Origin of the sequence: Streptococcus suis, assembly GCF_002960625.1 — a bacterium.
GTDB lineage: Bacteria > Bacillota > Bacilli > Lactobacillales > Streptococcaceae > Streptococcus > Streptococcus suis_T.
On sequence record NZ_POJH01000034.1, the window covers coordinates 1 to 57,671 of the forward strand.

51 protein-coding genes and 3 pseudogenes (1 of these 54 running past the window's edge) are annotated in these 57,671 nt (G+C 41.5%); 8 read left to right on the plus strand and 46 right to left on the minus strand.

Features of this window, described 5'->3' with window-relative positions; translation table 11 throughout:
- Nucleotides 1-51 precede the first annotated feature (51 nt).
- The 6 genes from C1G49_RS08240 to C1G49_RS08265 all read right to left on the minus strand — a co-directional run bounded on the left by C1G49_RS08240 (nucleotide 52) and on the right by C1G49_RS08265 (nucleotide 12,026).
- Nucleotides 52-135, minus strand: a complete 84-nt coding sequence (locus tag C1G49_RS08240; RefSeq protein WP_013641314.1) for a 23S rRNA methyltransferase attenuation leader peptide — start codon at nucleotides 133-135, stop codon at nucleotides 52-54.
- Nucleotides 136-155: 20 nt separating this feature from the next.
- Nucleotides 156-320: a peptide-binding protein gene (locus C1G49_RS08245; RefSeq protein WP_024410551.1), complete on the minus strand. Its 165-nt coding sequence runs from the start codon at nucleotides 318-320 to the stop codon at nucleotides 156-158.
- Between the two features lie 88 nt (nucleotides 321-408).
- Nucleotides 409-6,354, minus strand: a complete 5,946-nt coding sequence (locus C1G49_RS08250; protein WP_105125311.1) for an SNF2-related protein — start codon at nucleotides 6,352-6,354, stop codon at nucleotides 409-411.
- A gap of 49 nt (nucleotides 6,355-6,403) precedes the next feature.
- Nucleotides 6,404-6,955, minus strand: a complete 552-nt coding sequence (locus C1G49_RS08255; protein ID WP_061847634.1) for a hypothetical protein — start codon at nucleotides 6,953-6,955, stop codon at nucleotides 6,404-6,406.
- Complete coding sequence (locus C1G49_RS08260) at nucleotides 6,939-7,130, minus strand: calcium-binding protein (RefSeq protein ID WP_105125312.1); 192 nt, start codon at nucleotides 7,128-7,130, stop codon at nucleotides 6,939-6,941. Before C1G49_RS08260 ends, C1G49_RS08255 begins: the two co-directional genes overlap by 17 nt.
- A complete protein-coding gene (locus C1G49_RS08265) occupies nucleotides 7,131-12,026 on the minus strand; it encodes an SspB-related isopeptide-forming adhesin (protein ID WP_105125313.1) in 4,896 nt (1,631 codons plus the stop codon).
- 172 nt (nucleotides 12,027-12,198) lie between these two features.
- Here C1G49_RS08265 and C1G49_RS08270 point away from each other — a divergent pair, with 172 nt between their 5' ends.
- Together C1G49_RS08270 and C1G49_RS08275 are read left to right on the plus strand one after the other, a co-directional pair.
- Entirely contained in the window at nucleotides 12,199-12,789 is a 591-nt protein-coding gene (locus C1G49_RS08270; RefSeq protein WP_017648292.1) for a type IV toxin-antitoxin system AbiEi family antitoxin domain-containing protein, read from the plus strand.
- Nucleotides 12,786-13,631, plus strand: a complete 846-nt coding sequence (locus tag C1G49_RS08275) for a nucleotidyl transferase AbiEii/AbiGii toxin family protein (RefSeq protein WP_105125314.1) — start codon at nucleotides 12,786-12,788, stop codon at nucleotides 13,629-13,631. The genes C1G49_RS08270 and C1G49_RS08275 overlap by 4 nt, the downstream gene beginning before the upstream one ends.
- A gap of 60 nt (nucleotides 13,632-13,691) precedes the next feature.
- Here C1G49_RS08275 and C1G49_RS08280 read toward each other — a convergent pair whose 3' ends face one another.
- From C1G49_RS08280 to hemW, 17 genes and pseudogenes are all read right to left on the minus strand, one after another.
- Nucleotides 13,692-16,493, minus strand: a complete 2,802-nt coding sequence (locus C1G49_RS08280; protein WP_105125315.1) for a phage tail tip lysozyme — start codon at nucleotides 16,491-16,493, stop codon at nucleotides 13,692-13,694.
- Between the two features lies 1 nt (nucleotide 16,494).
- Nucleotides 16,495-18,846 (minus strand): VirB4-like conjugal transfer ATPase, CD1110 family, encoded by a 2,352-nt coding sequence (locus tag C1G49_RS08285; protein ID WP_161942103.1) that lies wholly within the window; start codon nucleotides 18,844-18,846, stop codon nucleotides 16,495-16,497.
- On the minus strand, nucleotides 18,803-19,156 hold the full coding sequence (locus C1G49_RS08290) for a PrgI family protein (RefSeq protein WP_105125317.1): 354 nt from the start codon (nucleotides 19,154-19,156) through the stop codon (nucleotides 18,803-18,805). Before C1G49_RS08290 ends, C1G49_RS08285 begins: the two co-directional genes overlap by 44 nt.
- Nucleotides 19,157-19,217: 61 nt before the next feature.
- Nucleotides 19,218-20,072: a conjugal transfer protein TrbL gene (locus C1G49_RS08295; RefSeq protein WP_079732919.1), complete on the minus strand. Its 855-nt coding sequence runs from the start codon at nucleotides 20,070-20,072 to the stop codon at nucleotides 19,218-19,220.
- A gap of 18 nt (nucleotides 20,073-20,090) precedes the next feature.
- A complete protein-coding gene (locus C1G49_RS08300; RefSeq protein WP_001072182.1) occupies nucleotides 20,091-20,333 on the minus strand; it encodes a hypothetical protein in 243 nt (80 codons plus the stop codon).
- Between the two features lie 17 nt (nucleotides 20,334-20,350).
- On the minus strand, nucleotides 20,351-22,168 hold the full coding sequence (locus C1G49_RS08305; protein WP_105125318.1) for a VirD4-like conjugal transfer protein, CD1115 family: 1,818 nt from the start codon (nucleotides 22,166-22,168) through the stop codon (nucleotides 20,351-20,353).
- Nucleotides 22,168-22,656 (minus strand): hypothetical protein, encoded by a 489-nt coding sequence (locus tag C1G49_RS08310; protein ID WP_002936460.1) that lies wholly within the window; start codon nucleotides 22,654-22,656, stop codon nucleotides 22,168-22,170. The genes C1G49_RS08305 and C1G49_RS08310 overlap by 1 nt, the downstream gene beginning before the upstream one ends.
- A gap of 76 nt (nucleotides 22,657-22,732) precedes the next feature.
- Nucleotides 22,733-23,317, minus strand: a complete 585-nt coding sequence (locus C1G49_RS08315) for a CPBP family intramembrane glutamic endopeptidase (protein ID WP_105125319.1) — start codon at nucleotides 23,315-23,317, stop codon at nucleotides 22,733-22,735.
- A 2-nt stretch (nucleotides 23,318-23,319) separates the two neighbouring features.
- Nucleotides 23,320-23,553 carry a hypothetical protein gene (locus tag C1G49_RS08320; protein ID WP_001005709.1) on the minus strand — a complete coding sequence of 78 codons (234 nt, stop codon included), beginning with the start codon at nucleotides 23,551-23,553 and terminating at the stop codon, nucleotides 23,320-23,322.
- Nucleotides 23,554-23,561: 8 nt separating this feature from the next.
- Nucleotides 23,562-23,945 (minus strand): hypothetical protein, encoded by a 384-nt coding sequence (locus C1G49_RS08325; protein ID WP_105125320.1) that lies wholly within the window; start codon nucleotides 23,943-23,945, stop codon nucleotides 23,562-23,564.
- Nucleotides 23,946-23,955: 10 nt separating this feature from the next.
- Nucleotides 23,956-24,384: a hypothetical protein gene (locus C1G49_RS08330; protein WP_105125321.1), complete on the minus strand. Its 429-nt coding sequence runs from the start codon at nucleotides 24,382-24,384 to the stop codon at nucleotides 23,956-23,958.
- On the minus strand, nucleotides 24,368-25,723 hold the full coding sequence (dcm, locus tag C1G49_RS08335) for a DNA (cytosine-5-)-methyltransferase (RefSeq protein ID WP_105125322.1): 1,356 nt from the start codon (nucleotides 25,721-25,723) through the stop codon (nucleotides 24,368-24,370). The genes C1G49_RS08330 and dcm overlap by 17 nt, the downstream gene beginning before the upstream one ends.
- 148 nt (nucleotides 25,724-25,871) lie before the next feature.
- The gene (locus tag C1G49_RS08345) at nucleotides 25,872-26,690 is read right to left on the minus strand and encodes a replication initiator protein A (RefSeq protein ID WP_105125323.1); all 819 of its coding nucleotides are present in this window, start codon (nucleotides 26,688-26,690) and stop codon (nucleotides 25,872-25,874) included.
- Complete coding sequence (locus C1G49_RS11190) at nucleotides 26,687-26,860, minus strand: hypothetical protein (RefSeq protein WP_032512781.1); 174 nt, start codon at nucleotides 26,858-26,860, stop codon at nucleotides 26,687-26,689. The genes C1G49_RS08345 and C1G49_RS11190 overlap by 4 nt, the downstream gene beginning before the upstream one ends.
- Before the next feature lie 160 nt (nucleotides 26,861-27,020).
- Nucleotides 27,021-27,317 (minus strand): annotated as a pseudogene (locus tag C1G49_RS08355) (NUDIX hydrolase); the annotation flags it as partial.
- Nucleotides 27,304-28,044, minus strand: coding sequence for an acyl-ACP thioesterase domain-containing protein (locus tag C1G49_RS08360; RefSeq protein ID WP_105125324.1), 741 nt, complete (start codon nucleotides 28,042-28,044; stop codon nucleotides 27,304-27,306). The pseudogene C1G49_RS08355 and the gene C1G49_RS08360, both read right to left, overlap by 14 nt.
- A gap of 12 nt (nucleotides 28,045-28,056) precedes the next feature.
- Entirely contained in the window at nucleotides 28,057-29,193 is a 1,137-nt protein-coding gene (hemW, locus tag C1G49_RS08365) for a radical SAM family heme chaperone HemW (protein WP_105125325.1), read from the minus strand.
- A gap of 93 nt (nucleotides 29,194-29,286) precedes the next feature.
- Here hemW and C1G49_RS08370 point away from each other — a divergent pair, with 93 nt between their 5' ends.
- The gene (locus C1G49_RS08370) at nucleotides 29,287-29,865 is read left to right on the plus strand and encodes a VanZ family protein (RefSeq protein WP_105125326.1); all 579 of its coding nucleotides are present in this window, start codon (nucleotides 29,287-29,289) and stop codon (nucleotides 29,863-29,865) included.
- 134 nt (nucleotides 29,866-29,999) lie between these two features.
- Here the strand turns inward: C1G49_RS08370 and C1G49_RS08375 are convergent, their stop codons facing one another.
- The 11 genes and pseudogenes from C1G49_RS08375 to rnc all read right to left on the minus strand — a co-directional run bounded on the left by C1G49_RS08375 (nucleotide 30,000) and on the right by rnc (nucleotide 42,125).
- A complete protein-coding gene (locus tag C1G49_RS08375; protein ID WP_105125327.1) occupies nucleotides 30,000-32,267 on the minus strand; it encodes a glycogen/starch/alpha-glucan phosphorylase in 2,268 nt (755 codons plus the stop codon).
- 182 nt (nucleotides 32,268-32,449) lie between these two features.
- Nucleotides 32,450-32,845, minus strand: a pseudogene (locus C1G49_RS11525) (HIRAN domain-containing protein).
- Between the two features lie 31 nt (nucleotides 32,846-32,876).
- Complete coding sequence (deoD, locus tag C1G49_RS08385; RefSeq protein ID WP_105125328.1) at nucleotides 32,877-33,590, minus strand: purine-nucleoside phosphorylase; 714 nt, start codon at nucleotides 33,588-33,590, stop codon at nucleotides 32,877-32,879.
- A gap of 21 nt (nucleotides 33,591-33,611) precedes the next feature.
- A complete protein-coding gene (locus tag C1G49_RS11105; RefSeq protein ID WP_161942104.1) occupies nucleotides 33,612-33,773 on the minus strand; it encodes a hypothetical protein in 162 nt (53 codons plus the stop codon).
- Nucleotides 33,774-33,798: 25 nt separating this feature from the next.
- The gene (locus C1G49_RS08390; protein WP_105125329.1) at nucleotides 33,799-34,608 is read right to left on the minus strand and encodes a purine-nucleoside phosphorylase; all 810 of its coding nucleotides are present in this window, start codon (nucleotides 34,606-34,608) and stop codon (nucleotides 33,799-33,801) included.
- 11 nt (nucleotides 34,609-34,619) lie between these two features.
- Complete coding sequence (locus tag C1G49_RS11285; protein WP_419579755.1) at nucleotides 34,620-35,024, minus strand: arsenate reductase family protein; 405 nt, start codon at nucleotides 35,022-35,024, stop codon at nucleotides 34,620-34,622.
- Nucleotides 35,004-35,672, minus strand: a pseudogene (locus tag C1G49_RS08395) (EcsC family protein); the annotation flags it as partial. The pseudogene C1G49_RS08395 and the gene C1G49_RS11285, both read right to left, overlap by 21 nt.
- Before the next feature lie 112 nt (nucleotides 35,673-35,784).
- Entirely contained in the window at nucleotides 35,785-36,996 is a 1,212-nt protein-coding gene (locus C1G49_RS08400) for a phosphopentomutase (protein WP_105125330.1), read from the minus strand.
- A 132-nt stretch (nucleotides 36,997-37,128) separates the two neighbouring features.
- The gene (gene rpiA, locus C1G49_RS08405) at nucleotides 37,129-37,803 is read right to left on the minus strand and encodes a ribose-5-phosphate isomerase RpiA (protein ID WP_105125331.1); all 675 of its coding nucleotides are present in this window, start codon (nucleotides 37,801-37,803) and stop codon (nucleotides 37,129-37,131) included.
- 99 nt (nucleotides 37,804-37,902) lie between these two features.
- Nucleotides 37,903-41,436 carry a chromosome segregation protein SMC gene (smc, locus tag C1G49_RS08410; RefSeq protein WP_105125332.1) on the minus strand — a complete coding sequence of 1,178 codons (3,534 nt, stop codon included), beginning with the start codon at nucleotides 41,434-41,436 and terminating at the stop codon, nucleotides 37,903-37,905.
- A gap of 2 nt (nucleotides 41,437-41,438) precedes the next feature.
- A complete protein-coding gene (gene rnc / locus C1G49_RS08415; protein WP_105125333.1) occupies nucleotides 41,439-42,125 on the minus strand; it encodes a ribonuclease III in 687 nt (228 codons plus the stop codon).
- 196 nt (nucleotides 42,126-42,321) lie between these two features.
- Here rnc and C1G49_RS08420 point away from each other — a divergent pair, with 196 nt between their 5' ends.
- A complete protein-coding gene (locus tag C1G49_RS08420) occupies nucleotides 42,322-43,320 on the plus strand; it encodes an acyltransferase family protein (protein ID WP_105125334.1) in 999 nt (332 codons plus the stop codon).
- 21 nt (nucleotides 43,321-43,341) lie between these two features.
- On the opposite strand, the gene C1G49_RS08425 is transcribed toward C1G49_RS08420, so the two are convergent.
- Together C1G49_RS08425 and C1G49_RS08430 are read right to left on the minus strand one after the other, a co-directional pair.
- Nucleotides 43,342-44,382, minus strand: a complete 1,041-nt coding sequence (locus tag C1G49_RS08425; RefSeq protein ID WP_105125335.1) for an ArsR/SmtB family transcription factor — start codon at nucleotides 44,380-44,382, stop codon at nucleotides 43,342-43,344.
- A gap of 11 nt (nucleotides 44,383-44,393) precedes the next feature.
- The gene (locus C1G49_RS08430) at nucleotides 44,394-45,662 is read right to left on the minus strand and encodes an MFS transporter (RefSeq protein WP_105125336.1); all 1,269 of its coding nucleotides are present in this window, start codon (nucleotides 45,660-45,662) and stop codon (nucleotides 44,394-44,396) included.
- Nucleotides 45,663-45,934: 272 nt separating this feature from the next.
- Between C1G49_RS08430 and C1G49_RS08435 the strand changes: the two genes are divergently transcribed.
- Nucleotides 45,935-47,422: a DUF1846 domain-containing protein gene (locus C1G49_RS08435; protein WP_105125337.1), complete on the plus strand. Its 1,488-nt coding sequence runs from the start codon at nucleotides 45,935-45,937 to the stop codon at nucleotides 47,420-47,422.
- Between the two features lie 86 nt (nucleotides 47,423-47,508).
- Here C1G49_RS08435 and ptsP read toward each other — a convergent pair whose 3' ends face one another.
- Together ptsP and C1G49_RS08445 are read right to left on the minus strand one after the other, a co-directional pair.
- Nucleotides 47,509-49,242 (minus strand): phosphoenolpyruvate--protein phosphotransferase, encoded by a 1,734-nt coding sequence (gene ptsP / locus C1G49_RS08440; RefSeq protein ID WP_105125338.1) that lies wholly within the window; start codon nucleotides 49,240-49,242, stop codon nucleotides 47,509-47,511.
- Between the two features lie 4 nt (nucleotides 49,243-49,246).
- On the minus strand, nucleotides 49,247-49,510 hold the full coding sequence (locus C1G49_RS08445) for a phosphocarrier protein HPr (RefSeq protein WP_002936050.1): 264 nt from the start codon (nucleotides 49,508-49,510) through the stop codon (nucleotides 49,247-49,249).
- Between the two features lie 319 nt (nucleotides 49,511-49,829).
- On the opposite strand from C1G49_RS08445, the gene nrdH reads away from it, so the two are divergent.
- The 3 genes from nrdH (at nucleotide 49,830) to nrdF (ending at nucleotide 53,948) form a co-directional block, all read left to right on the plus strand.
- Nucleotides 49,830-50,048 (plus strand): glutaredoxin-like protein NrdH, encoded by a 219-nt coding sequence (nrdH, locus tag C1G49_RS08450; protein WP_105118015.1) that lies wholly within the window; start codon nucleotides 49,830-49,832, stop codon nucleotides 50,046-50,048.
- 41 nt (nucleotides 50,049-50,089) lie between these two features.
- Nucleotides 50,090-52,249 (plus strand): class 1b ribonucleoside-diphosphate reductase subunit alpha, encoded by a 2,160-nt coding sequence (nrdE, locus tag C1G49_RS08455; protein ID WP_105125339.1) that lies wholly within the window; start codon nucleotides 50,090-50,092, stop codon nucleotides 52,247-52,249.
- A gap of 739 nt (nucleotides 52,250-52,988) precedes the next feature.
- On the plus strand, nucleotides 52,989-53,948 hold the full coding sequence (gene nrdF / locus C1G49_RS08465) for a class 1b ribonucleoside-diphosphate reductase subunit beta (RefSeq protein ID WP_105125341.1): 960 nt from the start codon (nucleotides 52,989-52,991) through the stop codon (nucleotides 53,946-53,948).
- Between the two features lie 33 nt (nucleotides 53,949-53,981).
- Here nrdF and C1G49_RS08470 read toward each other — a convergent pair whose 3' ends face one another.
- The 8 genes in view from C1G49_RS08470 to C1G49_RS08505 are tightly spaced (at most 30 nt apart) and all read right to left on the minus strand, a layout consistent with a single transcriptional unit that may run on beyond the window.
- Nucleotides 53,982-54,656 (minus strand): CPBP family intramembrane glutamic endopeptidase, encoded by a 675-nt coding sequence (locus tag C1G49_RS08470; protein ID WP_105125342.1) that lies wholly within the window; start codon nucleotides 54,654-54,656, stop codon nucleotides 53,982-53,984.
- A gap of 9 nt (nucleotides 54,657-54,665) precedes the next feature.
- Nucleotides 54,666-54,983 (minus strand): hypothetical protein, encoded by a 318-nt coding sequence (locus C1G49_RS11465; RefSeq protein WP_105125343.1) that lies wholly within the window; start codon nucleotides 54,981-54,983, stop codon nucleotides 54,666-54,668.
- A 9-nt stretch (nucleotides 54,984-54,992) separates the two neighbouring features.
- Entirely contained in the window at nucleotides 54,993-55,682 is a 690-nt protein-coding gene (locus tag C1G49_RS08480; RefSeq protein WP_105125344.1) for a CPBP family intramembrane glutamic endopeptidase, read from the minus strand.
- A 25-nt stretch (nucleotides 55,683-55,707) separates the two neighbouring features.
- Complete coding sequence (locus tag C1G49_RS08485; RefSeq protein ID WP_105125345.1) at nucleotides 55,708-55,890, minus strand: hypothetical protein; 183 nt, start codon at nucleotides 55,888-55,890, stop codon at nucleotides 55,708-55,710.
- Between the two features lie 19 nt (nucleotides 55,891-55,909).
- The gene (locus C1G49_RS08490; protein ID WP_105125346.1) at nucleotides 55,910-56,419 is read right to left on the minus strand and encodes a DUF3278 domain-containing protein; all 510 of its coding nucleotides are present in this window, start codon (nucleotides 56,417-56,419) and stop codon (nucleotides 55,910-55,912) included.
- Nucleotides 56,420-56,449: 30 nt separating this feature from the next.
- Complete coding sequence (locus tag C1G49_RS08495) at nucleotides 56,450-57,208, minus strand: DUF3169 family protein (protein WP_105125347.1); 759 nt, start codon at nucleotides 57,206-57,208, stop codon at nucleotides 56,450-56,452.
- Nucleotides 57,205-57,420, minus strand: a complete 216-nt coding sequence (locus C1G49_RS08500) for a helix-turn-helix transcriptional regulator (RefSeq protein WP_012028279.1) — start codon at nucleotides 57,418-57,420, stop codon at nucleotides 57,205-57,207. Before C1G49_RS08500 ends, C1G49_RS08495 begins: the two co-directional genes overlap by 4 nt.
- 12 nt (nucleotides 57,421-57,432) lie before the next feature.
- Nucleotides 57,433-57,671, minus strand: the 3' portion of a protein-coding gene (locus C1G49_RS08505; RefSeq protein ID WP_105125348.1) for a DUF3267 domain-containing protein. It continues 328 nt past the right edge of the window; the window shows 239 of its 567 coding nt (coding positions 329-567); the start codon falls outside the window, past its right edge; it ends in the stop codon at nucleotides 57,433-57,435.

Here is a 57,671-nt window from a genome sequence, read left to right on the forward strand (position 1 = left end):
CTGTTTAAAAAGTCATAAGATTAGTCACTGGTAGGAATTAATCTAACGTATTTATTTATCTGCGTAATCACTGTTTTTAGTCTGTTTCAAAACAGTAGATGTTTTATCTACATTACGCATTTTGAATACCAACATGACGAATCCCTCCTTCTTAATTACAAATTTTTAGCATCTAATTTAACTTCAATTCCTATTATACAAAATTTTAAGATATGGTGCAAGTCAGCACGAACACGAACCGTCTTATCTCCCATTATATCTTTTTTTGCACTGATTGGTGTATCATTTCGTTTTTCTTTTTGTGCGCCTAAATTTCCCACAATCACTCACTTCTTTCTATTTCTTCTTATTCTTATTTTATCATCAACAATCACAAATCACTTGTGATTTGTGATAAGTGATTTGTGATTAATATATCACATTCTTTTTTATTTTGAATGTCCGCAAAATCCGTCCTACATCTGAGGGGCGCCAAGGAACATCTAAGTGGTGAACAGCTTTCATTCGTGATTGCACGTTTAGACCCGTTCCACCTTTTTCCGTCGAAGCCATGAGAATCCGCACTTCTCCGCTATTGACCTTTCTAGACAGTGAGTTTTTCTTTTCATCAGTATTGGCGTCATGGACAAAGGCAATTTCTTCTTTTGGAATCCCTCGATCAACCAGCAAAGCTTTTAGTTCATTGTAAACATCAAAGCCTTCTTCCTTACTTTTAGGTGTTCCAATATCAGAAAAAATCATCTGAGTGGCTTTGTCTTCAGCTCCATCACGGTAGATTCGTTCGACATTATCGACCACTTGAAGGATTTTCTGATTATCTGCTAAGGTATAAGCAGGGTCAATCAACCGCATATCAATAGCTAGTTTTCTGGCTTCTCCTGTGATTTTAAGCATGTTATCTCTACTTGGATCAACACTACCTGACTTGATAGCGTCTGAACGCTTTACTAGCTCTTCCAAATAGTATTTCTGAGCTTGTGTTAACTCGCTTTCCACTGCAATAATTTTAGCTTCAGGTACAGGTAAGTCGAGCATATCTGAAGTCTGAATATCGGCAGTTTCCTTGTAGATTCGCATGAGTTCAGGCAGGTTGACAAATTTCTTGAACCGTTTCTTAGGTTGATACTTATCACCTGTCGGGGCTAGTTCCATAGAGTTTTCGATATTCCCAAAAGCCCCAACCCACGAATCAAAATTTGATACCTGGTATCGTTCCAAAACATCGGGCTGAATGTAATTCATCATGGTGAAAAGTTCACTGATAGAGTTAGAAACTGGTGTTCCTGTCGCAAAAACGACATTTCTATCTCCATGCTCTGCCTGAACCTGTCTCACCTTCATCTCCATGTCTATGTTCTTTTTTGAAGTAGTATTGGTGATTCCCGCGACATTCCCAAGTCCAGTGATTGGACGGATATTCTTAAAGTGATGAGCCTCATCCACAAAGAGAAAATCAATGCCAAGATTTTCAAATTCAATAAAGGTATCTCGCTCTAGTTTTTGGAGTTCTTCCAACTGGTGTTCCAATCCCTTAATCGAACGTTCCGCTTCTTTCACCGTGTAATCACTGTCACTTCCTAGCTTGATTTCTCGGAGTTGCTCGAGTTTGTCATTGATATAGGTGACCTGTTTTTCACGACTCATCGGTATCTTCTCAAATTGTGAATCCCCAATGACAATGGCATCATAGTCCCCTGTAATAATACGGGACACAAACTGCTTACGTTTGGCTTTGGCAAAGTCTTTCTTAGTGGTCACATAGACTTTCTTGGTTGGGAAAAATTTCATGATTTCTTGACCAAACTGAGCAGTCAGACTAGACGGCACCACATAAAGTGGTTTATGTACCATTCCGAGTTCTTTCAGTTTGAATCCTGCCCCAAGCATGGTAAGTGTTTTACCTGAACCAACTTCATGAGCTAGTAGGGCACGTTTTTCCTCGACAATCCGTTGAATGGCATTCTTTTGGTGAGGCCGTAATGAAATATTCTGAGCAAGTCCATCAATGGTTAAATGGCTACCGTCATAGGTCTTTGATACCGTACGATTGTAGAGCCTATTATAGGTGTCTTCAATCATCTGTTGGACTTCTGGATACCTTGCTACAAAACCTTGAAAGAGTTCTTGTAGGTGTGTTTCCTTGGCACGCAGGACTGTTGTTTTCTCCACATCCGTCACATTCTTTTTCTTATCCCCTTCAACAACTTGTTTTGTGATGGTTGGTTGATTGGAATTCAGGAGGTTTTCAAAGATTTTTCGACCACTATCATAGCGTGAAGCAGGGACACCTAAACTCCTATCCGTTACGTTGGAATAGGTGTAGGCAAACTTAGATTGGTAAGTGATAACCCCGTCAATGGGACTGACTTCAAGGACTGTTGCTACTTCTTGGTCTGACAATTCATAGGCTTTCCCCATAAAGGTTTCTTGGGCAAATTTTCCGTAAATAGACAAAGGAATCCAGCGTGAACCGATTCGATAATCAATGTCTGCTAAAGTAATACGTGCTGGTTTGACCGTCTCAAGTAACCCTGCATAATGCGACCAGTTAAAGTCCTGATTGTCTTGTTTGACAAATAGGTCCACCACTTCTAACTTGGTAACGACATCCCCTGACAGAAAGTCTTGGCGAGAAACATAGGTCAATTCTCCATTCAAATACTTCTCAGGATCAGGCATAATGAGGTCGCCTAATTCCTCAATCAAGGTCATCTTCGATTCAACCTGATAGATAGACATCATATAATCGAAATCAACACCACGTCCGTCAGCCAAGCTCGAATTTAAGGCATCAAGGGCAGTATGTACCTTTTTAACCTCTTTTTCAGGACGCACTAAAGCCTTCTCAAAAGCAAGGGATTTAGTATAGATAACAGACTTTCCACTTGGATCCAGACGTTCATCTTCCAAACTAGCAAGAAGCGAATACTTATCATCACTATCAAAAAGATTACGGTTCACTGCACTGTTCAAATACCCATAGTGTTTGACAAAGCTATTATAGGTACGATTGAGTTTGCCTAACAAGTGGTTAAAGGTCTTCTTATCATAGTCATAATGGCGTTGAATGGCAATGACCTCTTGGTAAGCATTTCGAATGTCCACCATTCCTTTGATTCGTGCCACTTCTTTATCAGACAAAGGAGCTTCATAGAAAACTGTCTTTTTATAATACCCCTTAAATTGTCCGCGTTTAGCTGCATCATCGGTCACATAGACATCCAGAGCAGTGTTATCAGTCACTTCTAAGGCATTAAAGCGATCAATCTGCTTTTGAGAATGCTTGGTGTCCCATGCTTTGAAGTTGCCCTCTTCATCGACATAGTAACTGATTTCTTCCGTCTTGGTTCCGACTCGAATGCCTTTATTATCTCGATAGTAAACTGTAGACCCCTGATAACCAAAACTGTACTGACCTAGATTTTCCCTCATTTCAGCTGGAATGGAGGTATCATTGACTTGTTTGGTCAACACATCTGGGTTAATGATGACCTCATTTCTATCAATCTTTCTTGGGGCTTTTACTTGATTTAGAGCAGTTTGGACACTGGCAATCAAGTCATCACTAGTCCCCTTAACAGAAAGTGTTCCGCCGTTAAAATTTCTGATCTCGTAGGTTCCTAGCACTTGGCTATTGTATTCCCCATCAAAATAAGGATTGAGCCAAATGCGACTATCCTTATCATAACGAATGGAACCTGAAAAGGCTAGGTCATCTTCCACATATCCCTTGTTCAGGTGTTTCTGGAAGAACAACATATCCGTTGTGACAGTGGTTCCTGCAATGGCCTTAAAGGCAGAGTCAGGCAGTCGAACCCCACCAAGAAATTCAGTTGTCTCACGAATATCTTGTAAGATGTTTTCTGTTCGCTTATCCATAGTTCCTGTGGAAGAGATAATCGCTACTTGTCCACCATCATGGACCAAATCAAGTGACTTTTTGACAAAGTAGTCATGAATCATGTAAGGCCTATCGTACCTATTATCCGCAATTCGTATATTGGCAAAGGGCACATTTGAAATCACCAAATCAAAACTATTGTCGTTAAAAGCCACCGTCTCAAAGCCCTTAATTTCAATGTGACTATTGGGATGAAGGTGTTTGGCAATAGCTCCTGTAATAGTATCTAATTCCACACCATATAACTCACTCTTTTCTCTTAAGTGTTTGGGCATTGCTGCAAAAAAATTCCCTGTTCCCATGGAAGGATCTAGAATTTTACCACCTGTAAAACCATCTCTTTCCAACTTATCCCACATCTGACGGATCAGGGCAGGGTCTGTATAATAGGCTGTCAAGGAGGACTGTTTCATATCCGAATACTCTTTATCTGTGACTAGGCTTTTCAGGTCTTCTCGTTCCTTAGAAAATTTTGGATTATAGTCATCAAAAAATTCATTGGCTAGTCCACCCCAGCCTACATACTTGGCAAGGAGTTCTTGTTCATTTTTACTTGCCTGACGGTGTCCCGTTTCAAGTGTTTTAACCAAACGAATGGCCGCAATGTTTGTCTCAACCTTATCTCTAGCAGTCTTAGGATAAAAGTCTGTCATATCTTCTGGAAAATAAAAGTCCGTTACTGGAATCTCTGGAATTGTTTCGACGACTTCCTCTTCAGGAATTTGATTATCTGTTTCTTCAAGATCAGTATCGTTATGACCTTTTTCTGAACCATCTGGATCCAAAACTCCAATGTTCTGAACAGCTTCATTAACGGATTGACTTGTTTCCTCTTCCAGAAATGAAAAAAGATTTAGTTCTTGGTCCGCTTCTTCTAACTCTGTTTGTGGTTCTGCCTTTGGCTGATGAAGTGCCTGACTGACTTCTTCCCAGGTCCTCACATAAAGAACTGGATTTTGTTCAATGATATCCGAAAAGTCATTGACTAACTCAATCCGAATCAAACCGTTCAATCGAGCATCGCTGACCGACACGACCTCAAAGTCCTGTCCCTTATAGGAAACCAATGACCCCAGAGGATAAGTGTCCAATACTCTCTGAACCAGTGGATTTTCCGCAAATTCTTCATCAACTACTTCTTTTCTCTCAGCTTTCACTAGCTTGCTCTTCCAATCTCTGAGGGTTAAATCTGACTGATTACCTTTATTTTTTTCAAATTGCTCCGCATCTTCTCTGCTGAGTTCTTGGTGTAAAAAGGCGTAGGCAACTTGTCGCAACTCTCCAAGGGAAAGCTGACTACCAAAGAAAAATTCAACCTTTTCATGACTTAGTCCCATTTGGAGTAGTTCTGTCGCAAGGGCTAGTTGAGTTACCGAGGCTTTGGGATAACCACCTAATATAGCAAGGTCAGCATTTTTTAAACGAAAACGACCTGCCGCATCCAATAAAATATCGACTTGGTCTGATTCAAACTGAGATAGTTCAATCCCTAGCTGAGTCAATTTTTCTTGATTTTCTATCCTAATGACTTGTCCAATTTTTTCTAATTCCTTTTCTTCGATTGTAGTCAATGTTCTTTTCAACTCATAGGGACTGCCATCAGCTTCTAGATAGGTAAGTAACTCCTCGCCCTCAAAGACTGGTGTCATTTCCGTCTCAGTATCAAAATCACCTCGTCTAAAACTTGGGACTTTGGAACGTTCATTTCGAATTTGGTCAAAATATGTTAGAATCTCAAATTTACGTCGTAAAGACAACTCTTCATAAGCTGGCAGATGACTTGTTTTTCCTGTTTGAACATCTAGTTGAGACAAATCTACATCCAAACTAGCAATGATGAGAGAGCCATCTTCTCTAAATGATATTGCTTGATGAACACTAGCTTTGTGCTCATCACCAGTTTCTTCATTTTCTAGAACTGTTTCATCTACTTTTGTTTCAAGCTCAGGCTCGTAAGTCAAGAGAAACTGTTCAATATCTCGACTAATCCGATCCGCTAAATTATTAGCCACACGATAAACATTGACCAAATTAGCTCCCCTACTCTTTTGTAATAGAGAATCTGGTGAAATAGTTTGGTAGTGTCCATTTGAGTCTAATAGTTGAAAACGAGTGGCCAGATTGAACAAGGCCACTTCAATCACCAAGTCTTTTTCAGACGGCGATAGTTTGTCGAGTTTTTGGAGACCAGTTTGGCCGAAAACTTGTGTATAGGTCAATAGATCATGAGCAGTATCATAAGGACTAGCCTGGACAAAAGCTGAAACATCTGTCTCAAAGTGAAGTACCTGAACAGATTTCTTAATTTCTTTCCTATTGGTTAAAAACTGACGAATAAGACTTTCCCACTCCTCATCAAAATGCTCTGCTTGGTAATATAAAAATGCTTCAAGCAGGGCTCTATCACGAGGAATGGTGGCTCTCATCATTTGTAGTAAGACTTCTTGATTCATTATTCCCTCCCATTTTAAAAAGGCTGAGAGTGTTTCTCAGCCCTTTGTGTTAATCTAGGACCAAGGCTCGTTGGTCTCTTTCTTGTGGAATACCTCCCATTACAGTTGCCACATAGTGTTGTAAGAAATGACTTTTCTGGTCTAGTAAATCTTTTTGCAAGGCAAGGTGAACCAAATCTCCAAAATAATCCTGACTGGAAATAGCCAAGTCCTGTTGAATCATGGCCTGTAAGGTTTCAAGGCTAAGTGGTGAATAATCGTCACTATCCAAAACCTCATACTGTTCCAAGGTGTCTGAGAGACTATTTGAGGACATTAAATCCATAATAAAACTAGAGCCTTCACCTGTTCGGTACAACTTTTCCAGAATGTCAGTCATATCTGCCTGTACTTCATCCTGATAACTATCAACTTTAACTCGTAGCTCATCACTTATCAAGGATAGGTCATCCTCATCCATATAATCTTGATAAACCTGATTGAGGATTGTTCTATCAGAAATACTTAATTCCAAAGAGAGAAAGGCCTTGATAAACTCTTGGTAATCGACCTTCTCCATTTCAGACAAAGCCTCTTTCATGGTGTCAAAGTTCCAAGCCATCACACAACTCCTTTTGTGGGACTAGTGGTGAATGTCCAGATTGTAGCTCTTCTAAATCAGCTTGACCATCACCATCTGTGTCAACAGACTGCGGATCGGTTCCCAAAGCTAGTTCCAGAGCATCTGTCAAACCATCTTGGTCTGAATCCTTTTCATAAATAGTTTTTGGATTCATCTACTTCTCCTCCTTTTTCTTCAGTCCATAAGCTGTACCAAGTAGAATACCAGCTCCAATCAAGCCCAAAAGGGATTCCTGTTCCCCTGTATTTGGCAAAACGCTAGCTGGAACAGGTGGTTCTATAGTCTCAATTGGTGGTTGAGGTGGTGTGGGTTGATTTGGACTTGGTTCTTCAGGTTGAGGTGTATGTGTTACAACTGTATTTGAGCTGATGACATAGCCATTCACTGTATGAAGGTAGGTATTCTCCACCTGACCAGTCGCAATCCGTTTCATCTGCAGGTAAACATCTGCCTGAAAAGCTGAATCATCAGAGATAGTCTCTAAGAAGGATTTATCAAATGAAATTGACACGAGGCCATTTTCTGTATCCACCTGTTGCAAGGTATATTTCGTGACTTCTGTCCCCTCTTTTAAGACAGAACCGTCTTTGAGGATGACATCCGTCATCAGATAGCTGCGATAAACACCATTATACTCATCATGCTTTTCATCATAGTTATCTTCAAAACCATATTCAAATAAAGCAGTCGCACGATTGCTTGGAATCATCGCTCCAACCAAGCGATAGTTAAAGGTTTGATGCAAGGCCACTTCTTTACCATCAAGGCTGTCATCTTTATGAGACAAGTCAATCACCACATCTTTTTGTGGGTCTAGTTTGGGAACATTATTGACCACTGTTTCCGTGACATAGGCCAAGCCAAAATCAATCTGATAGGCTGTATTTTCATACTGACCACCTGTTTTGGTCAACTCATTTTTTACCGTCATCGGAAGCGTGACAACTAAGGTTTGACCAGTCTTCACATAGGTATCATAAAAGGCTTTTGGATCATCGCTACTAAGAACTTGAATGGCTCCTTTAGGTGTAAACTGACGTTCAGCCATGGCATCTTGAACAACTTTCGGAGCTTCTGACAAACTTGCGTAGGTGCTGACAGAGATACCAGATACACGATTGCCATCCTTATCCAAAATTTGAATGCCATCAGGAATTAGGGTAAGGGCTTCTTCTGGGTAATCGTCTACCATGTAAAATCCCTTGGCAAGAACATCATCCGTCACGACCATGTCCTTGTATTGACTGTAATCCAAGACAATTTTGTAATAATTGACCGTATTCGGAAGAACAGTCTTTCCATCAATTGAAATACCTTCTTGATTGGTATTAGACTTATGTGGAGTTACTTTAGGGACAAAATTGGTCACCGTGTTGGTTTCATAGGCTTGCCCAAAGTCCACCTGATAAGCCACGTTTTCATAAGACTTCCCTGAATTAAGCATGGTTTCCAAAACTGTCATCGGAGTGACAATGGTAATATTCTCCCCCTTGGTCACATAAGATTCAAAAAAGTCTTGTGGGTCCTCAGGCATAAAAACTTGAAAAGCTCCTTTAGGCTGAATTTTTTGTTTGGAAAGGGCTGCTTGTAAGGAGTTAGGAGCTTCTGATAATTGAGAATAAGACTTCACCGTGATTCCTGAAACTGTTTTACCATCAGATGCGACAAACTGAATAGCTGCTTCATCCGGCAATAAAGCTTCTTCTGGATAATCATCCACAAAGTAAAAACCTTGTGCAATCTGAGAGTTGTCTGCTTTAATCCCTCGGTATTGGTCCAAGTCCCATGAGAGAGTATAGTGATTTTGAGTTCCCACTAGCATGGGCTTCCCATTGATGTCTACTTTGTCTTTATTGAGGTTTTGTTTCTTGGGTACTGGAGAAACAAGGGTGTTGGTCACTTCCTTAGTTTCATAGCCATTGCCGAAATCAACTTGATAAGCCTTGTTTGTATAGGTCTTAGTTTGACCATAGAGACTATCTTTCACCGTCATTTTGGTCAAAAGAGCTAAAGAAGTTCCTGTTTGAACATACTGGTCATAAAAGGCTTGGTTGTCATCCGGCAAAAAGACTTGAAATGCACCTGTTGGTGTAATCTTAGCACGAGCCAATTTATCTTGAAGGTCTTTAGGGGCTTCATTTAGGGAAGCATAGTTTTTAACCGTAATTCCTGATACCTTCTGACCATCAAGCGTTGTAACAGCCGTCCCATTTTCCACCACATCAAGCACTTCCTCTGGGTAATCGTCCACAAAGAAGAAGCCTCGTGCAATTGTCTCTTTTGCAGAACGATCTCCCTTATACTGGTCCAAATCCCAAATCAATCGGTAGTGGTTGGTTGTGCCAAGGGCTACGACCGTGTCATTAATGAGGACACCGTCCGCATTTTCATTGTTTTTATCTGGTGTAATGAGTGTGGTTGTCTCCCCATCACCTGGTGTACGAACCGTTACAACATTTGAAGTGACTGTGTAAGCATTGGTTGTACCCTTGTTCAAAAGGAGTTTGTAACTATTGGAATAGGTTGCCCCATCATTTTGAACAGAACCATAGAGTTTTGGAGCGGTCAGTTGATAAACCTTGGTTAAATCTTTATTTACCTCCTGCAACAAGTTTTCCTTTGCGGTTAAGGTCACAAAATTCTTAGTCTCATCAAAGCTAAGGACATAGTTTCCATTCTCTTTTTGTGTTGTTTCCTTATCAAATAGGTAACCAGCAGGCAAGTAGTCCTCAAAAATGAGACTAGTCGTTTGGGCACGATTGGGCGATAAGGCATCAACTGTTAAGGGATAAATCACCGTTGAATCTTTTGAGACAGTTTTCTCATGAAGATTAGCTTGGTCACTGTTGACCACTTCTTTCATAATCTCTGGACTTGTCGTCAAACGGTACGCATGATAATGGACAGTGGGTACTTGTGGTGGCGTTGGAAGTTCTTTTGGAATAGGTTTGACAGGTAAGGTTACCTTGGTCAAAGTTAGACTAGGCTGCACCACTTCTTCCAAAGGCTTTGGCGTGAAGGTTACGGGCTTTTCTGGTATAAAAGTTTTTGGTGTATAGACATCTGGTGTTACCGTAATAGGTTCTGGAACGGGTTCAAGTTCCACCGCTACATGAGGTTTGGGACTATACGGTGTTACTGTACGTGCAACTGGTAGGGTATTTAATGCAAACCAGTAAGACAAACCAACATTCTGTGGCATATCACCTTGCCCAAAGGTGACTGTATAGGTATTGCCTGATGTAACTGTTGAGACAATAGCTCCTTTATAAGCATAACGACTTGATGTGGTATCCCATTCCTCAGGTAAATTCAAATCACTTGCACGGTTGGAACCCAAAGAACGTGCTAGACCTTCATTAGTCACTTGAACGGTTGAACCATTAATCGGAACAAATTTCCCAGATGAATCTTTAACATATTCTAAACCAATGTCATTATGATTGAGGGAAGAATGCGTGAAGACTCCTGGTTTCTCCTTAGAAAAGGTGACCTGCGTTCCGTCTTCCAAGAAATACTTGGCAACTACACGAAACTCCATCTTATCCGTTCGCCAGTCACCATTTCCATCATTTCGGTAGGCGATAAAGCCTTCGGTTGGATCATTTGGTACAACCAGCTTCACGGCAGCGGTTCCAGCTGGTGATACAAGGTTGGTAATATCGTAAGTCACACGGCTAATCTTTTTCCCATCAAATCGTGCATGTTGAAGATTTTGATAATTAAAACTGAGGGTCTCACCTGTTTTGAAGCTATCATAGACAAAGAATCCTGTTGAATCCAAAATTCTTGAGTACCCACCCAGCATAGCATCGCCAGTTGAAATGATCTGATTAGGATTTCGGGTAATAGCCCCATGTTGTGCTTGGGGTTCACCATTATTGAGATTGAGGGCTTGAGCTAGGGCTTCAGAAATATAACCTTCTTCACCTTTTGAAATCTCGGCTAAGTCACGTTGATAGCGTTCCATTTCTTTGGCATTATAGGCATCAATCGCTTCATTCTCTTTTCTGGCTGCGGCTTCTTTTTCTTGATTGCGTTTTGTAATGGCTTCAATCTCAGCTGCTCGATCTGAAACTAATTGTTGTTTCTCCTGATTCGCTTGATCTACTGCGGCTTGACCTGCACGGTTTTCAGCATCTACAGCTGCTTGACCTGCCTGATTACGCCTTTCAATGGCTTCGTTATCTGCCTTTGCCTTAGCAAGTCCAGCTTCATTTTCTTTTTGAATGGCCTGATTTTTCGCAACAATATCATCTGCCTTTGTTTTCTTTGTTAGATAATCCGCTACAGCTTGTTCGTTAGTTGTTTGAATGGTTTCAACAGTCTTGCCATAGTTTGTATAGTCAAGTACAGATGTCCCATTTCCTGATGCAACTACTTGTTCATTTACTGTCACATCAGCATCTACATACCGAGTTTTTAGGTCATTGACTTTGGTATCAACCCAAGCATTTGTCTCTTTACCAGTTTGGTTGGCCCCTTCGTAGGCCTGTGACAGCTCCTTATTTTCCTGTTCAATGCGGGCTTTATTCGATTCGTATGTCGCTTTGTCAGCTTTGTAGGTTTTAGTGACTTCATTAATTGCCTCAACCTGTTTTTGGGCATCTGCTTCAGCTTTTGAAATTTGTTGGTTGGTTTCTGATGCAGAAGTTGTATTTCCCAAGTCCATTGGACTATCTTCAACCGTAGAAACACCTTCAGCCTTTGCCTCTTCAACTGCTTGTGTTACCGTATCATGTGGTACGGTGACTGCAATTGCACCGTTAGATTGTCCAGTTGACCCTAAACTTTCAGTTTGTTCAGAAACAGGGGTTGGTTGTGCTTCTGGTAAATTTGTCGCTGGATTCTCCGTTCGTTGAATGGTTGTATCAACTGATGATGTGACTTCATCAGCATGTGCAACCGCTCCTCCCCAAGCAACAACAGCCGTCACCATGGTTCCAAGGGCAACGGAACATAGAGTGCGATATTTTTTACTCTTACGAAAGACGTGTTTCTCGCCTTTTTCCTGATTGACAAGAAAGTGATGATTACATGTTTTGGTCATAAATAGTCCTTCTTTTCTTTTATTCTTTAGCAACAAACTGTCACTCTTTCCTCATCATAAAAAAGAAGGCTTGATTTTGTTATCACAATACATTAATGTAAAAGAAAATGTTGCTTTTACACCACAAATGTTGTAAAATCGTAGTGTAAAAGCAACATAGAAAGGAGTAAGCATGTCAAAAAAAGAGATTCTACTTGAATTTATAGAAAACCACAATGGCATTATCACCTATAAAGATTGTAAAGCACTAAACATTCCAACAATATATTTGACAAGACTAGAAAAAGAAGGAATTCTATACCGCGTCGAAAAAGGAATTTTCCTAACCCAGAATGGAGACTACGACGAATACTACTTCTTTCAGTACCGATATCCAAAAGCTGTTTTCTCATATATCTCAGCGCTTTACCTGCAACAATTTACAGATGAAATTCCTCAATATTTTGACGTAACCATTCCTAGAGGCTACCGTTTTAATACTCCTCCAGCTAATCTGAACATTCATTCCGTTTCTAAGGAATATAGCGAACTAGGAATTACTCTTGTAAAAACCCCTATGGGAAACGAGGTAAGAGTGTATGATTTCGAACGTATTATCTGTGATTTTGTGATTCATCGAGAAAAAATAGATACTGAGCTTTTTGTCAAAACACTTCAACATTATGGAAACTATCCTAAAAAAAATCTTACAAAACTCTATGAATATGCGACAAAAATGAACACCTTGGACAAGGTCAAACAAACCCTGGAGGTTCTAGTATGAATAAAGCTAAGCTAACAGCACTCTGTCATAAAATATCTAAGAATACTGGATTAACCTTTAATTCCGTTATGACCTATTACTTTTTAGAAGTAATTTTGAAAAAATTAAGTCAGAGTAGCTATTCAAATCACTATATCTTCAAAGGAGGTTTCCTACTGTCAAATGTTATTGGAGTTGAATCTCGTAGCACGGTTGATATTGATTTTTTGTTCCATCAAATGACACTTTCAGAAGATACTGTAGAGCAGCAACTCAAGGAAATTTTAGCAGATTCAGAAGAAGGCATTTCTTTTGTGATTCAATCCATCACAGCTATTAAAGAAAGTGATGACTATGGTGGCTATCGAGCAACAATTTTGTGCCAACTTGAGAATATTAAACAAGTTATCCATTTGGATATTGCGACAGGCGATGTTGTAACTCCTCAGCCTATTACATACGACTATAAAGCTATTTTTGATGGAGACAATTTTCCAATCATTGCTTATACAATTGAAACAATTCTAGCTGAGAAACTTCAAACCATCTATTCACGTAATTTCTTGAACAGCAGAAGCAAAGATTTTTACGATATTTATATTCTTTCAAAACTGAAGAAAGAAGACATTGACTTCATTCAGTTGAAAAATGCCTGTCAGAGAACATTTTCCTATCGCGAAACAGAACTCGATTTTGAAAAGATTATTGAACTACTCGAGAGGTTCAAATCTGACCCTATTCAGAATAAACAATGGCAAAATTATTCGAAAAAATATAGCTATACAAAGGGGATTTCCCTTGCAGATGTTCTTGATGAGATGATTCGTCTCATAGCAGTTCTTATTTCTATAAATTCTGATTAATAGTGACCAAAAACAAAAAGGATATGCTAACATTTATACATTTTGTTAGCATATCCTTTTTTATTTCGTCGTATAAGCAAAACTCAAGCTACTATCCACTCCAGATAATTTACGGAAGGTATAGTTTGGATTGCCATTGTAGTTGGTTTCGGAGATAAGGAATGAGCCATCTGGGTAGACTTTCTCCACAAAAGCCACATGTCCGTATTCTGTTGGTGTGCCATGTCCTCCTCCCGCAAAGGAAAGGATAGCTCCTGCTTGTGGACTTGTCCCTGTCTCTCCACCGAGACTTGCGGCTGTTCGTACCCAATCTTGGCCATTGCCCATGGTACTGATAATTGGAATCTTCTCACCATTTTTACCTTTGAGTTTTAGCCCCAGTTGGTTGATACGGGCTGCAACTCCCCAAGTACATTGGCCGTAAGCATATCCCATACCGTCACCACCTCCTGGAATAGAGTTTTCAAAAAGGTCTCCTCGTACAGCTTCAAGTGCTTTTGGATCACTTTGTGCTGTCCCACCGTTTGGTTGACTAAAACCTTTTTCAATTTGGTAATACCACTCACTTGCCCGTGTTTGACGTTCAAGTAGCTTATCTCCACTATTTCCTTCCCAGTAAATGAGAAAGAGTTGGGCAAGACTAGCTGGACTTCCTGAATTTTTGAAAAAGTCCTTTAACCAGTTGGTGTAATAAGGACTATCCCCATGCAACATGAAATCCAGTTGTAACCCCAAGTCATACCACTTTTGATGTTTTCCTTTGGCATATTCCAACAATAAAGTATGTCTGCGTGACCCATCCGCGGTATCTGTCCATTGGCCTAAGCCTAAACCACGTTTAAGTATATTTGGGTAACGTCCATTGTATATAGTTGGACCATTGATTGAGAGCCAGCCCTCATCATCCCACGAACTATCAGTCGCACCAACTGGCGGAGATAAATAGTCGCCTTCAGCTCGTTTTGGATTAATGGAAGATTCTACCGACCAATTTCCTAAAATAGCTGCGATAGCTTGATTGGTCGCACCTTTGCTTTTAAGATAGTCATAAATTGCCTTGGCTCTCTCGAACTCATCGCCGCCAAACTGCCCGATAGTTGGAAGAATGGTGGTCTGAACCTGAATCACTTTTGGAAAGTAGAATGCTGGATTGACATAGACCAACTTATCCGTGTCATCATCAACCTTTTGATAGGTGACTTTTAGACCCATTCCGTCCTTGGTTTGACCAATAATGTCTCCTGCCAAGACTTGTTGATTTTCGCTCACTCGGCCTGAATGAATGCCAAACAAGGTTAGTTTAGTCTTATTAACTCCCTTACCAGATGTCAAAATAACATTCTCTCCATCAAGAGATACCTTGCCATCCATCGGAGACACAATGACTTGACCTTCTTTTGCTTCTAAGATGATATGGTGATGAAGCGTTGGTTTCTCATCAATGACCTCATAACCATATCGGTAGGTCATGTTTAAGCTATCCTCATCGGTCTGTCCCTGAAAGGGATTGTCCAATTCTTGAAGGGCTAAATAGTTGCCTTCTTCGGTCAACTCCTTTAGTTCTTCTTGGTCCTCATCAGACAGCTTGTAAGCAGGTTCCTTATACAAGTCAGACATGGATTTAATAGAATCTCCACCGTTTAAGTCCGACCACAGTTGACTGAGAAATTCTTTGTAGGTTGTTCCGCTTGTCTCTATGAAATCATCTAACTTGTAGTCTTGGTATTGATGATTCATGTAAACCATAACCTCATCAATCTTGGTGTAATAGGTAATTCCCTTTTCGTTGGTTCTTGTATGCTCCGCATCTTCCCACGTCATGTGGGTATAGGCCTTGGTCAATTCCATCTCATCTTGTTGAATGACACTGCTACCTGAGACACTCATGAAAAAGCTCATCATCAAAAGGAGTATCAAGAGAATGCCTGAGACAATCCAAGTCAAAGGATTTCCCGCAAGGACAGAAAAGAAAGTCATACTTCCCTTAATGGCTTGGACGATTCCTTTGAAACCTGCGACACTTTGTTTTCTGGCAAGCTTTAAAAAGGTATGGTAGCGTCTTCTTGGTTTAAGAGGTTTCTGGCGTGTGAATCCTTTTCCCTTTTTGAAGTTCTGGAATCTTTCCTTTCCATGAGAAAATTTTGTTTTGGTAAACCGCACACCAGTCTGTCCACTTTTTACTGCCACCTTACCTGCTTGATAAGTAAACCTGCCATAGCGTCTGGCTTTCAAACTAGTATCCTTCATGGTTCTTAGACCATCTAAATCATCCTCCTGTGCTATCAGGTCAAGGGATTCAGATGCAGCCAAGCCTAATCCAGCTTTGACTTTGGTAGAGTTTTTCTTAGACTTTTGGACTTTCTTGAGTTGTTTAACCTCACGCTTGGCAGAACTTACGTCTTTTTCTGCACTTAGTCGATCAAATGATTTTTCTTGGTGAAACTGAAAGCGAGACTTCAGGGAAGGATTTTCTTTTTGGAAAGTAAACTTGGGATTAACTGCCTGTTGTTTTTCATTCAGTTTCACTTCTGACAAATGTTTTCTTGCCGTCCGCAAACGTTCTTGAGCTTGAGGAAGTCGATAGTTCTTAATTTCCTTTACCTTCAATAGTCTAGGAGATACATAGGTAATTTCCTTTAGGAACTTCTCTTCTGCTTCCTTTTGGCTACTGAGTAGATTTTCTTTAAACTCTGTTTTCTTTTCCTGAAACAGAGAATTTTGAGCTGATTTTCGAAATCTTCCTTTTTTAGGAACAGTCTGTTTTAAGGTCCTAACTTCTTTCCGATAATGCATACGGGCTGATTTTAAGTTGCTTCGAAAGTTTTGCCTAGCCTGTTTGACTAGCTTTTTATCCTCTTTCATCTCATGTCCTCATTTTTTCAGGGTCCGTACTCATGATGTCAAAGAGCTTGGTGTGTTGTGGAATCTTATTTTTGAAAGGAACAACGGTTGAACCGGCCTTGATTAGCCCAGCCCCTTTTTCAGGATTGACTAAGTACTTCTCCAGCTCTTTAGAAAGTCCAAGCATATGCACCAACTCTTCACGATCACTCTTAGCCTGTTTTAAAAGTATCATGAACTCACTATTGGCAATAATGCGTCTACCATTGGCATCCAAAAGAAGAGTTTCTACATTCTGAGTAATGCCTGTCGGTATCGCCCCATACTTACGGACACGACTCCAAAGTTTAAAGAAGAAATCAGAGGCATATTTGTCCAATAAGAGTAGCTGCATTTCATCAAAATAAATCCAGGTCTTCTTCCCTAGCTTTTGGTTTTTGACCACCCGATTCCAAATTTGGTCAAAGATAACCATGAGGGCAATCTGTTTTAATTCATCGCCTAACTTTTTGACATTGTAAATCAGGAAATGACTGTCTGTTTTAATATTGGTCCGATGTGAAAATATGTCCAGCGACCCTTCCACATAGAGTTCCATATCCAGTGCCAAGTCCTTAGCTTCCTGTTCAGGTTGTTGAGCTAAGACAAAGACCCATTCGACCAAGGACGGTGTGTCAAAATGCTTATAAGTGAGTCTTGTCACACGGTCAATCAAGGACTTTTCACGACCATCCATTTTACGGTCCAAGAGCTTTCCAATCCAAGACAAGAGAAATTCGGATTTGACCTTAACCGGATCCTCATCCATATTCTCATCAGATAGATCTAAGACATTTAAGAAGGTGGTAGAATCTGGGGCAATATCAATACTCTCCCCACCAAAGGCTTGACCGATAATACTGTACTCGTTTTCTGGGTCAACAATAATAATTTCAGTATCACTATCTGCTTCCTTGAGCTTTGTAGAGATGATTTCATGTTTTGTCGCCATCCCTTTGCCCGCTCCAGAAGTCCCTAAAATCAAACCTGACGGAGTATTTAACTTGCCACGGTCAATACTGATGATATTACTTGAGATTTGATTGATGCCATAAAATTTCCCACCCTTGTCCTGAATATCAACGGAAGTCCAAGGGGCATTCACAGCAATATTCGAGGTTAAGAGCGACCGAGAAACACCTTCAAGATAGTTCTTCCCAAATGGCAAGAGACTATTAAAAGCAGCTTCTTGCATGTAGGTCAAATTATCGATAATCATATCATTAGACCCTGCTACTTGCTTGATAATATCAAGAGATTGTTTGAGTTGGTCTTCAGTATCCGCCAGCACACCAATCAGAAATACGGTGTCAAACAGCTTATCTCCTGTTTGGGTCATGGTTTGAAGAAGAGCTTCTGCTTCATCGATGTTGTTTTCAAGAACATGACCGACCTTCTCCAAATAGATACCTGTCCGAGCCATTTTTTGTTGTTCCCCAATTTTTTGTGATTCCATCAAAGTTTTCTTGGTTCGTAGCTTGGTCATGGTTTCAGACTTAGTAGAGCCTTTAGCATGTAGGCTAATCATCACTTCCAAATCTGACTGCATGAGGTCACGAATAAATTTATCCCCTAGCTCCATACCATAGTCACGAACATAGACAATCTGTAATAATCGATCGTCCAATTCAATATGATTCTTGTGTTTAAAGGAAAGGTAGGTTGGGGCAATAAAGTACTTGGTGGATTGACCTGAGAGGGTCAAATCCTTGTAAGAGAACGGTAAATGATTTTCACCTCGCAACATATCCGCAAGGACATTCACTCGCTCTTCTCCACCAAGCAGACCAAGAGATACATCAATCTCTGAAAAGCCACTCTTGAAATATTCCCCAATTTGCGACAGAGACCGAAAAGCTAGTTTTGGTGTTTGGTCGCTCTTGCCAAATGAAAGAAACTTGACAGCTGAAAAGTTGTTCTCACCCGCCTCTAAGTTGGCATCCATCATGCGATTCAATTCATCACGATAAGCATCAAACCCATCTTCCTGTAAGGGATAGAGAATACTCTTACGGAATTTTTCCAGATTGACCTTTTGATTGAAAATGGTCAGTTGGAAATTGGTCTGATCATCCAGTGAATTGATTAAATCGGAATATTTCTCAACAATAGCTCCTTTATCATCTAAGCCAACTGTTTGATAATTGACATCTCCTAAGAGATAGGTTTGTGAGAAATAACTTGGACTGACCTGCATAAGGCCATTCTGAAAAAGCCCTTGATAGGCTAACGTATTTACGGTTGATGGTCTGATCTCCTGCTTCTGTGTTTTCGTCTTTTGCATTTTGTCATTAGAAGAGGTCTTTGGTTTCATTGAGTGTTTTAATTTTTTCACGTTGGTCTCCTTTTCTTCCAGTAAATGTGCGGTCTGGCACCGTTAGTTCATAATGAAATCGGTACCTGAGATAGGTTTCAAATGGTAAGTCATTGGGGCGATAGACTCCAAATAACATGAGTGGAATTGTAAAGCTAAAAACAAAACCATAGACAAACCAATCCCCAAATTGCCAGTAAAATAGGTTCAAGCCCAATACCAAAATGGTTAGGGCGACGGCTGGAAATACAAAAATAACCTGTCTAGTTGTAAATCCCAGCCATGCCCTGTGTTGAACCTTTGAAATGTCCTTAAAGACACGTGTGTTCATAAATGTTCTCCAATCTAAATAAGCTATAAAAAGAGGAGGCGGGCAATTTACACCCATCCTCCTACATCCCCAAAATACTTCGGGCGGTTCGTTGACTGCCAACTAAGGCAATGATTAACAATATGGCCTGTACCAAGCCACCAAACATAATGACGAGTGATTCCATAACTCCAGCTCCATTTGATACGGCAATCTTTCCAGCCGATTCAAACAAGGGAACAAGAGATACAATTAGAAAAATCAAAATACCTTGAACGGCATAGACCATGATGTTTTTAAGGTAACCAATCCCAACACTTCTCCAGTCATCACTAAGGAAGGTCGGAATGGTAACAGGGGCAAAAGGAATCATCAGATAGAGTTGGATAAAGCGAATGGTAATCAAGATATTGACAACCATGATGCTGGCCATTCGTACCAACCAAATGAGAATCGCAAAAAAGCCAATAATCATTTTTCCTACAATTCCAGATCCCTTAATGCCTGAGATGGTATCATAATTAGCACCACCATTCGTGACAAGACTTGCCACTTGTTCAATAACATAAGAGGCAATGGCAATAATGGCTTCCACAATAACCGTCGTATTGGTAATCACGACCGCGACCATGATGTAGCTGACAATCATAGGTGCCATGGCTTCAAAGGTCATTGCACCACCTGAGTTTGCGATTTTCTTGGCCATTTTTGAAAATTCGAGTACGAGAACAACCGCAAGAATAGCTACTCCCAAAGGTTGCATAATCCCCTTGGTAATGGCTGTCATGTAAGACCACACCGTCGGATTAAAGTCCGCTAGTGACTTAATCAAGTTGGCGGTTGATTCTAAATCCACTTGAAACCCTTCAAAAAGGCTATCGCTAGATACTTTTTCAGAGGCTAGAAATACAAAAGGTGACGTAAAATTCATCATCATGTCATGTGCTGTCCTCCCCTAAATGGTAATCTGTGTCACAAAAGCACCAGCGGCTCCCACCATGACCCCACCAACAATTTCTAGAATGGCATTTCGGACACCTGGCCCACCATCTTTAATGTTGGTTGAAAGGTTGATAATGCCCATGACAACAAGAAAGGCCCCTACTGCAATTAAGCCTTTTTGTAATAGAGACATGGCTTGAGAGAACATGGAGCTGGCGTCCACTCCGTAAACAAAGCCTGTTAGTTTTTGATTCATATAATTCCTCATTTCTATTAATGTAGTGTCGTTTCTGTGCTTAAATCCCTTATTTTATGGCCTGACAAATCTATCTCTTCCTCAGTGATTAGGGGATTGATGTGGTAGTGCCACCAGCGTTCATCGGTTTCCTTATCCGCAAGCCATTTCCAATTCTTATGTTTGGGTGGAAAATATTTCTTGGTTCGAAAAACAGGAACCCCTGCAATGCGTACAAGGCACTCATCTCGTTTCATATTCCCGACTTCATCAGCCGTCATCAAGTCACGGGCAATTTTCTGGTGAGAGGTAGAACTTGAACCCGTCTGCCCAAAAGAACGACTGGTACTTCTGACATCAATGGTTTGTTTGCCTAATAGACCACTCATAAATTTGAAAGTTTCCTCGTCATTTCCACCCAAATAGAGGAGGCTGTCACAGTTCCCCAGTATAGTTTTCCAAGCCTCTTTTTCCTTATAAAGTCCTTGGAGTTGAGCGATATTTTGCAAGATAGGAACTAAGCTCATGTTTCTAGAGCGAACCGTTGAGGTTTGTTCGGCAAAGTCTGGGATTTCTCCGACATTCGCAAACTCATCCAGATAGCTTCTAACATGAATAGGCAGTTGCCCTTTAAAGTCCACATCAGCCTGTCTGGTCAAAGTGGCGAAAACCGTAGAGAAAAATAAAGCAGATAGGAAACGAAAGGTCGTATCATTATCTGGAATAACAAGATATACCATGGTCTTTTGAGTGCCCCACGTTTTCAAATCCATAGTGTCTTTTTGCGTCAAATCAATCACCGATTGAATATTAAAAAGGGCGAACTTAGCGGTCGTCACAGCAATGACCGAATCCAAGGTCTTGTCCTTGTAGTTCTGAAAATCCGCCCAGTTTCGCATGGTAAAGTTTTCGTGACCATATTTTTTAGCATAATCTTCAAACAGGACTTCAAGAACACTTTTGTCCTGATTGTCTCCCTTTGATAAGAGTTTGATGAGTTTCCCAATCTCAGAAAAGGCTGGATAACGGCCATGCTCACGTCTTGCTTCCTGCTCTTGCTTGGAACTTCCTGGAGGATTGTAAAAATCCACCAAATAAGAGGCAATAGCTCTCACCAATGTCATGGAAGCCTCGTCCCAAAATGGATCACTGCGAGAACCAGACCCACGGGTATTGTTAAAATAGACCGTTAACATGCGGTTCAAATCATTCTCAGTTTCTACATAACGAAAGGGATTAAAACCGTCTGAATTGGTCATATTAACCAAGTCTAAAACCTTGACCTGATAACCGTTTTCTAAAAAGAGTTTACCTGTCTTCTCAGCCAAATGGTCTTTAGGATCTACGACAATATTGGAACAATTAAGTTGGATAAGGTTGGGTTTAACAAATCGAAAGGTCTTGCCTGCCCCAGAACCCCCAATGACAATCAAATTTTTATTTCGGTCAAACTGGGGTTTCTTCTTTTCCAACAAGGTTAGACGAACATCACGAGCCATAATCGTGTCATTGAAAGGATTCTTACTGTAAAAGTTCCGCTTTTCCTTACTGTTTCCAAATCGTGCAGAACCGTATTCTTCCCCTTCTCGATAGACTTTCTGTCCTGTCGATACATAAAGATAGACTAGTGTCATCATTAGAACCCCAAGGATAAAGGCAAGAAGAGATTTTTGAGTAAAGGAAAATAGCCATAAAGGATTGAAAACCTGATTTAACCCCTCTCCTAAGAGGTAGGCAAAACGTTCCATAGGTGGGGCATTGGTTAAACTATCATAGAGCAGGGTTAGACGATGGCAGAAATAACCAAAGGCGAGCCCCATGAGTCCAAAGACTAAAGCTTTTCGTCTTGAATACATTACAAGGTCACCTCCTTGGTTTTGACTGCCGAAGGTTCTGTCACTCTTATTTTTTCTTTGGCCAGTTCTATCTCTTGGTCCAAGGTTTTATCAAAGGTTAGACCTTCTAACTTTTCTGGATTAGACATCAGTTTCTTCAACAATTCATCCAAGTGATGATCGAGCAAGGTCTTATCCTTGGCATAAAAGTAGAGATAGTCTTTTTGCCAACTAATTGCAATTGGCAGTTTTTCTGACTCCATTAGCTCCTTAAATTTCTCCACATCGATTGGCTTATCCAGTATGTCTTTACTAACATCTATCGCTTCAATTGCGTAAGGGCTTTGAAGGAGTTCTTCCAGTTTTTGAACCCCAATTTTATAAGCCGAATCTTGAGCTAAGGCTTGCCTAGCCGACCATTCTAAGAGCTTTAAGAGGGTTCTGACTGTCAATAAACTACTTCTTTCCACGTATTGCATCGCTTGACGTTCTTGTTGTTCAGATGACATGGTGACCTCCTCTTTTTTCGATTCCCTATCAAACATAAGGTGTTTTCATAATACGGAAACACTCTTGATTTTGGTATCACAAGAAAGTTACGACATAAGCCAAACTATTCCAAAGTAAATGTAAGGCGATTACCATCATACAATCAGTTTTCAATCGAACAGCAGCCAAGGTCAAGCCAAGATAGCTATACATGAGCCAACTCCCTAACTGATTGGGTCCATGGGATAGAACAAAGACAAAACTGGTCACGCCTATTTGTACAAAAGGGAATGTCAATTTTTCCCACAGCAGTTGCCTATAAACTACCTCTTCAAGGACACTTGCATTTATTAGAAATAATAAAAAGATAATAGGAGGAACCTGTTTTCCTACTTGTACCAATACCGCTTGATTCCTAGTCTGAACTGGAAATAGGAAGCTGATGAAGACTGCAAAAGCAACCATACACACAAAACCAAGAAGCAACCAACTTAGGCGATTTCTTAAGGTTATTTTTTTTGCTTGAAGAGTTTTATGACGGGCAATCTCTAAGCAAGTCACACTTAATAGGACCAATTGTAGCAAGACTATACCCTCTATTGTCAGATACTCTTTCAGGTATAAACTCACCAGAAGACCGTTAAGCTGTATAGCTAGATAAAACAACACTATCCTTATCATTGTCACCTCTTGAATAAATCTTCATAATCAATATCTAAGACTAGAACGATTCGCTCAACCCATCTAGTTTGTGGCATCAGACGATTGGATTTGTAATGTCGCAGTTTTTGATAGAGGCGATTAAACTCACTGGGATAGACATATTGACCTTTGAATACCTTTCGAGCTAGTTCTGCCCAAGTGAGTTCTTTTTCGGCCAGAATGATCTCTAAATTGTCCCAAAATCGTTCATTCATCTTCACACCTATCCTGTCACTTGTTTCATCAAGCTGGCCTGAAACAGTTCTTCTTTTACCTGTCTGGGAAGAAAGGTTCGCACTTCGTCTAGCCCAATAGCTGGATAGACATGATTCTGACAAACAATGAGTGGCAACCGAAGATTCTGGTCTGGCTTTTGGAGAATGAGCTGAATCATCTCATTCAAACTTATCGAATATTGACGTTTAAAGCGAAGAAATCGTGGCGACAGCAACTCAAAACAATCCGTGGTTTTGGCAAAGAGTGACAGTAAGATTTCACGGTTTACATCACACGCTTTTGTACAACGATAAGTCACCCCATAGGTCGTCAAAATGGTTAGTAAGTCTTGATTTGTATTGACATTATTTCCTAGATATACCTCAAGCATAGGCTCCTCCTTATAGGGTTAGGCTATTTTCAACTGTTGGTTCAGGAGTTGAGAAATAGCGACTCATATCAATGGGCATCCGTCCTTCACCAAAGCACTTGACCGTCACTAAAGTCGTTAAAATGCCATCCTTTCCCCTAGCAGAATAATTTTCACCAAAGGCACGAAAGGCCAAGTGATTGTCTTTCGTCAATAATGTATCTACACCATTTTTAATATCCCTAGTTTCCATAAAATCCGAAATTCGATGAAGATTGGATTCGTAGAATAGGGGATCATTCATCTCTTTGTGGTAATCATCTTCAAAAGTTACCTCAAAGTCACAATCAAAATTAGGGAGCGACAGTATCTTTTGTAATAACTGATTGGCTTCTGCTTGGTGAATACGTCCTTCTAATTCGGTACAATCTAGGATACTTTTCTTATGTAGTAGGTTCATGTTTTTCTTCCTCTTCTATTCTTCTAAATTCTCTGGCAATGGCTTCAATAACTGTGACAGTCACGCTATTGCCGGCCTGTTTGTATAGTTGGCTCTTACTGGAAACACTTTCTGCTCTTTCATAAGCCCAATCAGGAAAGCCTTGAAGTCTGAAACACTCTCTTGGTGTCAGTCGTCTTATTCTCAGGCGATAGAGTTTTCCTTCTAAGACAATGCCTGTGACTTCATACCACTTATCCTGTCGATATTCCAGAGCAGCAACCACCACTCCCATATTGTCTGAAGTTGTCAAGGTATTGGATATTCCCTTTCCCACACGTCCCCTACGTTTGGTTGAGGCTGGATAAGCCAGATTGACAGAGTCTCCAAGAGTTGCCTTTGCGTACCCTGTTTTTGTGGCTTCCTTGATTTTCAGAAATGGTAGCTCCTCCCTCAGCAAAATCTTTGGCACCTTGTCTCCACCTTGCATGGTGGTCAAGGTCGGTGACAAACCAGAAATGTCAAAGACTCTTCCAGTCTGGTCAAAGCTAGTCGGCAGATTTCCTGCGACAACAACCCCGTGTCTGTCTTGACTAGTCAAAGTGAACATAGGGTCTTGGTTATCCTTAAAGCGACGCCCATGTTGCCGTTTTTCAAGTCTATCTGGTGTTGAGACTGGAATGGCGATTTTAGCCCCCTCTCCTTTACCTCTTGGTAGTGTAGGAGCAAGTCCACTCGTCAGATAGATTTCACCATTCAAACCACGTTTAGAGGGATTGATATTTCCTAGCCTTTCAAGATGAGCTGGGCTGTTTTCTCTTCTGAGAGGAAATATGAATCTGGAACGGTATCTTCTAGAATGTCCGATAATAAAGACCCGCTCTCTGTTCTGCGGGACTTGGAAGTCCTTACTGTTAAGCACCTGCCATTCGACATCATACCCCAATTCATCCATCGTGGAGAGGATTGTGGCGAACGTCCGTCCCTCGTCGTGATTGAGTAGGCCTTTGACGTTTTCCAAAAATAGAAAACGTGGTTGGATTTGTTTGGCCGCTCGAGCAATCTCAAAAAAGAGAGTCCCTCGAGTATCTTCAAATCCCAGTCGTCTGCCTGCGAGTGAAAAAGCTTGGCAAGGAAATCCCCCGCAGATGATGTCCACTTGCCCTCTAAATTGTCTAAAGTCATGGTCTGTGACCTCTTTAATGTCATGGTATTCAATTTCCCCTTCTGTGTTAAACATAGCTTTATAAGATGTTCTAGCGAATTTATCAATTTCACAAAAGCCCAGACATTTATGACCCTGTGATTCCATCCCTAGCCTAAAACCGCCTATCCCAGCAAATAAATCTAAAAATTTCATTTTTCCTCTCTTTCCAACTAAAAAAGAGCCTTACACTTGTAAAACTCTTGCTTATATATGATCATCCATTTCTGGTGCACGGATTTCTTCAACAATCAAAATGATGATAGAAATCAGATAGATTCCGCCTAGTATTCACCAAATCAACTTAATCACCTCCCTTTCCTTCTTGTCGTCTCAGTTGCTTGGTCCACTCTGACAGCACACCATTAAATACGTATTCAGCTATTACTTCCGCTGACCGAGCAAATCGCATATGTTCCAATGCATACTGATACCGGTCACTAAAATAAATCATGGCATAGTCACTAGCTGACTGAGATAGACCCGTCTGTCTTAACTGGTCATGAACCAAACCCCAAATATAATCTCGATCGTACTTGGTCACGCCATCGACTTTTGAAGTAAAGTTCTCTTCTTGTTTCTCAACTACTTGCTGCCTCTCCTCCTCGTCCTCAATAAGGAAATCACTCCCTTTAGTTTCACTATATTTAGTCTCACTTCCTTCAGTCTCACTAGGGGCTGAATTTAAGACCGGCCCCGTCTTTCTTTGAGACCCCCCTAGTGTTTTTTTAACACTAGCCCCGTTTGAATCGGAGACTGGGGTAGGTTCATGTTCTAATTCCCCCAAGTAAATTTTATTTGCCATACGACCTTTTTCACTAGAGGACTGTTGGACTTCATCAATTAAGCCATATTCGCGTAAGGTTTTCTTGATAGAGAGTAGTTTTGACTTTGAACAGCCTAAAAGTGCCATCAGATTTGAATTGGAATAAATCAAATAAATAGCCCCATCCTCATCAATCCAACCTTTACTCAAAGACAACTCCAACCTATCTTTTAAAACCGCGTAGGCTACCTTAACCTCCAGCTTCATATCCTTATAACGTTCACTCTCAAACAAAATTTTAGGGAGTTTATAATAACGCTCTGATGTCTGATACTGATTAGCGGTAATTCGTTTCATGATTGTCCCTCCAAAACTAAAATTCCAACATTTCCAAATTCATCAAATCGGATTAAACCTACTTGTTCCAATTCATCAACCAGATGAGTTGCTTTCTCAATATCAACTCCTAAAATAGCCACGAGATGACACATCACGATTTGGCGTGATGATTGTTCCTTCTTTTTCATGAATTCCTCCTTAAAATAAAAAAACGAGAACACTTATTAAAATGTTCTCGCTTATGCGATATTATAAATAATAAAATAAATTTTTCCTCCTTAACGACAGATTGTAGAACACTCAAATCCTTGATTTGACAGCGTTTTAAGCACCTGTCATTATTATGACACAATCCCCACCTGGCAAGGACCAGAGCCCATCGTTTTCCTGAACCAGTAGGATTTTATCCTCTTGAAAAATAGCTGCGCGGGTATCCAGCTTGGGTGTCTGATAGCCTGTTTCATTGCAAAACAAGTCTTTCACCACTTCCAAGGGCTGTCCAGATGGCTCTACCAACATTTCCGCCGCAATCTGTCTGATTTCTTCGAAACGCTCCATGTCATAAACATCTTTTCCATAAGCCAAGCCTGTCTGAGCCAAGGCTTGTAAACGCACGGCCCATTCCAACCACTTATCCTGCGACATGACTTTCCCTCCATTCTATGACAGCTTGCGCATGGATTTGCCCATCTACCACAATCTCATGCTGGCTGACACCAGCTTCTGCCACCATGCGTGAACTCACCAGGCTAGTCGCCTCTACTTCCTTAAGATACTTGAGTTGGATTTTTTTAGGAACATGGCAGAGCAGAAAATCATAACCCAGTGCTTCATACATCCATTCCAGGTACTTGCCATTATTGACATGCCCATTCATATCCAAGTCAAAGTAGCGAACAGGAATTTCTTGAACAGATGGATTTTCCAAGAGCTGATACTTGGGAGCTCGAGGCAATTTCTTGACCTGCTCAGACTGATAAGGAGCAATCAAATCTTCTGGCACAGGCGCCACCTTGCGAGTTTCAAAATCAATCAGGACAAAATAGCATATAATGTCCAGCAAAAGATTACCTGCTGCATCGTAGATATAGAACATCCGATGACAGAAAAACTTGTTGTAGGCAACCGCTTCTGTTTTTATAACAATATTTTCATTGTACTTGGGTAGGCCTTGAATAGTCAGTTCATAGTCTGTCACCACCCAAATCAAGCCAAATTCCTGAAAAACATAGAGGTCACTCCGACCTAGTTCTTCCGACTGCCGACCTGATAACCCCAGACAATAGGAAATCAAGTCAGGCAGTTTGACAGCCTGCTTCACATCACACATATCAAAGGGAATGGTGAACTCCTCTTGGTAGCTTACTCCCATTGTGTCCTCTTTCTAATCTTCTATAATGAAACGCTCGGCAACTGTATCGCCTAAAAACAATCCCTTTTTGGTCATCCGAAGCCAACGGTCTTCTTCTTGCAAGAGGCCTTCATTTTTCAAGTCTCTGACCACCTGACCGTAGCGGTCTTCGAAGGAGATACCAAACTTCTCCTCGAATCGCTCGATAGACACGCCAGTTTTTTTCCGTAAACCTAAAAACATCTCTTCTTCCATCTGCTCGGTCTGGCTGAGGAATTCTTCATGTAGGCGAGAATGGCCTTTTTCGCGGATGGACTTGAGGTAGTGCTGGATAGGGCCGCGGTTGCGGTACCGCATACCGTCGATGTAGCCAGAAGCCCCTGCTCCTAGGCCGTAATACTCGGAGTTGTCCCAGTACATGAGGTTGTGGCGGCTTTCAAAGCCTGGCTTGGTGAAGTTGGAGATTTCGTAGTGCTCAAAGCCGTTTTTCTCCAGCTCCTGAAGGATGTAGTCGAACATATCGGACTCCACATCTTCGTTGGGCAGATGGAGGTTGCCACGGCGTTGGCGGTTCATGAAGACCGTGTGGTTTTCTAAAATCAAGCTATAGAGGCTCATGTGGGGAATGTCCAGCTCCAAGGCCTTGGCGACATTGTCCATCACCTGCTCCATGGTCTGACCAGGCAGGGCATAAATCAGGTCAATGGAAATGTTGTAAAAACCCGCTTCCTTGAGGGCTGCAATGGTTTCATAAATCTGGGCCTGATTGTGGCTGCGACCGATTTTTTTCAACATGCGGTCGTCAAAGGTCTGGACCCCCAGCGACACCCGATTGCACTTGGATTTTTTTAGCACTGCAATCTTGTCCGCCGTCAAGTCACCTGGATTGGCCTCAATGGTAAATTCTTCCACCTGTGACAAGTCCAGCAAGTCCTCCAGATTGGTCAAAAGGTAATCCAACTGGTCTGCCGAGAGGGCCGACGGTGTTCCGCCACCTATGTAGAGGGTCTTGAGGGCTGGCAGGTCGTAAAACTTGACCTCTTCCATGAGAGCTGCCAAATACTCATCAACAGGCTGATTCTTAATAAAGACCTTGGAAAAGTCACAGTAGTAACAAATCTGGGTACAAAAGGGAATGTGGATATAGGCAGATGTCGGTCGTTTTTTCATAAGAACTATTATAGCATACTGTCCCTAAAATTATTTTCCTGAGCCTTTGCCTCCCCCCTCAAATAATGATATAATGAAAAAAGGAGGTCCTCTATGAAAAAAGAAGTTATCTATGACTGTATTAACCTGATCCTGTCATTTCTACTTTGCCGCTGGCTCTTTATGACCTTTCTTTTTTACCAGTTCTCGACCATTTTTATGACGGTTGATTTTTGGCCGGCGCTTGCAGCAATCCTGTTAATGACTGGGGTTTGCTTTACCCTATTTCGACTGGTCTATCAGCCGGGCATTTCGCGACTGACACTTTGTTTTTTCTATGGATGCTATGGTTTTCTGCTGCTTTACCTCCTCTTTTTCAAAAGCATGGGTGTCAGAGGTGTCAACTGGGATCTCCTTAGTACCTTCTCTCAAGACCTATTTCTCAATCCTGCTATATTGGTCTTTAACCTCTTACTCTTTTTACCACTTGGGTTACTTTTTTCATTTTCTTGGAAAAAACTTTCTCTCTTTGTAGAGGCCATATTGCTAGTTGAAGCCTGTCAATTCTTCTTTTCATTGGGCTTCTTTGACCTTAGCGATATCTTGCTTAACACCTCTGGCTTTGCCCTCGGAAACCTCTTGGGACAATCCGCAATGGCTCAAGCTTTCAAAAATAGAATACAGAAAAAATGACCCCGAAAGGTCATTTTTAGTTTATTTATACTCAATGAAAATCAAAAGTAGCCTAGGAAACGAAGCCGACGATAGAACTCAAGTTCATCTAGGCTCTTGACAACGGATAATTTTGATTTTCGAAGAGTATTAGCTTACTTAGCTTCCAAATGCCAAATATCTTCGTTGTACTGTTGAATAGTACGGTCTGATGAGAAGAATCCTGCTTTAGCAATGTTGACGATAACCTTATCCAACCAGCTGTCGCGGTCTTCATAGTCTGCTAACATTCTTTCCTTGGTCGCAATGTAGTCTTCCAAGTCCAGCAAGGTCATGAAGTGGTCATTGTGCTTGAGGTTATCCTGTAAGCGCCATAGGCGTTCGTCGATACCACCAGCATGACGAATGGTGTCAGAAGTGATGAAATCAATCAATGGACGGATGGCTTCGCGCTCGTAGAAGGCATATGGATGGTAGGTTCCATTGACATAGTGGTCAATAACAGTTTGGCTATCTTGACCGAAAATGTAGATATTTTCATCGCCGACCAATTCATGAATTTCCACGTTGGCACCGTCATCTGTACCGATGGTCAAGGCTCCGTTGAGCATAAATTTCATGTTACCTGTTCCAGAAGCTTCTTTAGATGCAAGAGAAATCTGCTCTGAAATATCTGCAGCTGGGATGATGAAGCTGGCTTCCGTTACGTTGTAGTTTTCAATCATAACCAACTGCAAGTGTGGTGCTACTTCTGGATCATTTTTGATAACCTGTGACAAGACCAAAATCAAGTGGATAATATCTTGAGCCGTTGTGTAAGCTGGTGCTGCTTTTCCTCCAAAGAAGACTGTCAACGGGCGAGTTGGAATATTGCCTGCCTTGATATCCAAATACTTATGGATAACATAGAGGATATTCATCTGTTGACGCTTGTACTCATGCATACGCTTGATTTGTACGTCAAAGATAGACTCTGGATTGACATGGACACCCTGAGTTTTGGCAATATGACGTTGCAACTTACGCTTGTTGTGTTGCTTGGTTTCTTCTAACCATTTTTTCAATTCTTTGCTGTCTTTGTGGTCCAAGAGTTTTTCCAACTCGCTAGCATCATGGTGGTAACCATGGCCAAGTAGGCCATCAAGATAGCTAGCTAGGCTTGGGTTGGCATGCATGAGCCAACGACGGAAGGTGATACCGTTTGTCTTGTTGTTAAACTTCTCTGGATAGAGCTCGTAGAAGGCCTTCAACTCTGATGTTTTCAAAATCTCAGTATGGAGGGCTGCTACACCGTTGATGGAGTAGCCATAGTGAATATCCATGTGGGCCATGTGGACACGACCATGCTCATCGATGATATTAACTGCTGGGTCATTTTTGACTTCTTTGGCACGGCGGTCCAACTCCTCGATAAATGGTACTAAGTGAGGCACCACATGGTTCAAGAAGTCAAGCGGCCATTTTTCAAGGGCTTCAGACAAGATTGTATGGTTGGTATAGGCAGTCATTTTCTTAACAATTTCGATTGCCTCATCGAAGGAAATGCCACGAAGTTCCAAAAGACGAATCAATTCTGGAATGACAAGGGATGGGTGGGTATCATTGATTTGAACCACGGCGTAATCAGGCAAGTCATGAAGGTTTGACCCTTTGGCAACCGCTTCATCAATCAAGAGTTGAGCCGCGTTGGATACCATGAAATATTGCTGGAAGATACGGAGAACTTTACCCTCATCTGTCGAATCATCTGGATAAAGGAAGAGGGTTAGGTTACGGAAAATGTCTTCCTTATCGAACTCAATACCATCATAAATGATATTGTCATCTACTGAACCAAGGTCAAACAAGCGCAAACGGTTCTTCCGTTCAGTCTTATAACCTGGCACATCAATATCGTACAACTTAGAAGTCAAGGTAAAGTTAGCAAATGGCACTTGGTAAGAAATTGGGGATTCTGTCAACCAAGAACGGGGTGTAATCCACTCGTTTGGCACCGCAGATTGTTGGTGGTATTCGAACAACTGACGGAAAAGTCCGAAGTGGTAATTAAGACCCACACCATCTCCGTTGAGACCGAGACTAGCAATGGAGTCAAGGAAGCAAGCAGCCAAACGACCCAAACCACCGTTACCAAGAGATGGCTCCATCTCCACATCTTCGATAGCAATCAAGTCCTTACCTGCAGCTGCAAGCTGGCTCTTCACCTCATCATAAACACCCAAGTTGATCAAGTTGTTAGACAAGAGTTTACCAATCAAGAATTCTGCAGAAATGTAGTAGACTTTCTTCTTCTGCTCATTGGTGTACTTAGCTTCGCTCTGTTGCTTAGTAAATGCAAGCAAAGCATAATAGAGTTCATAGTCAGAACAGTCCTCTATGCGCTTGGCATACATAGATTGGACAAAATTTTGTAAGTTAATCACTGCTTATCTCCTTTTGTATATGTTAATGTAATCATTCAGAAACGTTTCTTATTTTTTTGTAAACGTTTTCTACATGATAATTATACCCTATTTAACAAAAAAAGGCAAGCTATAATACAAAACTGTATATAGTTCGCCTTTTATATTATTCAGCAATCCGAATGGACTGTTTGCCCTATCCCTTATTTTTTACGATTATCTTTAAATTTAACAACCACACGAAGTTGACGCTCCGGATGTTCAGTGAGATCAATCATTTGAACACGTGCTTCAAGAATGTCACCATGTCCATAGAATAACATGCGACTAATTAGGCTATTCTTATGCTTGGGGATATAGCCGAGCTTTTTCCCTTGATAGAGAATAACAACTGCTTCTGAATCATAGGGATTGGTTGGCTCAGCGAGCATTTCTAGCATTTCTAAGGAGGTAGTACGTTTAAATCTTTTCCCCATCGCCCCCTTTTCATTTTCAAGGAGCGAGCTCAGACAGTCCACTGGACTGTCTGACTAATAAGCAAACCCCGCCAAATGAAAATCTTCTACATGTCGTGTGGGCTCAAAGTTTGCAAATGTCATACGATACCTCCTAATCACACCGCTAGTTGTTTTATTCCGCAATCAGAGTTTCCAAGCCGACCTTCATCATGTCTGTGAAGGTATTTTGGCGTTCTTCTGCTGTCGTATCTTCTTCTGGGTTGACCAAGCTATCCGAAATGGTCATGATAGCAAGTGTTTCAACACCGAATTTAGCCCCCAAATAGTAAAGAGCTGCGGCTTCCATCTCAACTGCCTTGACACCGATTTGACCCAATTCTAAGTTACGGCTGAAGAGTTTTGGTGAGTAGAAACTATCTGAAGATAGAACATTGCCCACATGAGTAGTAATATTGAGTTCCTTAGCAATATGATAGGCCTTGTCCAAGAGATTGAAGCTAGCAATCTGTGGCAGGTCATATTCTGGCCAATCAATGTTCATCATTTTAGAGTTGGTTGCTGCTGCCTGAGCCAAGACCAATTCACGAACATGAACATCCTTGTTAAGCGAACCAGCTGTTCCCACACGGATAAGCTTCTTAACGCCGTAGTCGTTGATAAGCTCATGGGCGTAGATAGAAATGGAAGGCATTCCCATACCTGTTCCCATGACAGATACGCGATGACCTTTGTAAGTACCAGTATAGCCAAACATATTGCGGACTTCGTTGAAGCAAACTGCGTCTTCTAGGAAATTTTCAGCGATAAATTTAGCACGAAGTGGATCACCAGGAAGCAAAATCTTATCAGCGATTTCGCCTGGTTTTGCGGAAATATGGATTGACATATAGAGCTTTCCTTTTCTCAATTATTTTTTTCTATTTTTATTTTGAAGCAAGATGAAGAGTAAGGTAGTAATAGCGATATAAGGGATACTGTGGACAGGTTTGAAAAAGAGGTAGGCGACAGCTACTATCGCCATCAAAAGAATAACAATCAGTATCCATTTATCTGGATTAAAAGGTTTCATACTGTACACACTCTTCTTGACAATCTTACAACTCTGCCAAGATAGCTTTGACCAAGCCTTTGAAGTTGCCCTTGATTTGCTCAGTTACTTCTACTACTTCTTCGTGGTTGAGTTCAGATTGGAAACCAGCCGCAAAGTTAGTGATGGCAGAAATACCCAAGACTTTCATACCTGAGTGAGCTGCCACGATAACTTCTGGTACTGTTGACATACCGACTGCGTGGGCACCCAATGTCTTGAAGGCCAAGATTTCTGCAGGTGTTTCATAGGTAGGACCTGTCACACCGAGGTAAACACCATTGTCCAACTTGATACCCAATTTTTCCGCAACAGCATGCGCTTTTTCACGGTATTCTTTGGTGTAGGCATTTGACATATCTGGGAAACGTGGACCAAATTCTTCCAAGTTTTCGCCAATCAGCGGATTTTGACCAGTCATGTTGATGTGGTCTGTAATGGCCATAAGGGTACCTGGACCGTAGCCGATACCACCTGCGGCATTGGTTACAATCACGCCTTCACAACCAAGAGCTTTCATAACACGGACTGGGAAGGTCACGACTTCCATCGGATTGCCTTCATAGAAGTGGAAACGACCTTGCAAAGCCAAGACCTTGCGACCTGCCAAATCACCGTAAACCAACTTACCAGCATGACCCACAACTGTTGACTTGCCCCAGTTTGGAATGTCCGCGTAGTCGATTACGATAGCATTTTCTACTTCTTCCGCTAATTCGCCCAAACCTGAGCCCAAAATCAAACCAAATTCTGGTTTGACCAAACCTTTTTCTTCTAAGAAGGTTTTTGTTTCATTGATTTTTGCTAGTAAACTCATAATTTCTCCTTTTATACATAAGCTGACCAGTCATATTCTGGCATTTTTTTCTTGATGATGTCGAGGGGACGACAGAGAAAGGCTGTCTGTTCTCGCTCGATAATGGGACGGTTGAGAAGAGCAGGCTCTGCCACTAAACGCTGGAAAAGTTCTTCTTCTGACAAGCCTGCTCGCTCTTCTTCCGTCAACCGAATAACTGCAGAGGGCTGACTGTCCATTTTTTCCAAAAGTGCTGCCAATTCTACCTCTGTTAATGGATGTTCTAGATAATTAACCCACTTGACATCCAAATCTTGACTAGACAATAAGACTTGTAATTTCTTACATTTACTACAGTCAGGATTGTAATAGACCGTTAGTTTTTCGTTCTCCTCTTCTTTGGATTTGGAGTAGGTCACATCCTTGATAATAACCATCCCATCCCCTAAATCGAGTCCATTTTTAGTAAATGTCTTTTTGGCAAAATCTGCGATCATTAAAGTTGTTGTGGTATCAAAAGTGCCGCCAATTATAGCACCAACTAAAGGAACCATCTTACCTAAATTGATAACTCCAGTAGAACCAAACTTTGTAGCAAGACGAAAACCGACTGCACGATTGATTTTTTTTAATACTTCTCCTGGTAATTTCTTTAGCAAACTTAGTGCCAATTTATTTCCAAGATTTATTCCCGCATTCTTAGCAATTTCAGAAATAGAAACACCCGCTAAAGCTGAATAAACAAACGTTTGAACCTGATCACTTCTTGCATCATATCCTCTAATTTTAGCGATAGCTGCAACCATCCTCATCTGAAATAAGATAACTGTTGTGATATTGGCAGGTATGGTGACAGGCATTGTTATGATGCCACCCAATCCAGCAACAAAACCTGATGTTGCTGCCTTTGTTGTTTGAAATTGAATAAGCTTTTCAATAGCAGTATCTTCATCATATTTGCTCAAGTAATCTTCAACAAATTCATCTAAAGTAGATTGACCCGGAATCCCATTAAGTGTTGTAGTATAGGCCCAATCCAATGTAGATAACATAGCCTCCTGAGTTATTTTTCCAGCATTGTCCAATTGTTTAGAAACAGCTCCATTAGCGTTTTGAACAAAATTCCCTGCCTGTTTTCCAACATCATCCAAAGCCTTGCCAATCTCTCCCAAAATATTCATAGCTATTCCTCGTCCATTAAACCAGTCCGTCCAAGAAACTCTCACCAATCATGGCTTTTTCGACACCGAAGTTTTCTGCGATAGTAGCTGAAATATCCGCAAAATGTCCAACTGGCAAGACTCCACTTCCCTTGAATGACTTACTGTAAGCCAAGAGTGGCACATACTCACGGGTATGGTCCGTACCTGCATAAGCAGGGTCATTTCCATGGTCTGCTGTAATCAAGAGCAAATCATCCTCACGCATATTTTCGATAATTTCTGGGATACGAGCATCGAACTCCTGCAAGCAATCACGGTAGCCTTCGATGTCACGGCGGTGACCATAAACGGCATCAAAGTCCACCAAGTTGGTGAAGGAGAAACCTTTCTCAAAGTCAGCCAACTGCAAGGTTTCAATCAAGACATCGACACCATGCATATTTGACTTGGTGTGACCCATGTCATTTGTGATACCTGATGCGTTGAAAATGTCGCTGATTTTGCCGACAGAGTAGGTAGGTACGCCTGCATCTGCTAGCTTGTTGAGAACTGTTGCTTCAAACGGTGACACCGCATAGTCATGACGGTTAGCAGTCCGAGAGAAATTGCCTGGCTCACCGACATATGGACGGGCGATGATACGACCGAGAAGAGCTGGGCGTTCAAGGGTGATGGAACGAGCATATTCACAGATACGGTACAATTCATCCAGTGGAATAATGTCTTCGTGGGCTGCAATCTGAAGGACAGGGTCTGCGGAAGTATAGACGATTAACTCCCCAGTTTCCATTTGGCGAGGACCAAAGTCATCAATGACAGCTGTACCTGAATACGGCTTGTTGGCCTCACGGATGATTTTACGACCTGAAAATTCTTCGATTTTTGTCAAAATTTCCTCAGGGAAACCGTCCCAGAAAGTGTCGAATGGCTCAGTGATATTAAGACCCATGATTTCCCAGTGACCTGTCATAGTGTCCTTGCCGAGCGATACTTCTTCCAACTTAGTCACATAGCCAGTTGGACTTTCCTCAGCTGGAACAGTAGCAAGAGCTGTGTCACGAGGGATATTTCCAAGACCGATTTTAGCCATATTGGGCACTGCTAACCCTGCCTTCTCAGAGATATGACCTAGTGTATCAGACTCTGTGTCGTTGACACCAGCATTGAAAAACTTGTCTGCATCTGGTGCCGCACCGATTCCAACAGAATCCATAACCACCAGATGAATACGTTTAAATTTAGACATAAGAACTCCTTTTTCTAAGAACTTGCATTGATAAGCGAGGTGCTGAATAATGAATACAGGTTCTATTGTTCGTCTTTTCATTATACCACAAAAACGCCTCTCATAGTTAGTTTAATGAGAAGCGTTTTCACTTTATTTCTTTTCAAGAATTTTTGGTCCCTGCGGTGTGCCGACAATGACCTTAGAAATCAAGCCTATAAAGAGCCCATGCTCTACGACACCAACTGTTCTATCCAATTCATCAGCCAAGGCGTAGCTGTCTTCAATCCGTTGCAAATCTAGGTCTATAATGAAATTCTTCATATCGGTCACATGTTTCTGACCATCCTTCATCCGAAAACTTGGACGATAACCCTTTTTCTCGAAGAGGCGGAAAAGATTTTCAGAACCATATTGCACCACTTCCACTGGCAACTTGAAGGCGCCAAGGGTATCGACCACCTTAGATTCATCCACAATCCAGATGCTATCCTTGCTGTTGACCGCAACCACCTTCTCCATGAGCAGGGCGGCTCCTCCACCCTTAATACCATTGAAGGCTCCGTCAACTTCATCAGCTCCGTCAACTGTCAAGTCTACATAGTCAACTTCATCTATATTCTTTAAAGGAATTCCTAAAGAGGCTGCGTGGTCTGCAGTGGCATGAGAGGTCGTCACACCTGTAATCTGCAAACCTTCTTCCTGCACCCGACGTCCGATTTCTTGGACAAAATAGTAGGCTGTTGAACCTGTTCCCAAGCCAACAATCATGCCATCTCTTACAAACTCCGCCGCTTTAATCCCAACTTGTTCCTTTAAATTTGTCATGAATTGCTCCTTTCAGCTAAACCGTTTACATTCATTATAGCATGGATAGGAAAATCTGCCTACTGGTTTCTACAAGAAGGCTAATAAAACCTACCCCATCTATAATTTTTCCACATCTTTCAGTTTAACCGAAACAATCTTGGACACGCCAGATTCCTGCATGGTCACCCCATACATGGCATCCGCCGCCGCCATAGTTCCTTTCCGGTGGGTCACGACGATGAACTGACTGTCCTTGTCAAAACGGTTGAGGTAGTCCCCAAAACGCTTGACATTGGCCTCGTCCAAGGCTGCCTCCACCTCGTCCAAGATGACAAAAGGAATAGTCTTGACGCGGATAATGGAAAATAGCAGAGCGAGGGCTGAGAGGGCCTTTTCGCCACCTGACATAAGATTGAGCGATTGGATTTTCTTACCCGGAGGCTGAACTGAAATCTCCACACCCGCAGTCAAAATATCCTGCTCCGTCAATATCAAGTCCGCAGAACCACCGCCAAACATCTGTCTGAAAGTCTGCTTAAAGCTTTCGCGAATGGCTTCAAAGGTGACCTTAAAGCGTTCCTTGACTTCATCATCCATTTCATGAATGGTATTCAAGAGCAAATCACGCGCCGATAATATATCCGTCCGTTGTTCATTGAGGAAGGTCAGACGGTTATTGACCTCATCATACTGCTCAATAGCATCCAGATTGACTGGACCAAGAGCACGAATAGAACGTTCCAAGTCTTTCAAAGCTTGTTCAGCAAGAGGCAAATTCTCTACTTCGTTTGCCTGGTCCAGAGCCGCTTCAAAGCTCAATTTGAAATGCTCTGTCAAATGACCAAGTAGGGTCCGTAGGCGATCTCCAACCTGCTCACAATCAGCTTCTAACTTGGCTTGTTTGCGAATGAGGTCATCATTTTTCAAACGAGCCTGGTCCAAACGACCTTCCAAGTCTTCAAACTGACCGTCAATATCTTCCAACTCAAATTTCAAGCGGATTTGAATCTGATTGGTTTGGCTTTGTTTATCAGTCGCAGCCTGTAGTTGCTCTTCCAGAACTTCAATACTAGTATCTTCTAAAGCCTCAACTTTCTGTTTAATCAGGTCTTCCAGGATAGAGATTTCCTTTTCAGTAGTCATTTTTTCTTCCTGTAAGCGACCAAGGTCTGTCTGTTCAAAGCGCAACTGACTAGAAACTTCTGCCTGCTCCAAGGTCAGTTGACCCTTCTGGGTCTGCAAGGCTTGCAAACTTTCTTGGATACTATCACGATTGTCACGCACCTGATTGATTTGCTGGTCCAAGGCTTGTTTTTTCTCCGTCAAGGCTTGAAGATTGACTTCTTCCTTGGTCGCTTCTTCTTCCAGCTCGGTCAAAATGCTCGGACTGACTTGGCTCATTTGCAGGTCGTACTGGGCTGTCACTTGGGCCAGACGATTTTCTGCTTGTTCCTGATGAATGCTGGCACTCTGCTGACTTAATCTAGCCTCTTCACCCTCCGATTTTATAGCTTCCAAACCTTGTCTGATCTTCTCTAGGCTTGTTTTCTTGGTCGCCACCAAGCTTTCTTGCTCCTGCAACTGACTAGACAGCTCTGCTATTTCTCCCAAAAGAGCATCCAGTTCAGGCTTGATAAAGGTCGTGCTATTATTCCGATTGCTACCACCCGCAAAGGCGCCTCCAGGACGGATTTCTGCACCATCCATAGTCACCATACGGACCTGAAACTTGGTCGCACGCGCCGCCTGGTTGGCATGGTCGATGCTATCAAAAATCGCAATAGTGCCTAGCAAATTTTGGAAAATAGCATCTAGATTTGGTTGATAGGTCACGAGGTCACTGGCCAGCCCCAAGAAACCATCTGAGGTTTGAAGTAGGGCAAGTTGCTGACTGGACAATTGACGAGGCTTGATAGTGGTCAAAGGTAAGAAGGTCGCCCGACCTTGACGTTTTTCCTTCAAGAAAGCAATCGCTCGCTTGGCAGTCGCCTCATCTTCAACGATGACGTTTTGGCTAGCCCCTCCAAGAGCAATTTCCAAAGCTGTCTGGTAACGAGTATCGAAAGTCAATTGCTCACTGACTGCCCCGATGATGCCACCCAGACTAGACGAAGCCTGCAAGACAGCCTTGACCCCTGCGTAGAAATTAGAGTGATTTTTTAAGATAGCCTCCAAACTTGACTGGCGAGCCTGCTTGCCCTTCAATTGATCCAGTAAATCAAACAAGCGACCTTGTTCAGCTTGATAGGCAACCTGAGCCTGTTCAAGCTCTTCTTTCTTGGTCTGATAGGCTGTTAATAAGCCCCGCAAGACTTGGTCAGCCTGTTCTGCGGCTTCCTGGCTCTTAGCCAATTCTTCTTGAGCTGTCTGTTTTTCTGTCTGTAAACGTGCTAGGTCAGCAGACTTGCTTTCTGATAAGCTGATTTGATTGGCAATATCCTGCTGAATCTTGGTCAAGCGGTTTGATGCTTCAGCCTCTTCCTGCATGAGGGTAACATACTGCTCACGCAGGTGATCCAATACCTGATCCGGATCTTCAGAGAAGTAGGAAATCTCCTTATCAACCGAAGCAATTTCCTTTTTCAATTTGGACAAGGAAGCTCCCAACCTTTCCTGATTTTCCTGCTTGAGAACAATTTCCTCTTCCAGTTGTCCTCGTTTCGCAACCAGGGTTTCTAAACGCGACTGAGCTTCTTGTCGACTGGATTCATTCTGACTGCTTTCTAACTTATGAAGGTCAATTTTTCGTTCCAAGTCACTGATCAACTTGGTCAAATCCAACAAAACTGCCTGTTCACGCTCCAATTGCTCGGATAAGCGATGGCGTTTTTCTTTTAAGGACTGGTTTTCTTGCTCCAGCTCCGAACGCTGTTGGTAGTAGCTTGCTAATTCTGACTTAACTACTTCAAGTTCGATTTCCTTGGCAGTCAAAGCTTCTTTACCCTTTGTCAACTGAGCAACCAAAACATCCAGATACAGCTCCTTACGCTGTCCATCTAGTTCCAAGAATTGTTTAGCCGTTAGCGCCTGTTTCTCCAAGGGTTTAACCTGATTGTCCAATTCATAGATAATATCTTCTAAACGGTCCAAATTTCCTTGAGCCTGTGCTAGCTTGCTCTCCGTTTCTTTCTTACGGGTCTTGTATTTTAAGACCCCTGCTGCCTCTTCGAATATGGCTCTGCGTTCTTCTGGCTTGGAATTAAAAATAGCCTCAACCCGTCCTTGCGAGATGATAGAAAAGGAATCACGCCCCAAACCAGTATCCATGAAGAGATCGTGAATATCCCGCAGACGAACCTTCTGACCATCTATCAAGTATTCGCTATCGCCAGACCGATAAATATGGCGTTCTACCTTGATTTCTTTATTCTTATTAGCAATAAAACCTGTGCTATTATCCAAGGTTACGACAACGGAAGCATAATTAAGAGGCTTACGGCTTTCAGTCCCCGCAAAGATAACATCTGGCATCTTGCCTCCACGAAGGCTTTTGGCAGACGACTCTCCCAAGGCCCAGCGCAGACTTTCTGTAATATTGGACTTGCCCGAACCATTCGGTCCTACAACGGCTGTCACCCCACGGTCAAAGACTACCTTAGTCTTATCTGCGAAGGACTTGAAGCCCTGCATTTCAATCGATTTAAGATACATACCTATCCTCTAGCCTCCACAGCATTTTCTGCGGCGGCTTGTTCAGCTAACTTTTTGGAACGACCACGACCACGACCAATCACACGCTGGTCTGCAGATACCTCGACTTCGAAGGTCTTATCGTGGGCAGGACCTGATTCAGCCACCACCTGATAAGAAATTGCAATCTCCCCATTTACCTGCAGGATTTCCTGTAAGGCAGTCTTGTAGTCAGTTACGCGCTCAAAATTCCCCTCTTCCAGACGAGGAATCATGACCTTATGGATAAAGTCCTCCACGGTCTTTTCTCCCTTGTCCAATAGCAGAGCTCCTAAGAAAGCCTCGAAAGCATCTCCCAAAATGGTATCACGATTGCGCCCCCCAGACTTCTCTTCTCCTCTACCAAGACGAAGGAAGCTATCAAAGCCACAGGCACGTGAAAAACCAGCCAAGGACTCCTCACGAACAAAGGTCGAACGCAACTTGGACATCTCCCCTTCCGGTCTATCCGGATATTTTTTATAGAGGTACTTGGAAATCATCAATTGGAGAACAGCGTCTCCTAAAAATTCCAAGCGTTCATTATGTGAAATTTTTAGAAGGCGATGCTCATTGGCATAAGAAGTATGGGTAAAAGCCGTTTCCAACAAATTCAAATCCGAAAAATCAATCCCAAAATCCGCCAAAAGTTTTTTATGTAAATCTTTCATCATCTAACTCCTTTCTAAAGAGTAATCCTTACAAAATAGAAGTTTCAAATTCACTTCATACTAATATTATACCACATTTCCCACAGGACTTCCCTCTGAAACTGAACATTCAACAAATAGCCCTCTTCATCTTTTTGCAAACATTTACATATCCATCCTTTTTCGATAAAATGGAAGAAAAAAGAAGGGAGTTAACATGCAAAACAAACCAAAACCACTCAATACATCACTGCTCTCCCTCATCCAGTTCATCGGAGCCATTCTCGTTATCGCCCTCCATTGCCGCAGGTTATTTGAAGCAGACCAGCTCCACTTCATCCAAAAATCCATCTTTAGTCGCATGGTCGTTCCCTACTTCATGGTCACCGCCAGCTTCTTCCTCCGACGCAACTACCCCAGCCTCTCCAAACAATACCTGATCCGCTACAGCAAGCAGTACCTGACCTGGTCCGTCCTCTACCTACCCTTCTACCTCTTCTACCTAAACCTCCAAGAAATCCCCCTACTCTACTACCCCCTCGCCCTCCTAGTCGGCCTGACCTACACCGGCACCAGCTACCAACTCTGGTACATGCCCGCCTTCCTGCTAGGTCTTGTCCTCGTCCACTATTCTTTAAGGAAATGTGGCTGGCGCATCACAGCATGTCTAGCCTGCCTCCTCTATCTCCTAGGCTCAGTTGAAACCTACTCCTCCTACCTGGCAGAATCGGCTTTACTAACCGCATTTGACAGCTACAAAACCTTCTTTTTCACCAGCCGCAATGGCCTCTTCTACGCACCGATTTTTGTCCTGACAGGCTTTTATCTAGCCGACAAACTCAATCAACCCATTTTCCAATACCGACAAAAAACCAAACTACTTGTCTGCATAGCTCTTTTAACTTTTGAGGCTACAATCATCTATCTCAATCAGGGCTACGACAAGAACTTTCTATTTAGCCTGATTCCATTCACAGCCTATCTAGTCGCTTGGACCCTAACCACCGACCTCTTCCGCCAGAAAAAATTCCAATTTCTAAAGGAATATGCTAGTTACTATTATTTTATCCATGTTATCCCAGTCGAAGTCAGCTTTTTCTTCCTAGAAACTCATTCCCTGACTATAATACAGCAAGGCTGGCTGGTCTTCTTTATCACCATCATCACTTGCCAACTGCTCAGTCGGTTAATCATTAAGCACAAAAGAACCTTGTAAGACTAAACTTACAAGGTTTTTTTACAAATCAAAATCCTCTTTCAACTTATCAATCACCTGTTGGAGCAGGTCACGATTGACACTGTATTTGACATCACTATCTTTTGTATTGAAAAGAAGCAGGTCGCCGTTAATCAGCTTTTGGGTGTGGAAGGATACGGCAGCCCCTGTAATATTGAGCCGCTCTGCAATATCCTTGCTCTTGGCATGGGGCTTGGTCAACTCAACCAAAACCTGATAACGCGTGCTATCGCTGATGACTTTAAGAGCCCTTGTCAAATCATCCAGATCCAGCTCGTCATTTGAGAGCATCATCTGATCAATTCGACAGGATGCTAAAAGAGCGACTTTCATATGGTCAAATTGTTCATTGCCATAATAAGCAAACCAATAATTCCAGGGACTGAGAACGAAGAATTGAGCATTTTCAACACCCAGAGTATCTAAGCTGGTCATGGCTAACTGCTTGGATTCTCTGTAGAGTTTTTCAATGTCAAAATCTCTAGCAAATTCTTCCCGCTCTGCTCTTGCCCCTTCAAAGTAAGGCTGATAGATTGGGAGCAGCTTGTTCAGGAGATGGACAGACCGCTGAACTGTTTCTAAAGGATTGCGAATAGCTAGTGACCAGTACCACTTATCTGCCGGCTTTTTATCCGTTTTTTCCAAAAGTTCCATGAGGCTGAGGGTCTTCTCACGATGTCCGTCATTTTCAGACGCCAACATGGTTCGCATGGCATCTTCTATTTCTTCTTGAGATAGCTTTAAAATCAATTGACAAGCTTCCTCAACTGTCTTTGGATCCTGCCCATCATTCAAGAGATAGAAATAAAGACTATGTAAAATGTTAAAAATATGCCCCCAGACAAAGACTTGATTGACTTCCTGACGAAAATCTGCCAACTTTTCTTCCATCTCATCACGAATGTCCAAGGCATCTTTGAGAATGTCTTTTTCTTTCTGTGAAAAATCCGCCTCAATCGGTTCCTCACGTTCTCTAACAATTAAAGGAATAAAGAATTTTTCAACAATTTCGCTTCTATAATCTCGGTAATCTAATTTCATACGCATACTTTCTAAGCTTGAACTACTTGGTTATTTGATTTACGACCTGTAAGAATAGTATAGCTTACTAGTCCCACAGAAAGCAAGAGGAAGATGAGGGAAATATTTGTCGCAGAAAGCACCGTCACCATAAGGGCAACCAAGGCTTGACCACCTACCATACCGATTTGACAGAAAGAATCAATCCCACTACCAACTGTCGCCAATTTATCTTCTGGCAATTCATTCATAACCAGAGCACTCATTTTTGGATTGAAAATTCCCAAAGTAACTGCCGTTACAAAGATCACTGCAAGTACCACATAGATGTTGTGAAGAAAGAAACCTGAGAAAAGTAAAACAGGCATCAATGTAGAGAACTTGAGGAGGTTTATTAGACTGACATTTTTAAAGAATGCCATACCCAGACTAGAGCCCAAAATGCTACCGACTGAGAAGAGAATAGAAACCAAAGCAACGGTTGTTCCTGCATTGACAATCACAAAGTCTGAGAACTCCTTCATATTTAGAATAACTAATGGTGAAAGTGCGGTAAAAATGGCATTCAGGCTGGCAATAGTAATAATTGACGCTTTGAGAACAGGAATATTCTGCACGGCTTGGTAGGAATCTTTGATACTCTGTCCAATTCCTTTGACAATACCAGCTTCAGTTTCCACTTGCTCAGCTTGCTGGATAGGATTTTCCTTCAGTAGCTTGGCAAGAGCTGGACGGAGGGTTGCCATGATGGCAAGACTGACCAAGAAGGTTCCTGCATTGAAGAAGGCGAGATTCTGGTAAGACATAAAGCCGATGAGAATGGCACCGCTAGCTTGGAAGGCGATTTGCAGAAGTGATCTCACTGTCATCTTGAAGGCCATTGCGCTTTCGCGGTCTTCCGCTGCCACAACCCGCAAGCTGACTGGTATATAAAGGCCATTTTCGTATTGACCAGCCAAATCTGATAGGAAATTGATGACGCAGACCACCGCTACAACCCAGAGGGCTGGTACAAATCCCATCAAGAAGCCAACAAAGGCATAGAGAACGACACGAACCAGCAGGGTTGCAAGAATGGTATCCAATTTGTTTCTGGTCTTGTCTGCCCAAATCCCGATAAAGAGGCCAGCCAAAATCGGCAAGGTTTCAGATGCGGTAATCATAGCCAAGGCAAACTTGGTATCTGGAAGTAGCAAGACATAGTTCATCAGGGCTAGATAGTAAAGTGTGTCACCAAAGTTGGAAATCAAATCTGCTACAAAGCTGGATAGAAATAATTTATTGTTGACTAGTTTTTTCATAAACATCTCCTTAAACAGATATTAAACATTTGCTTAATGTTATTTTACAATTTATTTTAATAAAGTCAATACTTAATTTTATAAAAATTAAATATTTTTTAAACGATTATTTAATTTTTATTCTATCTGGCTTTTTCTTGACAAGATAAGCACAGTTTGTTATAGTATTGTTCGGGCACCTCTTTTGAGAGGTCGGAGAAAAGGCTCCCTAGTTTTAGGGAGCTATTTTTTGTTTTTCCCGAAGTTTAGTACATCATCGGAGGACTTATTGGATGAAAAAAATCGCATTTGATTCAACTAAATACTTGAATTTGCAACGTGATCACATTTTAGAGCGTATTGCCCAATTTGAAGGCAAGCTCTATATGGAATTTGGTGGAAAAATGTTGGAAGATTTCCACGCAGCCCGTGTTTTACCTGGCTATGAACCAGATAATAAAATCAAACTCCTCCAAGAGTTAAAAGACCAAGTAGAGATTGTCATCGCCATCAATGCCAGCAATATCGAACATTCTAAGGCACGCGGCGACCTAGGCATTTCTTACGACCAAGAAGTCTTCCGCTTGATTGATACATTTAATGATATTGATATTTATGTTGGTTCTGTGGTCATTACCCAGTACCGCAATCAACCAGCAGCAGATGCCTTCCGCAAGCAGTTGGAAAAACACGGCATCAAATCCTATCTCCACTACCCAATCAAGGGCTATCCTTCTGATATTGACCACATCATTTCACCTGAAGGTATGGGTAAAAACGACTACATTGAAACCAGTCGCAATCTGGTTGTCGTCACAGCACCTGGACCTGGTTCAGGTAAATTGGCGACCTGTATCTCCCAGCTCTACCATGACCAGTTAAATGGGGTAACTTCTGGCTATGCCAAGTTTGAAACCTTCCCAGTTTGGAACTTGCCACTCCACCACCCAGTAAACTTGGCTTATGAAGCAGCTACCGCAGACCTGGACGACCTCAACATGATTGACCCCTTCCACCTTCAAACTTATGGAAAAACTGCGGTCAACTACAACCGTGACATCGAGGTCTTCCCTGTCCTCAACCGTACCTTTGAACGCATTTTGAGTAAATCCCCCTATGCTTCACCAACTGACATGGGGGTCAACATGGTGGGCTATTCCATCGTGGATGAAGAAGCTGCTATCGAGGCTTCCAAGCAGGAAATCATCCGCCGCTACTATCAGACACTCGTTGATTTCAAAGCGGAGCGGGTGAGCGAGCAAGCAGTTAAAAAGATTGAGCTCCTTATGAACGAGGTCGGCGTGACACCTGCTGACCGTAAGGTTGTTGTCGCTGCGCGCGAAAAAGCAGAGCTGACTTCCAGCCCTGCCCTTGCTATTCAGTTGCCAAATGGTGAGATTGTCACAGGTAAGACCTCTGACCTCCTCAAACCAACTGCAACAGCCCTTCTCAATGCCATCAAGCAAATTGCTAACATCGATGATGAAACACTTCTCATCGAACCAAACTACATCCGCCCAATTCAAGAATTGAAGGCAGATTATCTGGATAAAAACAATACTCGTTTGGATGCCAGTGAAATCCTAAACGCCCTTGCCATCACTGCACAAGATAGCCCTCTTGCTACACAAGCTATGAAAGAATTGGGCAAATTAAACGGTAGCGAAGCCCACTCGACAGTTATCCTATCTGACGAAGACAAGAGCGTCCTTCGTAAATTAGGCATCAATTTAACCTTTGATCCTATCTATCAGCACAATAAGTTTTATCAGAAGAACTAAAGACTAAAATAGACTTGCCGGGGCAAGTCTATTTTTGTTATAGAAAAAACAAGGATATTTCTAGCCTTGTTTTTCCATTTTATCTATTAGTTGAAATCAACATACTCTTTTTGGAGTTCAAGAACTTCTTCAGCCGTTGCACATTCTGTCAAGGCACGGTGAGCATATTCTTCCATCTTAGCTGTGTCAAGTGTCTTCATGAGGCTACGTGTACGAAGTACAGATGTTGCGCTCATAGAGAACTCATCCAAGCCCATTCCGACAAGAAGTGGAACAGCTTGTTGGTCACCAGCCATCTCACCACACATGCCAGCCCATTTGCCTTCTGCGTGTGCAGCCTTGATAACGTTGTTGATCAAGCGAAGAATAGATGGGTTGTAAGGTTGGTAGAGGTATGAAACTTGTTCGTTCATACGGTCTGCTGCCATTGTGTACTGGATAAGGTCGTTTGTACCAATTGAGAAGAAGTCAACTTCTTTAGCAAATTGGTCAGCGATCATTGCTGCTGCAGGGATTTCAATCATGATACCCACTTGGATATCATCTGCAACTGCAACACCTTCAGCCAACAAGTTCGCTTTTTCTTCTTCAAGGATTGCTTTTGCTGCACGGAATTCTGTCAACAAGGCAACCATCGGGAACATGATACGAAGTTTACCATGTACTGATGAACGAAGAAGGGCACGCAACTGCGTACGGAACATTTGGTTACCAGTCTCAGAGATAGAGATACGAAGGGCACGGAAACCAAGGAATGGGTTCATTTCGTGTGGAAGGTCGAAGTAAGGAAGCTCCTTATCACCACCAATATCCATTGTACGAACCACAACTGGCTTACCATTCATACCTTCAAGAACAGCCTTATAAGCTTCGTATTGCTCATCTTCTGTTGGGAAGTCTTGTGAGTCCATGTACAAGAATTCTGTACGGTAAAGACCAACTGCTTCAGCACCATTATCGTTTACACCTTCAACGTCTTTTGGTGTACCGATGTTAGCTGCCAATTCAAAGTGTTTGCCGTCAGCTGTCACTGTTTGAGCATCTTTCAAGAGTGCCCACTCAGCTTTTTGTTTAGCATAGGCTTCACCAGCCGCTTTAAATGTTGCAATCACTTCTTCAGATGGGTTGATAACAACTTCACCTGTGATACCGTTAACAGCGAGGACATCACCATCTTTAACGATTTCTGTAATGTTATTTGTACCTAATACAGCAGCAATCTCAAGTGTACGAGCCATGATAGCAGAATGGCTTGTACGTCCGCCGATGTTGGTTACAAAAGCTTTTACAAATTGCTTGTTCAACTGGGCTGTATCTGAAGGTGTCAAGTCGTGTGCGATAACGATAGACTCTTCATCGATTGTCGCTGGGTTTGGCAAACGAACACCAAGCAAGTGAGCTAAGACACGTTTGGCAACGTCGCGGATATCTGCTGCACGCTCTTGCATGTATGGGTTATCTTCCATACCTTCAAAGATAGCGATGAACATATCCGTTACTTCTTTCAAACCTGTTTCAGCATTTGTTTTCTTAGCACGGATGGTTTCCTTAATCTGACCAATCATTTCTGGGTCGGCAAGAACCATCAAGTGTGCATCAAATACAGCTGCGGCTTCTTCACCAAGGCTAGCTACTGCGTTCTCACGAATAACAGAAAGCTCGTTTTGAGAGGCTGCAAGAGCAGCATCCAAACGAGCCTCTTCTGCATTTGTATCTTCAACTGTAACAGTTTCGAAGGACAAATCTGGTTGAACGAGTAGATATGCCTTAGCAACGGCAACACCATCAGATGCTGCAATTCCTTTAAGCATTTCTGTCATCTTCTTACGCCAATCCTTCTTTTTCCATTGTTTCAGTGATAGCTGCGATTGCATCGTCAGCATCAGCACCTTCAGCAGAGATTGTTACGTCAGCGCCTTGACCAACACCAAGACTCATAACACCCATGATAGATTTAAGGTTAACTGATTTTTCTTTGTAGTTCAACGTGATGTCTGAAGCGAATTTGCTAGCAGTTTGAACAAGCAAAGTTGCTGGACGTGCGTGGATACCTGTTTCTGCCACGATGTGGAAGTCTTTTGAAGCCATAGTTGGATTCTCCTTTATTTTTACAAAATTTTGAGTTACTTTTGATAACCCTTACAAACAGCATTATATCATTTTTTGAAATCATTTTCAAGAATTTTTTGCGTTTCTTTCAGTAAAACTGTTTTTTATTTGAGGTCAATCATGCTGAAAACACCTTGAAAACTTGGTCTCAAAGGATTTCCAGTACTTACACAAGATGTAGTGTTTGTTCGGTTTTTGCCGTACTATATTTTGTGATAGTTATAGACTTCCTTCTTGACTTTGACCCCAAAATCTTGTATGCTAGACTGGTATATTTAGTTTATAAAGGAGAAATTGAATGGTTACCATCTATTCAAAAAATAATTGTGTTCAATGTAAAATGAGTAAAAAATTTCTTGACGAGCACAATGTAGCCTACAAAGAAATCAACCTAGACGAGCAACCTGAATTTATCGAACATGTTAAAAACCTTGGTTTCTCAGCAGCGCCAGTTATTGAAACTGAAAATGAAGTTTTCTCTGGTTTCCAACCAACAAAATTGAAAGCCTTGGTATAAACTATACCAAGTTACCCCTAGTATAGAAAGAGATCGCGATTATGAGTTTGAAAGAATTAGGCGATGTGTCCTACTTCCGTTTAAATAACGAAATCAACCGTCCAGTCAATGGACAAATTCCTCTCCATAAGGACCAAGAAGCTGTTAAGGCCTTCTTCAAAGAAAATGTTATCCCAAATACCAAACAATTTGATTCCATTTTGGACAAGATTGCTTTCTTATTAGAAGAAAACTATCTTGAGAAAGAATTTTTGGATCAATACAGTCCAGAATTTATCATCAAAATTGATCAATTCTTGAAAGACCAAAACTTCCGCTTCAAGTCCTTCATGGCTGCCTACAAGTTCTACAATCAGTATGCCCTTAAAACAAACGACGGTGCCTACTATTTGGAGAGCATGGAAGACCGTGTTCTCTTCAACGCCTTGTATTTTGCAGAAGGAAATGAAGAGTTAGCCTTGAACTTGGCTAACGAAATGATTCATTTGCGTTACCAGCCTGCTACTCCTTCTTTCCTCAACGCAGGTCGTGCCCGTCGTGGTGAGTTGGTATCCTGTTTCCTCATCCAAGTCACAGACGATATGAACTCCATCGGACGTTCCATCAACTCTGCTCTGCAATTATCCCGTATCGGTGGTGGGGTTGGTATCTCTCTCAGCAACTTGCGTGAGGCAGGGGCTCCAATCAAGGGCTACGAGGGAGCTGCTTCTGGTGTCGTTCCTGTCATGAAACTTTTCGAGGACAGCTTCTCCTACTCTAACCAACTTGGCCAACGCCAAGGGGCTGGGGTTGTTTACCTAGATGTCTTCCACCCAGACATTATCGCCTTCCTTTCAACTAAGAAAGAAAATGCTGACGAGAAAGTGCGTGTGAAGACCTTGTCACTTGGAATCACTGTTCCTGATAAATTCTATGAATTGGCACGTAAAAATGAAGACATGTACCTCTTCAGCCCTTACTCAGTTGAGTTGGAATACGGTGTGCCTTACAGCTACCTTGATATTACTGAAAAATACGACGAGTTGGTAGCAAACCCACGCATTCGCAAGACAAAAATCAAGGCACGTGACTTGGAAACAGAGATTTCCAAACTCCAACAAGAGTCTGGTTATCCTTACGTCATCAACATCGACACTGCCAACCGCAGCAATCCTGTTGACGGCAAGATTATCATGTCCAACCTTTGTTCGGAAATCCTTCAGGTCCAAACACCAAGTGTTCTAAACGATTCTCAAGAATATTTGACCATGGGTACTGACGTTTCATGCAACCTCGGCTCAACTAATATCGTTAACTTAATGAAGTCACCTGATTTTGGACGTTCTGTTCGTACAATGACACGCGCTTTGACTTATGTCACAGATCATTCACACATTTCAGCTGTACCATCTATTGAAGCAGGAAACAGTCAGGCGCATTCAATCGGTCTTGGAGCTATGGGACTTCATTCTTACTTGGCTCAGAACTTGATTGATTACGGTTCAAAAACTGCCGTAGAATTTACCAACATCTACTTCATGCTCCTCAACTACTGGACCTTGGTAGAATCAAATAACATTGCCCGCGAACGCAAGGCAACCTTCCATAATTTTGACAAATCAAAATACGCAGACGGCACTTATTTCGATAAATACGTGACTGGTGATTACCAACCACAATCTGACCGTGTTAAAGAACTATTTGAAGGCATTTTCATTCCAAGCGTGCAAGACTGGGCTGAACTACGTGAGAAAGTCATGGCAGATGGTCTTTACCACCAAAACCGCCTAGCTGTTGCTCCAAACGGTTCTATCAGCTACATCAACGACGTTTCTGCTTCTATTCACCCAATCACACAACGGATTGAAGAACGTCAAGAAAAGAAAATCGGTAAAATCTACTATCCAGCAGCTGGCTTGGCAACAGAAACCATACCATTCTACAAGTCTGCCTACGATATGGATATGCGTAAGGTCATTGATGTCTACGCTGCTGCAACAGAGCACGTTGACCAAGGTTTATCCCTCACTCTTTTCCTTCGCAGTGAACTACCTAAAGCTCTTTATGAATGGAAGAAAGAGAATAAGCAAACCACACGTGACCTCTCTATCCTTCGTAACTATGCCTTCAACAAAGGTATCAAGTCTATCTACTACATCCGTACCTTTACCGATGACGGAGAAGAAGTCGGCGCAAACCAATGTGAAAGTTGTGTGATTTGATGAAAATATTTTTTATAATAATTGCCCTTACAACGTTATTAATAATTCCATATGGACTGGTGTATCAAAAAATCCGCCAAGTCTATCAAGAAATGAGACAAATACATTCTAGTTTTTATGGTTTTATTAATAGTAAGAGTGGATATAAAAAAATCCTTCTTGCAATCATCTATATTTTATTCTCTATTATAATTATTCCAACCCTAATAATATATTTTTTATACTTAATATGCTACTTAGTAATAAAAAATGCCTCTTTACAAAATTATAGATACCTATACAAATATATCTTTTTTCCATACATACTCACTTATTTACTAACACAATTTGCATCAACATACGATAATACCTCAATTAGAATAGTGTATTTCTATTTCGAAACATTTAATAGTATTTTTGAACAAAAATTTTCGATTGAATTCGTTATCACTATCATTGTCACCTTTTTGATTTCATTCCTACTTCAGAAGGTTTCTAAACTGTTCAATGAAACTCAAAAAAAGCTGATTGAATTTCTTAATGTTCTATTTACTTCTACAATGTTTACACTAATAATTCTAGCTTGCTTAGGTATTTTCTATATTTTGACAGATAACGTTGCAGAAACATTAGCTTCTAATCATATCTCAACATTCGATGTATATGCTATACTTGCAATACACTATGGAGGGTGTAATTTAGCATCAAACATTATTTATCTTTTTTGTATCAAACCATTTATAGAAAGAGGTGAAATTACTTGACAACCTACTACAAAGCCATAAACTGGAACGCCATTGAGGACGTAATCGACAAGTCAACTTGGGAAAAGTTGACCGAGCAATTCTGGCTCGATACACGTATTCCTTTATCAAACGACTTGGATGACTGGCGGAAACTTACTGTTGAAGAAAAAGACCTGGTTGGTAAGGTCTTCGGTGGACTAACCCTCTTGGATACCCTTCAATCTGAAACAGGTGTCCAAGCTCTTCGCAATGATATTCGTACACCGCATGAAGAAGCTGTTTACAACAACATTCAATTCATGGAGTCTGTTCACGCCAAATCTTACTCTTCTATCTTCTCAACCTTGAACACCAAGTCTGAGATTGAAGACATCTTTGAATGGACCAACAGCAACGAATACTTGCAACGCAAGGCAAAGATTATCAACGAAATCTACGAAACAGGTACACCTCTTGAGAAGAAAGTTGCCAGCGTATTCCTAGAAACCTTCCTCTTCTACTCTGGTTTCTTTACACCACTCTACTACCTTGGTAACAACAAGCTGGCCAACGTTGCTGAAATCATCAAGCTGATCATCCGCGACGAGTCTGTGCACGGTACCTACATCGGTTACAAGTTCCAGCTTGGTTTCAATGAATTGTCCGAGGAAGAACAAGATAAACTCCGCGACTGGATGTACGACCTTCTCTACCAACTTTACGAAAATGAAGAAGGTTACACACGCTCTCTTTATGACGCAGTCGGCTGGACCGAGGAAGTATTGACCTTCCTTCGTTACAACGCCAACAAGGCCCTCATGAACTTGGGACAAGATCCACTCTTCCCAGATTCAGCAGATGATGTCAACCCAATCATCATGAACGGTATCTCAACCGGTACATCTAACCACGACTTCTTCTCCCAAGTCGGTAACGGCTATCTTCTTGGTGAAGTGGAAGCTATGCAGGACGATGATTATCTTTACGGTTTATAATCAAAAAAGCAGTTCAATCCGAGCTGCTTTTTTTTATACTAAAAATACAATCATGAAATAAGAAATACCGTTGTTGAGCATATGTAGTGCAATCGGATAACGAATATCACGTCTAATCAGATAGAGCCATCCTAGATTGAGTCCCATCGTGAAATAAATCATAAATTGGGGAAGAGTTGCTGGCATATGGACCAGACTAAATAAAGCCCCTGTTACAACAAGATAGATTCCAACTGCCTTCATATCTGCTATTTTAGGGAAGAAATAGGTTGCCAAGAAACCACGGAAAATCAATTCTTCTAAAATTGGAGCAAAAATCACTACTGAGCTAAATGCAATCAAGGGATAGGCTGAAACGAATTCAATCACTAGTTTTTGATTTTCACTTTCTGGGACTGGTACAATAAATTGGAAGATAAAAAATGCAATATAGAGTAAAATCGGCCATTGAATCTTATGGAACCATAAAGCTGTCACACGATAGTCTACAGAATGACGTGGATAGATATACTTCCATAACAGAATAATGAGCGCAATGGAAAGAACGATACCAACTATCGCACAAATCCAAATTGTACTGTCAATCAACTGGGCAGGAATGTCAGGAATGGTTTGTAAGGTTGGTCCTACCATTAGAAAACCAGATGCAATCTGATAGGCAACAAAGTATAGAAATAGTAATGCAGCGTGTTTGATAAATTTCAACATATTCCCTCCCTAAAAGCTCAAGTCGACAATATTATCGACTCGTACCAACTTGGTTTCAAGTTCCCCATTCGCTAATTCACGAGAAATTTTAACCCATTCCTCATCAACTGCCAAAATGGTGTATTCATAAGCAATAGAAAAGTCCTCATCAAAGCGGATTTTGGCTTTACTTCCGACCAATTCTTTCAATAAAACTGACATCTGATTTTCTCCTTTTGTAGTTTTCTGCAACTTTTTTACCCTGGCTTGCAACTGCTTCACTTTTTTCCCATCTGATAAAGAATTGAAAAATAGAAATCCTACTAGAATCCATAAAAATAGTTCCATATTTTTCTCCTATATCAAGCCCAGACTCTGCATCAGTAGCATCAGTAAAAATCCAAGAAGATTATTCAGACTGTGTAGAATAAGTGCGTTGGTATATTTGCCAGAAATACGATAGGCGAGTCCAAGGACTAGGCCCATACCTCCATAGACAACCCAAGATCCGATATTGGTCGGATTGTGAATAAGTCCAAACAGAAAACTCGATAGCAATAATCCCACAATCGAATCCTTACCAAAGACTTTCCCCATGAGAATGCCACGGAAAAGCAGTTCCTCCAAAACTGGAGCAAAGAAAACTGTAAAGAGAAACAAAACTAAGGTTGGTAAGCCTGAATTATTGATAATTTCCTGATTGGCAGTTGTTTGACCGTATCCCTCTTCTAGCATAATCAATTGCCCACCAATTATTTTCAGACCAAACATAACGATAAAAGCGAGGACTACAAAACCAATATTCTTTAACATTCCCCACTTCTGCTCGCTCTTCCATAAACCAATTTTACTGGTCAAAACAAGACCGACTACCACGGCAAACAATAAGAGGGCTGCAGCAATCAGTAGATTATTACCATCAAAATTTGGTAGGGCAAACATGGCCATCTGAGTCAATACATTTAGTACAACGACAGCTAGTCCCACTAAAAGAAACTTCCAATTTTTAACCACATTCCAATCTTTGATATTTCCAAGTCTATTCATAGCAACCTCCTTTATATACACTTAATTAGTTCTTAGCACCTTTTTCGAACAATAGCAGAGCTGGCAAGCCCAAAACCATCGGCAGAAGAATATTCAGAGTTGACAAATCAATCTGCCTAGTAGCCAGCCACTCTCCGAAAATATAGCCAACTGCGTAGAGACCAAGGACGATTAATAGGACAAGATAAATTTTCATAAACAATTTCATGAGTTGACCTCCATCTAAACTAAATAAGTTTGATTTTCTTACGATTAACAATATAGAAACTAAGGAATCCCACCGGGGTCAAAAGGACAACTGTCATGGGAGTGACAAACTGGAAATACTCCGCAGCAGAGGTACCACTTTCCTGTGGGATATGAAACTGCCAGAGGCCAATACTAACTAGCAGACTGTATACTGCAATCTGTAGGGTTTGATACAGAGTTCGTTTCATCATTTTCTTACGAGCCATTTTTACATCAGCCTTGTCAATCACCAATTTATCTAGACCCAACTGTTTGATAATGGCATCCTGTTTGAATTGAGAATAAACCAATGTCAAGAAGAGGCTGATTCCCATAACATCTTCTCCCAGCGCAAAGCTAACTAGGAAGCTCAGCAGTGTCACTGTCATAAAGAGCATATACATATTGTTGCCGAAATTGGTCAAGGCCGCATAAGACACCTGGTCTAACTCACCAACAATATCATAGAAATAACGAATTGCTCGAATGTGTAGATTTTCCTTTTTCATAGCTATCACCTAAAACTCTTTCAAAAATTCTTATTTAAAATAACGACGGACCATACGAACCTGCATGACATTGATGTAAATATGTAAAAATGCAACAACTAGAAAGGCTATAATTTGTCGCTCCTGCAATAGCATGCTAAGTACAAATAGGAATAGATACAAACCTGGTAACACGATTTGATTTAAAGTGAAAACGATTTGGAAACTCATTTCGTAGTTTGCTTGTTTCTCACCTTCGTCCATTGCCTCAGCAAAGTCTTTCATTTCTTTTACCGTAGCAAATACAGACAACTTATAGTCACGAATTTTCTGAGTTAATTTCATGATAAAAATCTGACTAATGAGAAGAATAACATAGAAAACTGCATCAAATATTGACCCGTACATGAGTGCCCCCTTTTCTAAGAAGGTAACTCCAAAACCTAATCCTAAATTTAAAAGAGTCAATGACGCAGCAACATTGAAAGATATGTTCGCGTATTCTAGGTTACGAAACATTTTCATATATGTCTCATCAACACGTTCTTCATCCTCATCTGAAATAGAATGATAAAGTTTATGTGTTTGATTAGCCTTAAGAATAAAATATACGGTTCCAGCGAAAATGACAAAAGTAACGATACGCAAACAAAATAGAAAGTTATCTAGATTGACAAAAGGCGGTAATCCAAACTTAGAAATCAATACTCCAAAAAAGCCATTAAATGCACCGAAAATTGCTCCTAAAAACAAATAGGTAAGATTCCTCATCCATCTTTGTTTTGTTGTAATCTGTTTCCCCTGTTTCATTCTTCTACCTCCACTAATTGAAAGACATTCTCCACATTTTCATTAAAAATCTGTGCAATGCGCATGGCAATGACCACCGAGGGCGTGTATTCTCCCCGCTCAATCAAACTAATGGTCTGCCGTGATACTTCTGCTAACTTTGCTAGCTCTGTCTGATTGAGACCATCTCTGGCCCGCAATTCCTTGAGCCGATTTTTTAAGACATATTCCATGAGTTTTCCTTTCTAGGCTTGGTAGATAATCAAGCCTGTTTCTGTGTCTTCGACAGCTATATTCCCCTTAGCAAACTTAACCAATAAAAGATAGGTATAGTAGAAATCACCTGCACAAGCAGCCGCATGCATGGTAGCTACCATCAGATAAAGAGATACGTCCATTCCCCCTAAGCTCGCTAGTATTGTCAAGCCTAGACTAATCACGACAAAGGGAGCCAGGGAAATTACCAACATTTGCATCCGATTGT

Coding starts and splice junctions, on each gene's coding strand:
- C1G49_RS08500 (WP_012028279.1), bottom strand. CDS start 57,420: ATGGAATATGTCTTAAAAAATCGGCTCAAGGAATTGCGGGCCAGAGAT.
- C1G49_RS08360 (WP_105125324.1), bottom strand. CDS start 28,044: ATGGGAGTAAGCTACCAAGAGGAGTTCACCATTCCCTTTGATATGTGT.
- C1G49_RS08310 (WP_002936460.1), bottom strand. CDS start 22,656: ATGTCATCTGAACAACAAGAACGTCAAGCGATGCAATACGTGGAAAGA.
- rpiA (WP_105125331.1), bottom strand. CDS start 37,803: ATGACAAATTTAAAGGAACAAGTTGGGATTAAAGCGGCGGAGTTTGTA.
- C1G49_RS08315 (WP_105125319.1), bottom strand. CDS start 23,317: ATGATAAGGATAGTGTTGTTTTATCTAGCTATACAGCTTAACGGTCTT.
- nrdE (WP_105125339.1), top strand. CDS start 50,090: ATGAGTTTGAAAGAATTAGGCGATGTGTCCTACTTCCGTTTAAATAAC.
- C1G49_RS08370 (WP_105125326.1), top strand. CDS start 29,287: ATGAAAAAAGAAGTTATCTATGACTGTATTAACCTGATCCTGTCATTT.
- C1G49_RS08485 (WP_105125345.1), bottom strand. CDS start 55,890: ATGAAATTGTTTATGAAAATTTATCTTGTCCTATTAATCGTCCTTGGT.
- C1G49_RS08255 (WP_061847634.1), bottom strand. CDS start 6,955: ATGGCTTGGAACTTTGACACCATGAAAGAGGCTTTGTCTGAAATGGAG.
- C1G49_RS08445 (WP_002936050.1), bottom strand. CDS start 49,510: ATGGCTTCAAAAGACTTCCACATCGTGGCAGAAACAGGTATCCACGCA.
- C1G49_RS08480 (WP_105125344.1), bottom strand. CDS start 55,682: ATGAATAGACTTGGAAATATCAAAGATTGGAATGTGGTTAAAAATTGG.
- C1G49_RS08305 (WP_105125318.1), bottom strand. CDS start 22,168: ATGTATTCAAGACGAAAAGCTTTAGTCTTTGGACTCATGGGGCTCGCC.
- C1G49_RS08345 (WP_105125323.1), bottom strand. CDS start 26,690: ATGAAACGAATTACCGCTAATCAGTATCAGACATCAGAGCGTTATTAT.
- C1G49_RS08275 (WP_105125314.1), top strand. CDS start 12,786: ATGAATAAAGCTAAGCTAACAGCACTCTGTCATAAAATATCTAAGAAT.
- rnc (WP_105125333.1), bottom strand. CDS start 42,125: ATGAAAGATTTACATAAAAAACTTTTGGCGGATTTTGGGATTGATTTT.
- C1G49_RS08470 (WP_105125342.1), bottom strand. CDS start 54,656: ATGTTGAAATTTATCAAACACGCTGCATTACTATTTCTATACTTTGTT.
- C1G49_RS08430 (WP_105125336.1), bottom strand. CDS start 45,662: ATGAAAAAACTAGTCAACAATAAATTATTTCTATCCAGCTTTGTAGCA.
- C1G49_RS08265 (WP_105125313.1), bottom strand. CDS start 12,026: ATGACCAAAACATGTAATCATCACTTTCTTGTCAATCAGGAAAAAGGC.
- C1G49_RS11285 (WP_419579755.1), bottom strand. CDS start 35,024: ATGGTTATTATCAAGGATGTGACCTACTCCAAATCCAAAGAAGAGGAG.
- C1G49_RS08400 (WP_105125330.1), bottom strand. CDS start 36,996: ATGTCTAAATTTAAACGTATTCATCTGGTGGTTATGGATTCTGTTGGA.
- C1G49_RS08390 (WP_105125329.1), bottom strand. CDS start 34,608: ATGAGTTTACTAGCAAAAATCAATGAAACAAAAACCTTCTTAGAAGAA.
- C1G49_RS08330 (WP_105125321.1), bottom strand. CDS start 24,384: ATGAACCTACTACATAAGAAAAGTATCCTAGATTGTACCGAATTAGAA.
- deoD (WP_105125328.1), bottom strand. CDS start 33,590: ATGTCAATCCATATTTCCGCAAAACCAGGCGAAATCGCTGATAAGATT.
- C1G49_RS08490 (WP_105125346.1), bottom strand. CDS start 56,419: ATGAAAAAGGAAAATCTACACATTCGAGCAATTCGTTATTTCTATGAT.
- C1G49_RS08420 (WP_105125334.1), top strand. CDS start 42,322: ATGCAAAACAAACCAAAACCACTCAATACATCACTGCTCTCCCTCATC.
- C1G49_RS08280 (WP_105125315.1), bottom strand. CDS start 16,493: ATGAAAGAGGATAAAAAGCTAGTCAAACAGGCTAGGCAAAACTTTCGA.
- C1G49_RS08290 (WP_105125317.1), bottom strand. CDS start 19,156: ATGAACACACGTGTCTTTAAGGACATTTCAAAGGTTCAACACAGGGCA.
- hemW (WP_105125325.1), bottom strand. CDS start 29,193: ATGAAAAAACGACCGACATCTGCCTATATCCACATTCCCTTTTGTACC.
- C1G49_RS11465 (WP_105125343.1), bottom strand. CDS start 54,983: ATGGAACTATTTTTATGGATTCTAGTAGGATTTCTATTTTTCAATTCT.
- C1G49_RS08260 (WP_105125312.1), bottom strand. CDS start 7,130: ATGAATCCAAAAACTATTTATGAAAAGGATTCAGACCAAGATGGTTTG.
- C1G49_RS08295 (WP_079732919.1), bottom strand. CDS start 20,072: ATGATGATGAATTTTACGTCACCTTTTGTATTTCTAGCCTCTGAAAAA.
- C1G49_RS08425 (WP_105125335.1), bottom strand. CDS start 44,382: ATGAAATTAGATTACCGAGATTATAGAAGCGAAATTGTTGAAAAATTC.
- C1G49_RS08435 (WP_105125337.1), top strand. CDS start 45,935: ATGAAAAAAATCGCATTTGATTCAACTAAATACTTGAATTTGCAACGT.
- smc (WP_105125332.1), bottom strand. CDS start 41,436: ATGTATCTTAAATCGATTGAAATGCAGGGCTTCAAGTCCTTCGCAGAT.
- nrdH (WP_105118015.1), top strand. CDS start 49,830: ATGGTTACCATCTATTCAAAAAATAATTGTGTTCAATGTAAAATGAGT.
- C1G49_RS08240 (WP_013641314.1), bottom strand. CDS start 135: ATGTTGGTATTCAAAATGCGTAATGTAGATAAAACATCTACTGTTTTG.
- ptsP (WP_105125338.1), bottom strand. CDS start 49,242: ATGACAGAAATGCTTAAAGGAATTGCAGCATCTGATGGTGTTGCCGTT.
- C1G49_RS08300 (WP_001072182.1), bottom strand. CDS start 20,333: ATGAATCAAAAACTAACAGGCTTTGTTTACGGAGTGGACGCCAGCTCC.
- C1G49_RS08250 (WP_105125311.1), bottom strand. CDS start 6,354: ATGAATCAAGAAGTCTTACTACAAATGATGAGAGCCACCATTCCTCGT.
- C1G49_RS08325 (WP_105125320.1), bottom strand. CDS start 23,945: ATGCTTGAGGTATATCTAGGAAATAATGTCAATACAAATCAAGACTTA.
- C1G49_RS11190 (WP_032512781.1), bottom strand. CDS start 26,860: ATGAAAAAGAAGGAACAATCATCACGCCAAATCGTGATGTGTCATCTC.
- C1G49_RS11105 (WP_161942104.1), bottom strand. CDS start 33,773: ATGAAACCTTTTAATCCAGATAAATGGATACTGATTGTTATTCTTTTG.
- C1G49_RS08270 (WP_017648292.1), top strand. CDS start 12,199: ATGTCAAAAAAAGAGATTCTACTTGAATTTATAGAAAACCACAATGGC.
- C1G49_RS08320 (WP_001005709.1), bottom strand. CDS start 23,553: ATGAATGAACGATTTTGGGACAATTTAGAGATCATTCTGGCCGAAAAA.
- dcm (WP_105125322.1), bottom strand. CDS start 25,723: ATGAAATTTTTAGATTTATTTGCTGGGATAGGCGGTTTTAGGCTAGGG.
- C1G49_RS08495 (WP_105125347.1), bottom strand. CDS start 57,208: ATGAAACAGGGGAAACAGATTACAACAAAACAAAGATGGATGAGGAAT.